At 64.9% G+C, this 57,671-nt stretch carries 47 protein-coding genes and 1 pseudogene (1 of these 48 running past the window's edge); 14 read left to right on the plus strand and 34 right to left on the minus strand.

Annotation, left to right across the window (positions count from 1 at the left end; all coding sequences use genetic code 11):
• Nucleotides 1-196 precede the first annotated feature (196 nt).
• From ABH924_RS05040 to ABH924_RS05055, 4 genes are all read right to left on the minus strand, one after another.
• Nucleotides 197-1,720: an aldehyde dehydrogenase family protein gene (locus tag ABH924_RS05040; protein WP_234748964.1), complete on the minus strand. Its 1,524-nt coding sequence runs from the start codon at nt 1,718-1,720 to the stop codon at nt 197-199.
• A 148-nt stretch (nt 1,721-1,868) separates the two neighbouring features.
• Entirely contained in the window at nt 1,869-2,480 is a 612-nt protein-coding gene (locus ABH924_RS05045; RefSeq protein ID WP_404497403.1) for a hypothetical protein, read from the minus strand.
• Between the two features lie 83 nt (nt 2,481-2,563).
• On the minus strand, nt 2,564-3,928 hold the full coding sequence (locus ABH924_RS05050) for a GAF domain-containing protein (RefSeq protein ID WP_404497405.1): 1,365 nt from the start codon (nt 3,926-3,928) through the stop codon (nt 2,564-2,566).
• A 192-nt stretch (nt 3,929-4,120) separates the two neighbouring features.
• A complete protein-coding gene (locus tag ABH924_RS05055) occupies nt 4,121-5,554 on the minus strand; it encodes an FAD-dependent oxidoreductase (protein ID WP_404497407.1) in 1,434 nt (477 codons plus the stop codon).
• 306 nt (nt 5,555-5,860) lie between these two features.
• Here ABH924_RS05055 and rarD point away from each other — a divergent pair, with 306 nt between their 5' ends.
• Nucleotides 5,861-6,760: an EamA family transporter RarD gene (gene rarD, locus ABH924_RS05060; protein WP_404497671.1), complete on the plus strand. Its 900-nt coding sequence runs from the start codon at nt 5,861-5,863 to the stop codon at nt 6,758-6,760.
• A gap of 122 nt (nt 6,761-6,882) precedes the next feature.
• Here the strand turns inward: rarD and gabT are convergent, their stop codons facing one another.
• Together gabT and ABH924_RS05070 are read right to left on the minus strand one after the other, a co-directional pair.
• A complete protein-coding gene (gene gabT, locus ABH924_RS05065; RefSeq protein ID WP_404497409.1) occupies nt 6,883-8,238 on the minus strand; it encodes a 4-aminobutyrate--2-oxoglutarate transaminase in 1,356 nt (451 codons plus the stop codon).
• Nucleotides 8,239-8,256: 18 nt separating this feature from the next.
• Entirely contained in the window at nt 8,257-9,687 is a 1,431-nt protein-coding gene (locus tag ABH924_RS05070; protein ID WP_404497410.1) for a gamma-aminobutyraldehyde dehydrogenase, read from the minus strand.
• Between the two features lie 144 nt (nt 9,688-9,831).
• On the opposite strand from ABH924_RS05070, the gene ABH924_RS05075 reads away from it, so the two are divergent.
• The 3 genes from ABH924_RS05075 to ABH924_RS05085 all read left to right on the plus strand — a co-directional run bounded on the left by ABH924_RS05075 (nt 9,832) and on the right by ABH924_RS05085 (nt 13,284).
• On the plus strand, nt 9,832-11,274 hold the full coding sequence (locus tag ABH924_RS05075) for a PucR family transcriptional regulator (protein WP_404497412.1): 1,443 nt from the start codon (nt 9,832-9,834) through the stop codon (nt 11,272-11,274).
• Between the two features lie 67 nt (nt 11,275-11,341).
• Complete coding sequence (locus tag ABH924_RS05080; RefSeq protein WP_404497414.1) at nt 11,342-12,607, plus strand: MFS transporter; 1,266 nt, start codon at nt 11,342-11,344, stop codon at nt 12,605-12,607.
• Entirely contained in the window at nt 12,604-13,284 is a 681-nt protein-coding gene (locus ABH924_RS05085) for a FadR/GntR family transcriptional regulator (protein WP_404497416.1), read from the plus strand. Before ABH924_RS05080 ends, ABH924_RS05085 begins: the two co-directional genes overlap by 4 nt.
• A gap of 43 nt (nt 13,285-13,327) precedes the next feature.
• Here the strand turns inward: ABH924_RS05085 and ABH924_RS05090 are convergent, their stop codons facing one another.
• The 15 genes from ABH924_RS05090 to ABH924_RS05160 form a co-directional block, all read right to left on the minus strand.
• Nucleotides 13,328-14,707, minus strand: a complete 1,380-nt coding sequence (locus ABH924_RS05090) for a rhodanese-like domain-containing protein (protein WP_404497418.1) — start codon at nt 14,705-14,707, stop codon at nt 13,328-13,330.
• Between the two features lie 116 nt (nt 14,708-14,823).
• Nucleotides 14,824-16,290, minus strand: coding sequence for an FAD-dependent oxidoreductase (locus ABH924_RS05095; protein WP_234748954.1), 1,467 nt, complete (start codon nt 16,288-16,290; stop codon nt 14,824-14,826).
• A 98-nt stretch (nt 16,291-16,388) separates the two neighbouring features.
• The gene (gene cobA / locus ABH924_RS05100; protein ID WP_234748953.1) at nt 16,389-17,645 is read right to left on the minus strand and encodes a uroporphyrinogen-III C-methyltransferase; all 1,257 of its coding nucleotides are present in this window, start codon (nt 17,643-17,645) and stop codon (nt 16,389-16,391) included.
• A 79-nt stretch (nt 17,646-17,724) separates the two neighbouring features.
• The gene (locus ABH924_RS05105; RefSeq protein ID WP_404497420.1) at nt 17,725-18,765 is read right to left on the minus strand and encodes an LLM class flavin-dependent oxidoreductase; all 1,041 of its coding nucleotides are present in this window, start codon (nt 18,763-18,765) and stop codon (nt 17,725-17,727) included.
• 81 nt (nt 18,766-18,846) lie between these two features.
• The gene (locus tag ABH924_RS05110; RefSeq protein WP_404497672.1) at nt 18,847-19,857 is read right to left on the minus strand and encodes an LLM class flavin-dependent oxidoreductase; all 1,011 of its coding nucleotides are present in this window, start codon (nt 19,855-19,857) and stop codon (nt 18,847-18,849) included.
• 123 nt (nt 19,858-19,980) lie between these two features.
• Nucleotides 19,981-20,646: an NADPH-dependent F420 reductase gene (locus tag ABH924_RS05115; protein ID WP_404497422.1), complete on the minus strand. Its 666-nt coding sequence runs from the start codon at nt 20,644-20,646 to the stop codon at nt 19,981-19,983.
• On the minus strand, nt 20,643-21,164 hold the full coding sequence (locus ABH924_RS05120) for a MarR family winged helix-turn-helix transcriptional regulator (RefSeq protein WP_404497424.1): 522 nt from the start codon (nt 21,162-21,164) through the stop codon (nt 20,643-20,645). The genes ABH924_RS05115 and ABH924_RS05120 overlap by 4 nt, the downstream gene beginning before the upstream one ends.
• A 166-nt stretch (nt 21,165-21,330) precedes the next feature.
• Entirely contained in the window at nt 21,331-22,281 is a 951-nt protein-coding gene (locus ABH924_RS05125) for an ABC transporter permease (protein ID WP_404497426.1), read from the minus strand.
• Entirely contained in the window at nt 22,271-23,008 is a 738-nt protein-coding gene (locus tag ABH924_RS05130) for an ABC transporter ATP-binding protein (RefSeq protein ID WP_404497428.1), read from the minus strand. Before ABH924_RS05130 ends, ABH924_RS05125 begins: the two co-directional genes overlap by 11 nt.
• Nucleotides 23,009-23,110: 102 nt before the next feature.
• Complete coding sequence (locus ABH924_RS05135) at nt 23,111-24,265, minus strand: ABC transporter substrate-binding protein (protein WP_404497430.1); 1,155 nt, start codon at nt 24,263-24,265, stop codon at nt 23,111-23,113.
• Between the two features lie 279 nt (nt 24,266-24,544).
• Nucleotides 24,545-25,957, minus strand: a complete 1,413-nt coding sequence (locus ABH924_RS05140; protein WP_404497432.1) for a sulfate adenylyltransferase subunit 1 — start codon at nt 25,955-25,957, stop codon at nt 24,545-24,547.
• Nucleotides 25,957-27,027: a sulfate adenylyltransferase subunit CysD gene (cysD, locus tag ABH924_RS05145; RefSeq protein WP_404497434.1), complete on the minus strand. Its 1,071-nt coding sequence runs from the start codon at nt 27,025-27,027 to the stop codon at nt 25,957-25,959. The genes ABH924_RS05140 and cysD overlap by 1 nt, the downstream gene beginning before the upstream one ends.
• Nucleotides 27,024-27,791: a phosphoadenylyl-sulfate reductase gene (locus ABH924_RS05150; protein ID WP_404497436.1), complete on the minus strand. Its 768-nt coding sequence runs from the start codon at nt 27,789-27,791 to the stop codon at nt 27,024-27,026. The genes cysD and ABH924_RS05150 overlap by 4 nt, the downstream gene beginning before the upstream one ends.
• Nucleotides 27,788-29,533 carry a nitrite/sulfite reductase gene (locus ABH924_RS05155; RefSeq protein ID WP_404497438.1) on the minus strand — a complete coding sequence of 582 codons (1,746 nt, stop codon included), beginning with the start codon at nt 29,531-29,533 and terminating at the stop codon, nt 27,788-27,790. The genes ABH924_RS05150 and ABH924_RS05155 overlap by 4 nt, the downstream gene beginning before the upstream one ends.
• 133 nt (nt 29,534-29,666) lie before the next feature.
• Entirely contained in the window at nt 29,667-30,365 is a 699-nt protein-coding gene (locus ABH924_RS05160; protein WP_404497440.1) for a sirohydrochlorin chelatase, read from the minus strand.
• A gap of 63 nt (nt 30,366-30,428) precedes the next feature.
• Between ABH924_RS05160 and ABH924_RS05165 the strand changes: the two genes are divergently transcribed.
• Entirely contained in the window at nt 30,429-31,100 is a 672-nt protein-coding gene (locus tag ABH924_RS05165; RefSeq protein ID WP_234748941.1) for a trimeric intracellular cation channel family protein, read from the plus strand.
• A gap of 13 nt (nt 31,101-31,113) precedes the next feature.
• Nucleotides 31,114-31,539 carry a hypothetical protein gene (locus tag ABH924_RS05170; RefSeq protein WP_234748940.1) on the plus strand — a complete coding sequence of 142 codons (426 nt, stop codon included), beginning with the start codon at nt 31,114-31,116 and terminating at the stop codon, nt 31,537-31,539.
• A gap of 131 nt (nt 31,540-31,670) precedes the next feature.
• Here the strand turns inward: ABH924_RS05170 and ABH924_RS05175 are convergent, their stop codons facing one another.
• From ABH924_RS05175 to ABH924_RS05190, 4 genes are all read right to left on the minus strand, one after another.
• Entirely contained in the window at nt 31,671-32,456 is a 786-nt protein-coding gene (locus ABH924_RS05175) for an endonuclease domain-containing protein (protein WP_404497443.1), read from the minus strand.
• A 621-nt stretch (nt 32,457-33,077) separates the two neighbouring features.
• The gene (locus ABH924_RS05180) at nt 33,078-34,181 is read right to left on the minus strand and encodes a polyprenyl synthetase family protein (protein ID WP_404497445.1); all 1,104 of its coding nucleotides are present in this window, start codon (nt 34,179-34,181) and stop codon (nt 33,078-33,080) included.
• A gap of 9 nt (nt 34,182-34,190) precedes the next feature.
• A complete protein-coding gene (locus ABH924_RS05185) occupies nt 34,191-35,534 on the minus strand; it encodes a geranylgeranyl reductase family protein (protein WP_404497447.1) in 1,344 nt (447 codons plus the stop codon).
• A gap of 22 nt (nt 35,535-35,556) precedes the next feature.
• Complete coding sequence (locus tag ABH924_RS05190) at nt 35,557-36,333, minus strand: demethylmenaquinone methyltransferase (RefSeq protein WP_404497449.1); 777 nt, start codon at nt 36,331-36,333, stop codon at nt 35,557-35,559.
• Between the two features lie 92 nt (nt 36,334-36,425).
• Between ABH924_RS05190 and ABH924_RS05195 the strand changes: the two genes are divergently transcribed.
• From ABH924_RS05195 to ABH924_RS05210, 4 genes are all read left to right on the plus strand, one after another.
• The gene (locus ABH924_RS05195) at nt 36,426-37,817 is read left to right on the plus strand and encodes an isochorismate synthase MenF (protein WP_404497451.1); all 1,392 of its coding nucleotides are present in this window, start codon (nt 36,426-36,428) and stop codon (nt 37,815-37,817) included.
• Nucleotides 37,818-38,018: 201 nt separating this feature from the next.
• The gene (locus tag ABH924_RS05200) at nt 38,019-38,972 is read left to right on the plus strand and encodes an ABC transporter substrate-binding protein (RefSeq protein WP_234748934.1); all 954 of its coding nucleotides are present in this window, start codon (nt 38,019-38,021) and stop codon (nt 38,970-38,972) included.
• Nucleotides 38,973-39,007: 35 nt separating this feature from the next.
• Nucleotides 39,008-39,982, plus strand: a complete 975-nt coding sequence (locus ABH924_RS05205) for an amino acid ABC transporter permease (RefSeq protein WP_234748933.1) — start codon at nt 39,008-39,010, stop codon at nt 39,980-39,982.
• Nucleotides 39,979-40,755 carry an amino acid ABC transporter ATP-binding protein gene (locus tag ABH924_RS05210; RefSeq protein WP_308193807.1) on the plus strand — a complete coding sequence of 259 codons (777 nt, stop codon included), beginning with the start codon at nt 39,979-39,981 and terminating at the stop codon, nt 40,753-40,755. The genes ABH924_RS05205 and ABH924_RS05210 overlap by 4 nt, the downstream gene beginning before the upstream one ends.
• A gap of 37 nt (nt 40,756-40,792) precedes the next feature.
• Here ABH924_RS05210 and ABH924_RS05215 read toward each other — a convergent pair whose 3' ends face one another.
• The 5 genes and pseudogenes from ABH924_RS05215 to ABH924_RS05235 all read right to left on the minus strand — a co-directional run bounded on the left by ABH924_RS05215 (nt 40,793) and on the right by ABH924_RS05235 (nt 47,586).
• The gene (locus tag ABH924_RS05215) at nt 40,793-41,794 is read right to left on the minus strand and encodes a hypothetical protein (protein WP_404497454.1); all 1,002 of its coding nucleotides are present in this window, start codon (nt 41,792-41,794) and stop codon (nt 40,793-40,795) included.
• Between the two features lie 174 nt (nt 41,795-41,968).
• The gene (gene menD / locus ABH924_RS05220) at nt 41,969-43,678 is read right to left on the minus strand and encodes a 2-succinyl-5-enolpyruvyl-6-hydroxy-3-cyclohexene-1-carboxylic-acid synthase (protein ID WP_404497456.1); all 1,710 of its coding nucleotides are present in this window, start codon (nt 43,676-43,678) and stop codon (nt 41,969-41,971) included.
• A 44-nt stretch (nt 43,679-43,722) separates the two neighbouring features.
• Nucleotides 43,723-45,814: pseudogene (locus tag ABH924_RS05225) on the minus strand (PhoX family protein).
• A 109-nt stretch (nt 45,815-45,923) separates the two neighbouring features.
• On the minus strand, nt 45,924-46,913 hold the full coding sequence (locus ABH924_RS05230) for an o-succinylbenzoate synthase (protein ID WP_404497458.1): 990 nt from the start codon (nt 46,911-46,913) through the stop codon (nt 45,924-45,926).
• A 25-nt stretch (nt 46,914-46,938) separates the two neighbouring features.
• Nucleotides 46,939-47,586 carry a hypothetical protein gene (locus ABH924_RS05235; protein WP_404497460.1) on the minus strand — a complete coding sequence of 216 codons (648 nt, stop codon included), beginning with the start codon at nt 47,584-47,586 and terminating at the stop codon, nt 46,939-46,941.
• Nucleotides 47,587-47,983: 397 nt separating this feature from the next.
• Here ABH924_RS05235 and ABH924_RS05240 point away from each other — a divergent pair, with 397 nt between their 5' ends.
• The gene (locus ABH924_RS05240; RefSeq protein WP_404497462.1) at nt 47,984-49,036 is read left to right on the plus strand and encodes a LacI family DNA-binding transcriptional regulator; all 1,053 of its coding nucleotides are present in this window, start codon (nt 47,984-47,986) and stop codon (nt 49,034-49,036) included.
• Nucleotides 49,037-49,151: 115 nt separating this feature from the next.
• On the opposite strand, the gene ABH924_RS05245 is transcribed toward ABH924_RS05240, so the two are convergent.
• From ABH924_RS05245 to ABH924_RS05260, 4 genes are read right to left on the minus strand one after another with little or no spacing between them, the layout of a single operon-like run.
• Nucleotides 49,152-50,588 carry a glycoside hydrolase family 32 protein gene (locus tag ABH924_RS05245; protein WP_404497464.1) on the minus strand — a complete coding sequence of 479 codons (1,437 nt, stop codon included), beginning with the start codon at nt 50,586-50,588 and terminating at the stop codon, nt 49,152-49,154.
• 25 nt (nt 50,589-50,613) lie between these two features.
• Nucleotides 50,614-51,501, minus strand: coding sequence for a carbohydrate ABC transporter permease (locus tag ABH924_RS05250; RefSeq protein WP_404497466.1), 888 nt, complete (start codon nt 51,499-51,501; stop codon nt 50,614-50,616).
• An 8-nt stretch (nt 51,502-51,509) separates the two neighbouring features.
• Nucleotides 51,510-52,457 (minus strand): carbohydrate ABC transporter permease, encoded by a 948-nt coding sequence (locus tag ABH924_RS05255; RefSeq protein WP_404497468.1) that lies wholly within the window; start codon nt 52,455-52,457, stop codon nt 51,510-51,512.
• The gene (locus tag ABH924_RS05260) at nt 52,454-53,872 is read right to left on the minus strand and encodes an ABC transporter substrate-binding protein (protein ID WP_404497470.1); all 1,419 of its coding nucleotides are present in this window, start codon (nt 53,870-53,872) and stop codon (nt 52,454-52,456) included. Before ABH924_RS05260 ends, ABH924_RS05255 begins: the two co-directional genes overlap by 4 nt.
• A 455-nt stretch (nt 53,873-54,327) precedes the next feature.
• Between ABH924_RS05260 and ABH924_RS05265 the strand changes: the two genes are divergently transcribed.
• The 3 genes in view from ABH924_RS05265 to ABH924_RS05275 are tightly spaced (at most 36 nt apart) and all read left to right on the plus strand, a layout consistent with a single transcriptional unit that may run on beyond the window.
• Nucleotides 54,328-56,499, plus strand: coding sequence for a glycogen debranching N-terminal domain-containing protein (locus tag ABH924_RS05265; protein ID WP_404497472.1), 2,172 nt, complete (start codon nt 54,328-54,330; stop codon nt 56,497-56,499).
• A gap of 36 nt (nt 56,500-56,535) precedes the next feature.
• Complete coding sequence (locus ABH924_RS05270) at nt 56,536-57,522, plus strand: glycosyltransferase (RefSeq protein WP_404497474.1); 987 nt, start codon at nt 56,536-56,538, stop codon at nt 57,520-57,522.
• Nucleotides 57,523-57,554: 32 nt separating this feature from the next.
• A protein-coding gene (locus ABH924_RS05275; RefSeq protein ID WP_404497476.1) for a phosphatase PAP2 family protein crosses the window boundary here: on the plus strand, nt 57,555-57,671 show its 5' end (the start). It continues 801 nt past the right edge of the window; 117 of the gene's 918 nt are visible here — the first part of the coding sequence; its start codon is at nt 57,555-57,557; the stop codon falls past the right edge of the window.

Consider the following 57,671-nt stretch of genomic DNA (forward strand, 5'->3'; position numbering starts at 1 on the left):
AACAGGAATGGGAAGGGACTGGATCTGAAGGTCTTTACCGAATTCAGTTACTACGGCTGCTTGCATTGTCGTCGTCATTGGCGAAATCCTTGCGTTGATAAAGCGTTTCTCGGGGGGTGCTGCTTCCTGAGGGTGGCCAGGGAGTGCCGGCGGGGAGGGATCTGTGCTGATCCCTCCCCGCCGGATCAAGTGCGGCTTAGAAGAAGCCGAGCTTGTTTTCGTTGTAGCTGACCAGGAGGTTCTTGGTCTGCTGGTAGTGGTCCAGCATCATGGCGTGGTTCTCACGTCCTATGCCGGAGGACTTGTAGCCGCCGAACGCGGCGCCGGCCGGGTAGGCGTGGTAGTTGTTGACCCAGACGCGGCCGGCCTGGATTTCCCGTCCTGCCCGGTAGGCGACGTTGCCGTTGCGGGACCAGACACCGGCGCCGAGTCCGTAGAGGGTGTCGTTGGCGATGCCGATGGCGTCGTTGTAGTCGCTGAACTTCGTCACGGACACCACGGGGCCGAAGATCTCCTCCTGGAAGATCCGCATCCGGTTGTGGCCTTCGAAGATGGTCGGCTGGACGTAGTAGCCGCCGGCGAGGTCGCCGTCGAGCTGTGCGCGGGCGCCGCCGGTGAGGACCTTGGCGCCTTCCTGCTTTCCGATGTCGATGTAGGAGAGGATCTTCTCCAGCTGGTCGTTGGAGGCCTGGGCGCCGATCTGGGTGTCGGTATCCAGAGGGTTGCCCTGGATGATCTTGTTGGTCCGGGCCACGGCGTCGGCCATAAAGGAGTCGTAGATGCTTTCCTGGACCAGGGCGCGGGAGGGGCAGGTGCAGACTTCGCCCTGGTTGAAGGCGAAGAGCGTGAAGCCTTCCTGGGCCTTGTCGTAGAACGCGTCGTCCTGCGCGGCGACGTCGTCGAAGAAGATGTTCGGGCTCTTGCCGCCCAGCTCCAGCGTCACCGGGATCAGGTTCTGGGACGCGTACTGGCTGATCAGCCGGCCCGTGGTGGTTTCGCCGGTGAAGGCGATCTTGCGGATCCGGGGGCTGGACGCGAGCGGCTTGCCGGCCTCGACGCCGAAGCCGTTGACCACGTTGAGTACACCGGCCGGCAGCAGGTCACCGATGAGCTCCATGAGGACCAGGATGGAGGACGGCGTCTGCTCGGCGGGCTTGAGGACCACGGCGTTACCGGCAGCCAGGGCCGGAGCGAGCTTCCAGACGGCCATCAGGATGGGGAAGTTCCACGGGATGATCTGACCCACCACACCGAGCGGTTCGTGGTAGTGGTAGGCGGTGGTGTCCTCGTCCAGCTGGGACAGCCGGCCTTCCTGGGCGCGCACGGCGGAGGCGAAGTAGCGGAAGTGGTCCGCCGCGAGTGGGATGTCCGCATTAAGGGTTTCGCGGATCGGCTTGCCGTTGTCCCAGGACTCGGCGACGGCCAACATTTCGAGGTTCTCGTCGATCCGGTCGGCGATTTTGTTGAGGATGGCGGCGCGCTCGGCAACGGAGGTCTTGCCCCAGGACGGTGCGATCTTGTGGGCGGCGTCTAGTGCCAGCTCAATGTCCTCGGCCGTGCCCCGGGCAACCTCGCAGAAGGCCTTCCCGGTGACCGGAGTGATGTTCTCGAAGTACTGCCCTTTGACCGGGGCAACCCACTCGCCGCCGATCCAGTTCTCGTAACGGTCCTTGAACGTGACCTTCGAACCCTCGGCACCCGGCTGTGCATAAACAGTCATTGCTAGCTCCTTTGCTCCGCATGATGGTGGCTTTGCTATGGCTTCAGCGTAGGAGCGGGGAGGTTGCAAGCAGGTTGCAACCCTGTGGTTCAGATCACTTCTGGGCGGTTCGGGTCACTTCGGGACGGTATTCCCCGGGCCCCGGAGGCTAGAGGCCCGCGGGGAAAGCGTAGGAGCTCGGAACCGGCGAAGGTGCGGCACCGTAGGAGAGCACTACCTCGTCGTGGGCCTGGAGGACAACGCCGGATATTGGCGCATTCTGCTTTGCGCCGTTCACGTATGCGGTCCAGCCTCCGGTTCCACTGTGCGGTGCTCCGGTGGCATCTTTACCGTCCAGGACTCCCCATTCGCTGAGGACCTGGCCCAGCGTGTACTTCAGGCCGGCCGTTGGCGCTTCGATGTGGATGACGCCGGACGTGTCGTGGGTGTGAAGCGCGGAGATTCCGTTGGGCTGCCCGTCGGCCCCGAAGCTGAAGCCGATCTCGGCCGGGACCGTGACGGCTTTGCCATCAACAAGGACGTCCAGATGGGCGTGATAGTGCTCGGCTGTGCCTTCGGCGGTCAGGATATCCAGGCCTGCGGCCTTGATTCTCTGGGCGCCTGCGGCTGGATCGAGTTCCCAAGCTGCGGCGGCAGCCGTAGTGGCCGAAGCCGAAGGCGTTGCCGATGCGGGCGCTGTCTGGGCGGGTGCCCCGCAGGCTGTGGCTCCGGCAAGGAGTCCGGACAAGGTCAGGGCAACGGCGAGGCGTTTGTTCAACACGGAGAAAGCTTCTTTCGTTCGGCTCGGTTCTACGATACGGGCCGAAACTCCGTATTTCCCGAGTGCCACACGAGGGGCCCGCGTCAGGCCGACAGTTCGCTTTCCAGGCGTTCAACCTCGGCGACGACGGCGGCCCGCTTTGGCGAGCGCGGCGGCAGGAGCTTGAGGGCGGCAAGCCGGACGTCGACGTCGTTCTTCGCCTCAGGTAGGCCCGCGTACTTGAGCAGCGCCTCGGCACTGCCGTCGTTGAGGACCGCCTCGCGCAAGAGCGCCGAGACCTTCTCGCGAAGCTCCACAATGCCGGGCGCTTCCGAATGCGGAAGGACGGCGCCCTTGTAGATCTCCAAGGCAATGCGGTGGGCGCCCCGCTGCAGGCAGGACAGAACCTGGGCGGCATCCTGGCCGAGGTCGATCGGGAGCCGGTAGGGGCGGGATTCCGGGACTGCCGCGGGATCGAGTTCGTGGAGTACCTTCCGGAGGCGCACCATTTCCGCCCGGAGGGTGACGGTGAATCCATCTCCCGGATACAGGGCCAGGGCGAGCTCCTCGGCACTGAGCCCCTCGGGACGGGTTCCCAGCAACGCCAGGATCTCGCTGTGCCTGGCGGAAAGCGGAATGCTGCGTCCTCCTATGCTCAACAAGGCCTGGTCGCGGCCCAGCAGCTGGAGGCTGTTCCGGTATAGCTCCGAGCCCTGGCGCGAGCCGACGGCGGAAGGCGAGTTCCGGCGTCGGGCAGGCGCAGAGTGCTTGGTGGCCGCGAGCTGGAGCCTTTCCACGCGCAATTGCGCCTGCGCTGCCGCCACGGTTGCTTCGACAAGGGAAAGCGTGTGGGGTGCGACGGCGGCTTCCGTGCCGGTGATGTCGACGACGCCCAGGAGCGCGCCGGAGTCAGGGTCATGGAAGGGCACCGCGGTGCAGCTCCACGGATGGACAGAGCGTTTGTAGTGCTCGGCGCCGGAAATCTGGATACCGCGGCCCAAGGCGAGCGCCGTGCCGGGCGCACTCGTACCGACCGCCGCTTCGGACCAGTCCGCGCCTGCCACGAACATCATGCCTTCGGCGCGGCGCCGCATCGCGGGATTTCCGTCCACCCACAGCAGGCGCCCAAGCTCGTCCCCGACGGCGACCAGCAGCCCGCTGTCGTAGCTGGGCTGGATAAGGAGCTTCTGGATGACGGGCATGATGATGGCCAGCGGGTGTTGGCGTCGGTATTCCTCGAGCTCGTCGAGGTCCATGGCCACGGGAGCCTCGGGCTGGTCCGGGTTCGCCTTGAGCTGCGCGGATCGCTGCCACGATTCCTTGATCAGGCTGCGCAAACCGGGAAGCTCCGTGGCACCTGGAAGCCCATAGCGCCACGTATCAATTTGCTCATGTCCAGCGCGGGCATGGCGCTGCAACAGCTCGGCGACGTCATTGACCGAAGCTGCCGGATGGATCGGATTCTTCATCGAACTCCCAAAACCGGACGCAGCACAGTACAGGCCAGTCTAGTTGGGTCTCGAGGCTTTGCCTATGGGGCGACAGCGAGTAAGGGTCGTCCGGTCGAATTCGTGGGTGCGGGCCGAAGGCTGGGTTCCGGCGGAACGCAGCCTACGGTCCGCGGCCACGGTTTCGGCACAGCGAGGCACCCCCGGGATCCGCTAGCCGCGCGAGATCTCGATCATGTCCACGCGCGGGACCACCTTGATGCGTTCACGCACGACGCCGGCGTCCGGGTTTTCGGCGGTCCATTCGGCGCCAAGGGCTAGTTCGTGCGCATCGAGCTTGTTCCAGCCTTCCCACGTGGTGTACTCGATGCCCCGCTCTTCCAGGAGGTTGATGATGGCTTGCGGGTCCGGGTTTTCGGCCGGGGGCAGCGTGAGGCGGTCCTCCAGGAGGCAGCCGATGGTCTCCAGGGCGTCGCCCTTGGTGTGCCCGATCAGGCCGACGGGTCCGCGCTTGATCCAGCCGGTGGCGTAGATGCCGGGTACCGGTTTGCCGTCGGAGTCCAGCACCCGTCCGCCGTGGTTGGGGATGACACCGCGACGGGCGTCGTACTCAAGCTCGTCCAGCGGGGAACCGTGGTAGCCGATGGCGCGGTAGACGGCCTGGATCGGATAGTCCACGAACTCGCCGGTGCCTTTGACGTTGCCCGTGCCGTCCAGCTGCATGCGCTCGAACTTGATGCTGGAGACCTTCCCGGAGCCGTCTTCGGAAACGATCTCCACCGGGCTGTGCAGGAAATGCAAGTGCAGGCGGCGGGACGAGGGCTGCTCGGCTTCGGCATGTTCCTCGACGAGCCAGTTGGTAAGAGTGTTGACCATGGTCTTGATCTGGTTATTGCTGCGGATGGCCTCGTCAGAGGCTTCGTCAAACTCGAAATCTTCCGGGTACAGCACAATGTCGACGTCGTTGCAGTGCGAGAGCTCGCGCAGTTCCAGCGGAGTGAACTTGATCTGGGCTGGGCCGCGACGTCCGAAGACGTGCACGTCCGTGACCGGGGAGGCTTTGAGGGCGGCATAGACGTTGTCCGGGATTTCGGTCACCAGGAGGTCATCTGCATGCTTGGAGAGCATGCGGGCCACGTCCAGCGCGACGTTGCCGTTGCCGATGACTGCCACTTCTTTGGCATCCAAGGGCCACTCGCGGGGCACGTCCGGGTGTCCGTCATACCAGGAGACGAAGTCGGCTCCGCCGAAGGAGCCGTCCAGCTCGATGCCGGGGATGTTCAAGTCTGCGTCCTTGATGGCCCCCGTGGAGAAAATCACCGCGTCGTAGAAGGCACGGAAGTCGTGCAGCGTGAGGTCGCGTCCGTAGGTCACGTTGCCGAGGAAGCGGATGTCTCCGCGGTCCAGGACCTTGTGAAGCGCGTTGACTATGCCCTTGATGCGGGGGTGGTCCGGCGCCACGCCATAGCGGATCAGGCCGTACGGTGCGGGGTACGCCTCGAAAAGGTCGATGCTGACCTCGACGTCGCCGTCCTTGACCTCGTTCGATTTGGTCAGGATATCCGCGGCGTACACGCCGGCCGGCCCTGCGCCGACAATAGCGACGCGCAATGGACGTTTTGAGGTGGTTTCGGCCGAGTTGGACACCGTGAACCCTTCTGAGACGGGAATCCGCCCCGCGTGGTGGGGCGCGCAGTTTCCAATTCTAGTTCTCAGTTGTGGCCGGAGTGTCAGTACGTGGCGGGAGGTGACACAACCGGGCGAGGAAACTCACAATAACTTTCCGGCCGTACGGTCAGGAATACCTTCGCAAAATGTGATGTTGTTGACTTTGTGTCTACGCCCGAGCAAACCGTGCCTGCCCAGTCCGCCACCAGTGCTTCCAGCGCTTCGAATGCTTCGGCCGCAGCAGCCGCGGCCGCTGCCACGGCCAAGAAGGAGACGACGGCGGGTGTGGTGTTCGGCATCGGGGCGTACGGCCTGTGGGGCCTGCTTCCGCTCTACTTCCTGGTGCTGCAACCCGCCGGAGCGGTCGAAATCGTCGCCAACCGGGTGGTGTGGTCGCTCATTTTCTGCGCCCTGCTCATCACCATCACCCGGACATGGCGCCTCCTCGGCAATGCCTTCCGGGACCGGGCCGTCCTGGGGCCACTCGCCATCGCTGCCGGGCTGATCGCCATCAACTGGCTGACCTACACCTTCGGGGTCACCACCGGACATGCGGTCGAAGCCTCGCTCGGCTACTTCATCAACCCGCTCGTGTCGGTGCTCCTTGGCGTGTTCGTCCTGAAGGAAAAGCTCCGCCCGCTCCAGTGGGCCGCCGTCGGGATCGGTTTCATCGCCGTCGGGGTCCTGACGGTTTCCTATGGCAAGCTGCCGTGGATCGCTCTGGTCCTGGCGTTCAGCTTTGGACTTTACGGTTTCGTGAAGAAGCGCGTGGGGCCTAAGGTCAATGCCATCACGAGCCTCACGGTGGAGACCGTGGTCCTCGCGCCGATCGCCGGCGCCACCATGATTGTCCTCGGCCTCACAGGGGCAGGGACTTTGGGAAGCAACGGCCCGGGCCACTTCTGGCTATTGGCGGCTTCAGGCATCATCACGGCCGTGCCGCTCCTGTTCTTCGGTGCCTCCGCGCGCCGCTTGCCCATGACCACCATCGGCCTGCTGCAATACTTCGCGCCGGTACTCCAGTTCATCGTGGCCCTGGCCGTCTTCCACGAGGCCATGACCCCCGACCGCTGGGTGGGCTTCGGCATCGTGTGGCTGGCGCTGCTGCTCCTGACCCTCGACATGCTGCGCACGGCACGCAAAAACTCGGTCATCAGGAAAAGCGCACGGCTCAGCGCGGCCTAAACAGCTTCCCAACCCCCGCGCCCACGGTGGACATGCCCCTCGTTAAGCACCAAGGATGGACATAATCACACTATGTCCATCCTTGGTGCGTAGAGGTGGGCATGTCCACCTGAAGGTTGTGGCTAAGCGTTGGCCTTGATGGCCGCTGCCAGGACCTCGAGGCCGTCCAGGAGCAGTTCGTCGCTGATGACCAGCGGCGGCAGCAGACGGATCACATTGCCGTAGGTACCGCAGGTCAGGATGATGACGCCTTCCTGGAGGCACGCAGCGGCAACGGCCTTGGTCAGTTCCGCGTTCGGTTCCTTCGAGCCGGCCTGGACCAACTCGATCGCCAGCATCGCACCGCGTCCGCGGACGTCGCCGATGGCGGGAACTTCCGCGGCGAGCTCACGCAAGCGGCCGAGTGCGATTTCCTCGATGTGGCGTGCGCGGGCGTTGAGGTCGTGCTGCTCCATGGTGCCGATGGCAGCAATAGCTGCAGCACAGGCGACCGGGTTGCCACCGTAGGTGCCGCCGAGGCCGCCCGGGTGGACGGCGTCGAGCAGGTCTGCACGGCCGGTGATGGCGGACAGCGGGAGGCCGCCGGCAATGCCCTTCGCCATGGTGATGATGTCCGGGACAACACCCTCGTGGTTGACGGCGAACCATTCACCCGTGCGGCAGAAACCGGACTGGACCTCGTCGGCAATGAAGACGATGCCCTTGTCCTTGGCCCATGCGGACAGCGCAGGCAGGAAGCCTTCGGCGGGGACAATGAAGCCGCCCTCGCCCTGGATCGGTTCGATGATGATCGCGGCAACCTGGTCGCCGCCGATCTGCTTCTCGATCATGGTGATGGCGCGCTTGGCGGCCTCGGCACCGGTGATCTCCGGGTTTTCCTCGCGGAACGGGTAGCTCATCGGCATGCGGTAGACCTCGGGCGCGAACGGGCCGAAGTTGGTCTTGTACGGCATGGCCTTGGCGGTGAGTGCCATGGTCAGGTTCGTGCGGCCGTGGTAGGCGTGGTCGAAAGCGACGACGGCGTCACGGCCGGTTGCCAGGCGTGCCACCTTGACAGCGTTTTCCACTGCTTCGGCGCCGGAGTTGAAAAGCACGGTGCGCTTCTCGTGGTCGCCCGGGGTGAGGCGGTTCAGCTGCTCGGCGACGGCGACGTAGCCCTCGTAAGGCGTGACCATGAAACAGGTGTGGGTGAAGTGCGCTGCAGCGTCCTGGACGGCGGCGACGACGGCGGGATCCGAAGCGCCAACGCTCGTGACGGCGATGCCGGAGCCGAGGTCGATGAAGGAGTTGCCGTCGACGTCGCGGATGATGCCACCGTCGGCGTCCTCAACGTAAACCGGCACGCCCGAGGAGACGCCGGCAGCGACGACGGCCGCGCGGCGCTCGTTCAGGGCCTGCGACTTGGGGCCGGGAAAGGCACCGTTGATGCTGCGCTTCTGGTCCAGGCGGTAGGTGATTTCATGTGCTGTTGCGGTCATGATGGTTCTTTCTCTTACTTACGCGTCCAGTGCAGACATCACGTGCTTGATGCGCGTGTAGTCCTCGACGCCGTACATGGACAGGTCCTTGCCGTAGCCGGACTGCTTGAAGCCGCCGTGCGGCATCTCAGCGGTCAGCAGGATGTGGGTGTTGATCCAGACCGCGCCGAAGTCCAGGTCGCGGCTCATCCGCATGGCCGTGCCGTGGTCCGTGGTCCAGACGCTGGAGGCCAGGGCGTATTCGACGTCGTTGGCCAGCTCGAGAGCCTCGGCCTCGGTGGTGAACTTCTGGACGGTGATGACGGGACCGAAGGTTTCCTTCTGGACGACGTCGTCAGTCTGCTTGGCGCCGGTGATGATGGTGGGCTCGAAGAAGAAGCCCTTGTCGCCCGCACGGTGCCCGCCGGTTTCGATCTTGCAGTTGGCCGGCAGGTGCTCCACTACCGAGTTCACGGCGTTGAAGTGGTTCACGTTGTTGAGCGGGCCGAAGTAGTTCTCGTCGTCGTTCTGCGAACCAGTGTGCAGCGTCTTGGTGTGTTCCACCATGGCGGCAACCACGTCGTCGTGAATGGAGTCCTGAATCAGTACGCGGGTGATGGCCGTGCAGTCCTGGCCGGCGTTGAAGAAGGCGAATTCGGCGATGGCCGCTGCGCTCTTCTTGATGTCGGCGTCCTTGAAGACGATGGCCGGGGCCTTGCCACCGAGTTCCAGGTGGGCACGCTTAAGGCCCTTGGCCGCTCCACTGGCCACGGCAATACCGGCACGTACGGAACCGGTGATCGAGACGAGGCCCGGGACTTTGTGCTCCACCATCATGGAGCCGGTGGCCGCGTTGCCGAGGACTACGTTCAGGACGCCGGCCTGGAAGATCTCCCCCGCCAGACGGGCCAGGACCAAGGTGGATTCCGGAGTGGTGTCGGAGGGCTTGAGAACAACAGTGTTGCCTGCGGCGAGGGCGGGGCCGATCTTCCAGATGCCCATGAGGAACGGGTAGTTCCACGGTGCAACCTGGGCCACGACGCCGATCGGTTCGCGGCGTACGTACGAGGTGTGGCCCTCGAAATACTCGCCGGCGGACTTGCCTTCCATGATGCGCGCGGCGCCCGCGAAGAAGCGGAGCTGGTCTGCACCAGCGGCAACTTCCTCGGATGCGATGAGGGCGCGGACCTGGCCGGTGTTGCGGTGCTGTGCCTCAACGAGCTCGTCGCTGTTGGCTTCGATGGCATCAGCGAGCTTGAGCAGCATGAGCTGGCGCTGGCCAGGCGTGACATGCTTCCAGGACTTGAAGGCTTCCTTCGCCGCATTCATGGCCGCATCGACGTCGGCCGCCGTGGAGACAGGCGCATGAGCGACAATCTCCCCGTTGGTGGGGTTCACGATGTCGAGCAGTTCGGTGCCTGCCGGCGTGACGAACTCGCCGTTGATGAAGTTCTGCAAGGTTTGGACCACGGTGTACAACCTCTTTCGGTGTCTAGGCATTGGTTGCAGCTGCTCCGAGCCTATGCCAGCACCCCGCGGCGCGGAATAGTCAGGTGCACACCCCGACCACCCCGACTTAGTGCGAATGACCAGTGCCGGGATATCCTTTTTGACATGGCAATGTCACTCGCCGCGCTCGTCGCCGTCCCCTCTCTTAGGCTCCGTAAAGCCGGCCTCGCGGAAACCACCTGGAACGAAGATATCCGTTGGGTGGCCGTGACTGAGCAGGAGGATCCCCAACGCTTCCTCAATGGCGGCGAGCTGATCCTGACAACTGGACTCAGGCTCAATGGGGCCGCGGAACAGCGCCGCTTCGTGCGCCAGGTCCAGCGTGCGGGAGCCGTCGGCATCGGCTTCGGCACCGGACTGACCCACGAGTCCGTGCCTCCGGGCCTCATTGCTGAGGCGAACCGCTGGGGCCTGCCCCTCGTGGAAGTCCCGTACGAGACCCCCTTCATCGCCATCGGCAAACTCGTCGCCGATTCCCAATCCGCTGACCACTACTCCAAGCTGGAGCGCCTCATCGCCGGCCACCAGATCCTGGCCCGGGCCCTGCTGACCGGTGGCGGGCTCGCCGAATTGCTCAAGCAGTTGGGCAGCATGCTCCGGTCCGACATCGCGCTCACGCAGTTCAGCGCCCAGCTCTACAACAGCGTGGCCGGCAACCCCGCGCCGACGGCTGACGACTGGGCGTCCTTCCCCATCCCGACAGGCCGCCGCGACGCCTGCACCCTGTGGATCAAGCAGCCCTTCGGCGACACCGGGATTGTCAGTTATGCGCAGAACCTGATCAGCGTCGAACTCAACAACATGGTCAAGCAGCGCCAGAGCCAGCGGGCCTTGGCGGGCCAGGTGCTGGACGATGTCATCCACGGAACGCTGGACACCGTGGAAGGCGCCCGCCGCCTGGCCGGCGTCGGGATCAACAGCACCCGAAAGAACGTCGTGCTGCTGGTGGTCTCCGCCGCCCACTACAAACAGCTCGGCAGCACCTCCCTTCCGCAATCGCTCGACGGCGGGGTGACCGCCGTCGTCGGGAAGGACCTGGTGACGGTAGTGCCCGACGACGGCAGTTCCGCGAGCGCGCTCGCCAAGGATCTCAGCGATCACCTCCTGGAAGCGGGGATCCACGCGGTGATCGGGATCGGCGGCGCCTACACCAAGCCGAACGGCGTGCGCTGGAGTTACTTCGAAGCGCGCGACGCCGTGGCGCACGGCCTGCCGGTCAACGAACCTGAGCGGCTCAGCCTGACCTCGTTGTTGCTGGCGAGCGAGGATGTGCCGTTGGCCGATATGGCCAGCGAGGCCCTCACTCCCCTGCGCAAGTTCGACGCCGCCCACGGCTCGGAACTCGTTCCGACCCTGGAAAGCTACCTCAACCACAACGGTTCGGTGGCCGCCGTCGCCGAAGCCCTGACCCTGCACCGCAACACAGTGCGCTACCGGCTGGCGCAAATCACGGACCTCACCGGCTACGACCCCGCCCAGACGCCGGACCGGGTGCAGCTGTGGCTTGCCCTTGCCGTGCAACGGCTGGGAGCGCGCAACCCGCGCTAGCCGAGCTTCACGGAGAGATTCACCACAAAACTTCCCGCGGCAAACGTCAAACGTCTAACCTTTAAGCATGGCTTCAACTCACCCGACTCCCCACGCAACGGAAGCAACAACTCTGCCGGCCACCGGCGGTACGGTGGCGCCGAAATCCCGGGTGATCGCCGTCGTCGGGATCATCGCCGTCATCCTGATCGGCCTGAACCTGCGCGCCGGCATCACGAGCGCGGCGGCGCTGTTCCACGATTTGCAGGCATTCCTCGGCTACGGGGCGCTCGTCGCGTCGATTCTTCCGTCCATCCCCCTGCTGTGCTTCGCCGTCGCAGGATTGGGCACCTCGTGGCTGTCGCGCCGGATCGGCGTCGAGAAGTCGATCTTCGTAGCGCTGGCAATGTTGGCCGCCGGGCTCCTGGTCCGCAGCATCCCCGCGACCGGCGCCCTCCTCGCCGGAACAGTGTTGGCGATGTCCGGCCTGGCGGTGTGCAACGTGGCCATGCCGTCGTACATCCGCGAGCACTATGCGAGCAAGACTTCCATGATGACCGGCCTCTACACCTTCACGATGTCCGGCGGTGCCACCTTCGCGGCGGCGGTCAGCGTGCCCTTGGCCCAGCAACTGGGCTCGCCGTCGATGGGCCTGGCCGCGTGGGGCATCCTTGGCGTCGCCGCGCTTCTCGGTTTCCTCCCGATGGTCCTCCACACCCATCGCAGTTCACGCAAGGCCAGCCAGGAGCACGTATCCATGTGGCCGCTCCTGCGCACCCGGCTGGGATTCCTCATCACTTCCATCTTCACGTTGCAGGCCCTCCTGGCGTATGCCGTGATGAGTTGGTTTGCCTACATCCTGACAACCCAAGGACTCAGCGCCTCCGAGAGCGGCCTCCAGTTCGGACTCATGCAGCTGGTTTCGGTGGCCGCGGGCATGATCCTCCTGGCCATCGGCTCGCGGCCCGGCATGATGCGGCCTGCCCTGTACCTGGGCAGCGGGACCACCCTTCTGGCAATCCCGGCAATGCTGTTGCTCCCGACGTCGTTCGCCTCGGTTCCCGCCGTAATGTTCGGTTTCGGCCTGGGCATCTTCCCCCTGGTCCTGGTGATCATCAGCCGGAGCGGGCGTACGACGGCGGAGACCACCGCCATGTCCACCGTCGCCCAGTCCGTGGGGTACTTGATTGCGGCTTTGGGTCCGTTCGGCATGGGCCTGCTCCACAGTGCCACGGGTGCTTGGACGCTCCCCCTGGCACTCCTTGCCGTTGCGGCCCTGGCCCTCATGGTGACCTCCCACCTGCTGACCAGCAAACGCACGCCAATCAAGGCCGGACCAAGGCCCGTGGCATGAGCCTGACACCTCCGCACCGGCCCGCTTTGGCCGAGGAAGTCACCAAGCAACTGCGCGGCATGATCCAGTCCGCAGAGTGGCCGCTGCAGGAGAAGATTCCGGCCGAGCCGGAACTCATGGCCTCGCTCGGAGTCTCCCGCGGGACACTCCGCGAAGCCATCAAAGCCTTGGCGCACAGCGGCATGTTGGAGGTCCGCCGGGGTGACGGAACCTATGTCCGGGCCACCAGCGAGATCTCCGGCGCGGCTCAACGAATGTACAAGGAACACACACAGGAGCATGTGGTCGAGGTCCGGGTGGGCCTCGACACCCAGGCCGCCCGACTGGCCACGAAGCATGCCACGGCCGAGGACATCGCCGCCATGCGGGCCCTCCTCCAAGCACGCCACGACGCGTGGCTCGCAGCCGACTACCCCGCCTGGGCCCGAGCCGATTGGGATTTCCACGAACGAGTGGCCCTGGCTTCGGGCAACCCGTTGCTGCACCAGTTGTATGTGTCCTTCGGCGGGGTCTTCCACGACGATCTCCTGCGCCAACAACGCAAAGCCGGCTTCAACGGCATCCCTCACGAAGGCCACGACGAACTCGCCGACGCCATCGAGGCACGCGACGAGGCCGCCGCCGTCGCGAGCGTCTACCGCAACCTGGACTTCGCCGCGGAATGGATCAACAGCTGACACCCGCTCACATATGTCGGCCTTTTGACCGGCGCCCGCTCACCTAGGCGGGAGCGGCGTTCGTCAGCTCGACACCTGCATCAGCTGCCTCGCGGAAGAGTGCGTCGATGAGCACAACGTCGCGGCCGGCTCGGTGAAGGAGGCTTGCGGCGACGCTGGCCCGGTAGCCGGAGGTGCAATGCACCCAGATCCTCGCCTCCGGCAATTCGTCCAGCCGGAGCAAAAGCTCGTGCAGTGGAACATTCGCTGCCCCGGACACATGGGAGGCGGCAAATTCCTCGGTACGGCGCACGTCCAGCACTGTTTCACCCGCGGCCCGGTCCCGCACCAGTCCCGCCCACCCGGTGATCGGATACTTCACCAACGACGCACCTGGTGCCAGAGCCCCGGGATCCGCGCCGACGGCGGCGTCCGGGGATTCGAATCCGATCCTTGCGAGATCGCGGATGGCCTTTTCGACGTCGTCGTGGGCACCCAGCAACGTCAGCGGCTGTTTCCATGGCAGGACCCAACCGAGGTAGCTCGTGAAGCTCGATCCCGTCCCGTATTCAAAGGCCACGCTGCCGCGCAGGTGACTCGCAGCGAATGCGACCCGATTACGCAAGTCCACCACCCATTCCCCGTTCTCGAGTCTGCGCTCCAGTTCCGCGGATTCCACCGATTCCGGCACGTCGAGCATCGCGGTCCCCGGTCCCACGGCGTTGAGCGGGCTCATGTGTGCGTAGTAGCTCGGGTAGGCCGTGATATTCGCTAACAGGTGCCTGACAAAGTGGTCTTCGTCGGGGTCTGTGAGCGCATGGTTGGTAGCGGTCTGCTCCCCGATCGTCGAAGAGGGGATCCTGCTCGCAGGACCGATGGAGCAGAAAGAACCGAAGCCGTGGGTCGGATACAGGATCGCGTCCGGTGCTGCCTCAGCAACCAGCCGCCGAACCGAGGCGTACTGGTCATGGGCCAGTCCGGCGGTGTCCTCTGGACTAATCAAATCCGTCCGGCCCACCGAGCCGTAGAGCAGGCTGCCACCGGAGAACACTGCTTGCCGGACGCCAGTGCCGGCGTCGGGGTCCGAAACCACATAAGCCAGGTGCGTGTGCGTATGGCCCGGGGTCGCGATGGCTTTGACCGTCAGGCTGCCCACCTTGAACGTGTTCCCCGGAACAACCGGCTCACGCTCAAACGCCACGTTGTCCACGGCATTGACCAAGTAGCGGGCGTCGTGGTCCCGGGCAAGGATGAGGCCACCCGTGAGGTAGTCGTTGTGGAGGTGGGTCTCAGCGACATGCGTGATGGTCACACCGGCGTTTCGCGCTGCCGTTTCGACGCGGTCGGTATCACGCTGGGGGTCGATCACAAGCGCCACCGTGCCGTCATGGACGAGGTAGCTGCGATCCCCCAATTGGGTCGTTTCGACGACGACAACTTCCATGACGCGAGTCTAACCCCGCCCACTTAAAAGCAACGCGGGGTCACTTAGCGCCCATTCCGATGCTCCGGATGGGCGCTAAGTGACCCCGCGTTGCTTGGGGCCTTGAAGCAGTAGACCTAGACCTGTGCGGCCACGCCGTCGCGGGAAATGTCCACCATGTCCTCACGCGGCACAACCTTGATGCGTTCGCGCTTGACCTCGACGCCGTGCGATGTACCGGCTTCGGAAGCGGCGGCACCCAAAGCGAGCTCGTGGGCATCCAAGGCCAGCCAGCCTTCCCAGCTGGTGAACTTCACGCCGCGGGCGTCCAGGAGTTCGACGACGGCGTCCGCCTCGGGAACTGCGGCGAGCGGCAGGTTTTCACGGTCTTCCAGGAGGTACGTGACCGTCTCAAGTGCGTCGCCCTTGGTGTGGCCGATGAGGCCGATGGGACCACGCTTGATCCAGCCCGTGGCATACAAGCCGGGAACGTGCTCGCCGGAAGCGTCCAGCACGCGGCCGCCGTCGTTCGTCACGACCCCGCGCTGGTGGTCGAACTCGACGTCCGGCAGGGCGGAACCGAAGTAGCCGATCGCGCGGTATACGGCCTGGACCGGGTAGTCGACCACCTCGCCGGTACCGCGCGCGTTGCCCGTGCCGTCCAGCTCCGTGCGCTCGAACTTGATCGAGGCAACCTTGCCCGGGGCCTCTTCGGAATCCACGATCTCCAACGGGCTGTGCAGGAAGTGCAGGTGCAGGCGACGGGAGGCCTTGAGCTCGGAGAGGTCCTCGGGCTGCTCGGCGATCCAGTTGGTAAGGGTTCCCACCATGGTCTTGGTCTGGTTGTTCGTCTGGATCTGGCGGTCCGACTCGTCGTCGAACTCGAAGTCCTCGGCGTAGAGGATGATGTCCACGTCCTTCGAGTGGGACAGCTCGCGGAGCTCCAGCGGGGTGAACTTCACCTGCGCCGGACCGCGGCGGCCGAAGACGTGAACGTCGGTCACCGGGGAAGCCTTGAGTCCGGCGTAGACGTTGTCCGGAATTTCGGTGACCAGGAGGTCGTCGGCGTGCTTGGAGAGGACACGGGCCACGTCGAGTGCCACGTTGCCGTTGCCGAGCACAGCCACGGAGGTGGCGTCGAGCGGCCATTCGCGGGAAACGTCCGGGTGGCCGTCGTACCAGGAGACGAAGTCGGCGCCGCCGAAGGAGCCTTCAAGCTCGATGCCCGGGATGTTCAGGTCCGCGTCCTTGATGGCGCCGGTGGCGAAGATGACGGCGTCGTAATGCGTGCGCAGGTCCTCGATGGAGATGTCCGTGCCGTAGTCGACGTTGCCGAAGAAGCGGATGTCGCCGCGGTCCAGGACCTTGTGCAGGGCGTTCACGATGCCCTTGATGCGGGGGTGGTCCGGGGCAACGCCGTAGCGGATCAGGCCGTAGGGGGCCGGGTAGCGGTCGAAGAGGTCGATGCTGACCGTCAGCTCGCCGCTCTTGACGGCCTCGCTCTTGGTCAGGATGTCAGCTGCGTAGACGCCGGCCGGGCCGGAGCCGACGACGGCGACGCGCAGCGGACGTGCGGCGGTTCCAACGGTGGTGCTAGATGACACGGCTGTGTTCCTTTTCAGTGTGCTTCCCAACTGGCTCGCAATTGTTGTCGTTTTGAGGGCTCATAACGACACCTAATGCGAGCTAGTTGGGTGAGGGGCTAAGGGGTAACGACGCGGGGCTTGTTGGGGCTCAGGGTGCTGTAGTCAGCGGTCTTGAAATGTTCGGGGGCAAACGGGCTGACACGCACCACGTCACCGATCACAATCACTGCAGGATTGGCGACGCCGGCGGCCTCGGCTTGGTCCGCAATGGTTGCCAAGGTGCCGATCGTGACGCGCTGTTCGGGCATGTAGCCGTTCTCTACGATACCTACTGGCGTATCCAAGGGCATTCCGGATGCCGCGAGTGCAGCGGCGGATTCGCGGAGTTTGGCGACACCCATGAGCAGGATCACGGTGTGGTCGGGACGGGCCGGTACTTCGGAGAGTTCCTCGTGGCCGGTCACCACGCTGAAGCCCTTCGCAAGTCCGCGGTGCGTCACGGGAATCCCTGCTGCCGCGGGCACGGAGATCGCCGAAGTGACACCGGGAACCACTTCAACCTCGACGCCGTTCTGCCGGCAGAATTCCGCTTCCTCGCCACCGCGGCCCAGGACGTAGGGGTCGCCGCCTTTGAGTCGGACCACACGGTGGCCGGCCAGGGCTTCCTCGACGAGGATCCGGTTGATCTCCAGTTGCGGCACGGGGTGGTGACCGGGGGTCTTGCCGACCTCGATCACGCGGACGTCCGGAGCAAGTTCCTGCAGCAGGTCGCGGGGCCCGAGGCGGTCCGCGACGACGACGTCGGCCTGGCCCAGCAGGCGACGGCCGCGGACCGTGATGAGCCCGGAGTCTCCAGGACCGCCACCCACGAGGGCGACGCTTCCGGTCGAAGCACGACGACGGCGGAGCGGCAGGTCTCCCGTCTCAAGTGCAGTGGCAACTGCGTCGCGCAAGGCCATGGCGCGGCGGGGGTCTCCCCCGGCGTTGATGGCGATCTTGACGTCGTCCACTACGGCGACAGCTGGTGTCCAGGCTGCCGAGGATTCGTGGTCCGAGGCGTTGACGCACCAGATGCGCTGCGCCTCGGCGTCGGCCGCTACTTGTGCGTCCACAGCGGCAACGCCGGTGGCCGTCTGGACGAACCAGACGCCGTCGACGTCGGAAGAAAGGTAAGTGCGCGGCTCCCAGGTGAGCAGGCCGGAGGCGGCGAGTTCGCGGAGCGCGTCAGAGGCAAGCGGCGCGACCACGGTCACCCGGGCGCCCGCGTCGAGCAGTCCCTTGGCGCGTCGCGCAGCCACGGGTCCGCCGCCCACCACCAGCACCGGGCGGCCGAGCAGCCGCAGGGCTGTGGGGTAGATGTCCTGTATTGCCATGAAAAAACTGTAGGGCCGGGCCGTAACATGCTTCAAAGGTCCGGAAACACCAGTTCACGCTAGGTAACCCTGCGTCACATTACCTTTGCGCTGCGGGCGCCTCCCAGCCGATCGCCGGCGCCACGTATTTGGCGATGTTGCCGAGCAGCTTGACGTTGTATTCCACCCCGAGTTGGTTGGGCACGGTAACCAGCACCGTGTCCGCAGCCTGGACCGCGGCGTCCTGCCCGAGTTCCTCGGCCAGGGCATCGGGTGGGCCGACGTAGCTCTTGCCGAACCGTGACAGGGCACCGTCGAGCATGCCCACTTGGTCCCGGTTCTCCACCTGCCCGCGAAGCCCGAAATAGCGTTCGTCCTCGGCGTCCACCACGGGAATGATGCTGCGGCTGACCGAAACGCGCGGCTCAAAACCGTGTCCCGCGGCTGCCCACGCCTCCCGGAACATGTTGATCTGTTCGGCCTGGAGCTGGTCGAAGGGAACTCCGGTGTCCTCGGTGAGCAGGGTGGAGCTCATGAGGTTCATGCCTTGTTCCGCGGCCCAGACGGCGGTCTTGCGGGTGCCGGCGCCCCACCAGATGCGCCGCGGCAGACCGGGCGACGTCGGCTGGATCGGCAGGAGGCCACGGCCGCCGCCCATGAAAGAGGGATCGGCTTCGGCCACTCCATGGCCCGCGATGGCATGCCGGAATACGGCGGTGTGGCGGCGGGCCATCGCTGCGTCGTCCTCACCCTCGGCAGGCGCGTAGCCGAAGTACCGTGCGCCGCGGAGGGCCGGCTCGGGTGAACCACGGCTGATCCCCAACTGGAGCCTGCCTTGGCTGATGAGGTCCGTGGCCGCGGCTTCTTCAGCCATGTACAGCGGGTTTTCGTAGCGCATGTCGATCACGCCCGTGCCCATCTCGATCCGGCTGGTCCGGGCCGCGATGGCCGCCAACAAGGGGAACGGCGAGGCTTGCTGGCGCGCAAAGTGGTGCACGCGGAAGAAGGCTCCGTTGATGCCGAGTTCCTCGGCCGCGACTGCGAGGTCGATCCCTTGGAGCAAGGCGTCTCCGGCCGAAGGCGTGCGCGAGCCTTGGACGGGTCCCCAATGGCCGAAGGAAAGAAAACCGATTCGTTTCATGCCCGCATCAACCACGGGGTGGGCCCGGGCATTCCTTGGGCCTTCATCGTCCAGCCATCAGCGCAGCCAGACACTAGCTGATCAAGCCAGGAGGTGGCGGACGAGTGGGATGACTTTGGTGCCGTAGAGCTCGATATTGCTCAGCATTGCGTGTTGCGCGAGACCGGGCATGCCGTACTTCAGGTCGAAACGATTCGCGCCGAGGGTGGTCATGTTTGTCGCGATCTTCTGCGCGACGGTTTCCGGGGACCCGACGTAGAGCGCTCCGTGCGGCCCGACCTCGTATGCGAACGATTCCCTGGTCGGGATAGCGAATCCTCGGATCTTGCTGTAGCGACGGATGGTCTCCAAGTAGTGTGGCCAGAACTCTTCGCGCGCCTGCTCGTCGGTGGCGGCGACGTGCCCGGGCGAGTGCACTCCGACCGGGCGGGGGTCCTGTCCGAATTGTTCCAAGGCCTGATGGAACAGCTGAGCGAAAGGTGCAAACCGCGCGGGGGATCCGCCGATGATCGCGAGCATCAGCGAGAAACCGTAGCCAGCGGCGCGGATGACCGACTGCGGGCTACCGCCGACGCCGATCCATACCGGGAAAGGTTCGGATTCGGTGTGCGGCACGACATCTTGGTCGCTGAGCGGTGCACGGGTCTTGCCGTTCCAGGTGACCGGGCCACCTTTGAGCAGCTCGGCGAAGAGGTTGGTCTTTTCCTCGAAAAGACCCTCGTAGTCGGCAAGGTCGTATCCGAACAGCGGGAACGAGTCGATGCTGGAGCCGCGTCCGAGGATGACTTCGGCACGGCCGCCGGAGATGGCGTTGAGCGTGGAGTAGCGCTGAAACACCCGGACGGGATCGTCGGAGCTCAGCACGGTGACTGCCGACCCGACGTGGATGCGAGCGGTGCGCGCTGCGATCGCGGCGAGCACCACGTCGGCCGCCGACAAGGGGAAGTCATCGGTGTGGTGTTCACCGATCCCGATGAAGTCGATACCGACTTGGTCGGCAAGCACGCCCTGTTCGACGACGTCGCGAATCGTTTGGGCGTGTGACTGTAGGCGGCCTTCATCATCGCTGGTGCGGTCGCCGAACGTGTCCATACCGAAGACAAGCGGGAATTGCGCTGCTTCGCCCGCAGTAGCGCGTACGGGGGGTGAAGGTGCTGTTGTCACGTCGGATCTCTCTTTCCTGGTGTTGGTTGGACAAACGGCTCGCGGCGGCTCTTATGCGGCTCCGACGCGGGTGGCCAGCTCGAACGCGGTTCGGCCGAGCGGTACACCAAAGACAGGCCCGCCGGGTTGGAGAAGACGGCCGGCGCGCAGGCTGTCCAGCCTGACCGCGTCGTAGCCGATACGCTCGATCACTTCAGCCACGACGGCCACGGCGCCTGGGTCGTCGCCAGCGACGCCGAGCGCGCGGCGTTCCCGGGACCCGAGGGGTCGGCGTTCGTCTTCCAATTCGTGGTAGCCGATGTGGTTGAGTGTCTTAACGATCGTCGATAGGTGAAGCCGATCCTGAACGATCTCGCTACTGCCGGACCCGCTGTCTTCGAACATCTCACGCACGCCGTCGATGGGGGGCCAGTAATTCATCGTGTCAACGACGAGCTTGTCGGCCACCAGGGCATGGTCGAAGGCCTCAAACTTGTGCAGCGGGATGGCCAGCACCACAATGTCGGCGTCACTGACAGCGTCGGCTGCCCACCGTGGCTCAGCCCCTGGTACCAGCACACGGGTAATAAGGGCGATCTTGCCGGGGTCACCAGAGGCCGCGATCGACACGTGATAGCCGGCGTCGATCGCGACCCGGGCGATCACAGGGCCGACGTGCCCCGCTCCAAGCACTGCAATCCGCGGCGTCCCCAGGGGCGACAACATTCCGCTGATCATGAACGACCCCCCTCCCCGCCACGGGCGACAGTCGATTCAGGGTGGAGATGGGCCTGCAGCGACTGAAGGATATCGGCGAGTGACTCGAACTGCCCGGGAGTCAAGGCGTCGACGAAGTGCTTCTTGATGGCCTTCATATGGGGCGCGCTTGCACGCCGGAAGGCTTCCGCCCCGTCGTCGGTGAGCGAGACTTCAGCACCACGGCTGTCGGTGGCACACTCGTCACGGCGGATCAGGCCGCGTCGCTCCATCCGTCCCAGGTGATGCGACAGCCGGCTTCGTTCCCAGTCAATGGCGGACGCGAGCTCTGATGAGCGCATCCGGCTGCCGTCCGCCTCGCTGAGGGCCAGGAGGACCTGATAGTCCGCCGGTGAAAGATTCGACTCCTGCAACTCGGTACCCAGAATTTTCCGAAGCTCCCCGGTCGTATCGAGCAACAACCGCCAAATCGCGAGCTCTCCCGCCGTCATACGCCGCCGCACTACCGCACCGGCAGTCAGATCGCCCTGTGTCACCATCTTGCACCCCATCTCATTGACACGTCAATCATATCGCGAGTAGTTGACGTGTCAATATTGATGCGTCAATCACCTAGGAGATAGTGATGGCGGGGAACGCAAGGGCCCGACGGCGGAAGTCGCCGTCGGGCCCTGCGTTTCGGTTGTGTTGAGCGTTCGGGTGCCGTTAGCGCGTGCTCCCCGCCAGCAGGCCGCGGCGCAACAGGAGGCGGCGCTCAATCGGGGCGAACACCACGAGCTCGATCAGGATGCCCACAAACAGGATCGCCAGGATCGCGGACATGACCGTGGCCATGTCGGACAAGGTACGGCCCTGGTCCAGGAGCGAACCGAGTCCGAAGCCGATAGTGCCGCCGACAGCGATGATTTCGGCGGCCATGAGCGAACGCCAGGAGAAAGCCCAGCCCTGCTTGAGGCCACCAAGGTAGCCGGGAAGGGCCGCTGGCAGAACAATCTGCAAGGCCATCTGTAGTCGCGAGGCCCCGAGGACCTTGCCGACGCTCCGGTATTGCGGCGGGATCTGGTCGACGCCGGAAATCAGCCCGTTGATGATGGAGGGGATGGCACCCATCAGGACGACAAAGTAAACAGTGCCGTCCGAGAGTCCGAACCAGATGATCGCCGCCGGAACCCACGCCACGGACGGAAGCACCTGAAGCCCGGAAATGAGCGGTCCGAAGGCACGGCGCAGCGGCTGCACCTGTGCGAGGAGCAGGCCCACCGGAGTAGCCACGGCAACGCTGATGAGGAAGCCGATCACGCCGCGCTGAAGGGAGGTCCAGACGGCTTCCTGGGCTTTGCCTTCGGCCCAAAGAGCACCGAACTGGCCCAGGACATCAAGCGGTCCGGGAACCTGGTCGCGTCGCTTGAAACCGAGGGAGACGTAAAACTGCCACGCCAGGATGAGGACCAGGAGCGCCGCAATCGGGAGGATGATCCGGGTCCAGTCGATGCGCGCCTTGCGGTGGGCATCCGACTGCAACTTGTCCAGGCCGGCCTCGAGGTCGCGGAGTTCGTCCGGGTTTCCCTTCAGGGACGGCGAGGTGATGTGGCGGGACTGCGGAGCTTGCTCGACAGCCTCGCCCTCGACGAGTCGGGTTTCCTGTTCAATTGGCATGGCGGCGGATCTCCTCGCGCAGGCGGCGGGTAATGGTTCCGGTCAGTTCCCCGGCACGGCCGGCGTCGGTCCGGTGTTCCTCGGTGACGTTCCACTCGGCCACAACCCGACCCGGACGGGAGGACAGCAGCAGGACCCGCTGGCCGAGCCTCACGGCTTCGCGCACGTTGTGCGTCACGAACACGATGGTGCGGCCGGTTTCCTTCCAAATCCGCTCGAGCTCGTCGTGCAGAAGGTCGCGGGTGATGGCGTCGAGGGCAGCAAACGGTTCGTCCATGAGCAACAGCTGCCGGTCCTGGGCCAGAGCGCGGGCCAGGGCGACGCGTTGCCGCATGCCGCCCGAGAGTTCGTGCGGGCGCTTGTCCCCCGCGCCACCCAAATGGACGAGGTCCAGCAACTCGCCCGCACGGGCAGCACGCGACGCTTTGCTCACGCTGCCGGACTTGTCGGCGAGTTTCAGCGCGAGTTCGATATTGCCGCGGGCAGTGAGCCACGGGAACAGCGCCGAATCCTGGAACATGAAGGCGGCACCGTCGCTGGGCACCTCCAGGGCGCCCGACGTCGGCTGGTCCAGCCCCGCGAGGATGTTCAGCAGGGTGGATTTGCCGCAGCCGGACGCACCGAGCAGGGCGACGAACTCGCCTTGCTGGATGGTGGCGTTGACGTCGTCCAGCACCGGGGCGCCGTCGCCGAAGCGTTTACCCAGGTGTTCCAGTACGACTGGCATGGTCCCGTCCTTCGTTCGTTGCTTCGTTGTTGAATGTGCACCCAACTAGCTGGCAGTTGTTGTCGTTATGAGCCTTCAAAACGACAACAACTGCCAGTCAGTTCAGTCTTGGCCCAGTCCTGCGGCCGAGGTCTTCTGCCCGGTCACGCCGTTGAGGGCGCGGAGGTCGAAGATGCCGTTGATGTCGGCCGGTTTGGTGATGCCGGCGTCGACGCCGTCCTGGAGGAGCTTCTTGTAGGTTCCGGCGAGCGGGTCCACGGTGAAGGTGATGTTCTTCAGGGAGCGGTCGATCACGTCGGCAGGGAGAGTGCTGCCGGCGGTCGCCTTCAGCGCGGCGTTGATGGCGGTGGCCTTGTCGGCGGCCGACGCCGTGTTGAGCCAGTTGACCGAGGCTTCGTGGCCCTGGAGGAGGGCGGTCACGGTCTGCGGGTGGTCGGCGGCGAACTTCTTGCTCACGATCAGGATGGTGGTGGGGAACTGGCCCTTATCCCACAGGTCCTTCTCGTCCACCAGCACCTTGCCTCCGGCCTGGAGCACCAGACGCGAGGCCCAGGGCTCGGGCAGCCACGCGCCGTCGAGCTTTCCGTCCTGGAAGAGCTTGAGGGTCTGGGCGTTGTCGCTCGGGTTGATGGCGACGTCGCCCCCGCCGTTCGGGTTGGCCTTCAGGCCCTGCTTGCCCAGCCAGGCGCGCAGTGCCACGTCCTGGGTCCCGCCGAGCTGCGGTGAGGCGAGAGTCTTGCCCTTGAGGTCCGCGGCGGAGTTGATGCCCGGCTTGACCACCAACTGGGCGCCTCCGGAGGCTGCGCCGGCGATGATACTGATGGACGCGCCCTTGCTCTGGACGAAGGAGTTGATGGCCGGATTCGGGCCAAGGTAGGCGGCGTCGATCGCGCCGGCGTTCAGGGCCTCGATGGCGGCCGGTCCGGCGTTGAAGATCTGGGTGGTGAGCTTGGTGCTGCCCAGCTTGCCGGCGATGATGCCCTTGCTGACGCCCACCAGTGCGGGGGCGTGGGTGACGTTGCCGAAGTAGCCGAGCCGGAGTTCGGCGGCGGGCGTCGTTGCCGCCGCGGCCTGGGTTTCGTTGTTCTTCGCGACAACCGATGCGACGGCGGCGCCGGCACCGATCAGCAGGACGAGCCCGACGGCGATGCCGATCTCGAGCGTGCGTCGGCGCCTGGGCTTGTTGCTCTCGCCGGCGACGATGCGGGTGGTTCCCGGGTTCGAGGCGGGCGGCGTGGGTTCTGGGGTGTTTGACATGGGCGAATCCTTGGGATGCGTTGCGGAAGGGGCTGGGCGTTTATCAGGCCCTGCGACATCGCCCCGAAAGGGCAGGCAAGGACCAATCCGATGAGGTCATGGATTCACCATAGGGACTGTCATATTTGCCGTTCAATAACCCGGAAACCCGGGGTCACGCACGTTCATGCGGCGTCACAATTCGGGCTGCTCCAACGCAAAAAACCGCAGCTTGTTTCCCATCCCGGACCTTGATGGCGGGGTTTGGGAAACAAGCTGCGGTTCCAGTTACGAAGGATGTCAGATGACGTAACGTTCGTCCTCGTGGTCGCCCGGGTGGTCCTTCACCAGGCCGGCGGCCAGGGTGTTCCCGTCCGTAGGGTCGATCACCAGGAACGCACCCGTGCGGCGGTGGTGCAGGTAGTTCTCCAACGGCAACGGCGCGGCCAGTCGAAGCTGGGCGTTGCCGATGTCGTTCAACTCAAGGCTGGAGGCAGCCTCCACATTGAACGTGGCCAGATCCAGCTTGCCGGTCACATTGCGGACGAGCGCCTGGACAGTGCGGGTACCGTGCTTCACGAGCACCTTGGCACCTTCACGCAACGGTTTCGGCGAGAGCCAGGCCAGCGCTGCGTACAGATCGGCCGAGCTCTCGCGCACCGTTCCCGCCGCGGCAATGGTGTCACCGCGGGCGATGTCGATTTCATCGGCCAAGCGGATCGCCACCGACTGCGGAGCAGTAGCCTCGGCCAGCTCGCTGCCGGCGAAGTCGATCCCCGTCACGGTGGTGATCCGGGGCTCGTGGCCCGGGCTCAGGACGGTGACCTTGTCTCCAAGCTTCACGGTTCCTTCCGTGATCTGGCCGGCGTAGGCACGGTAGTCGCGGTACGCCCCGACGTCGAGCCCAGCGGCGACCGCGTCAGGAGCCAGCGCGCCCTGCGGCCGGATGACCAACTGCACCGGGAAGCGGAAGCTCTCCAGGTGGCTTTCGAGTTCGTCGGCGGCCGGAAGGGTTTCCAGAACCTCGAGCAGGGCCGGGCCACTGTACCAAGGGGTACGGTCCGAGCGGTCCACGACGTTGTCGCCGTCGAGCGCTGACACCGGGATGACCGCGACGTCGGCAATGCCATCGCTGCCCAAGCCAAGCTCGCGGGCAACCTTCTGCACGTCCGTCTCGATCTCGCGGAAGACAGACTCGCTGAAGTCGACGAGGTCGATCTTGTTCACAGCGACGATCACGTGCGCCACGCGGAGCAACTGCAGCACCGACAGGTGGCGGCGGGTCTGCTCCAGGACTCCCTTGCGGGCGTCAATGAGTACGACGACGGCGTCCGCAGTGGACGCGCCCGTCACCGTGTTCTTGGTGTACTGCACGTGGCCGGGGCAGTCCGCGAGGATGAAGCTGCGGCGGTCCGTGGCGAAGTAGCGGTAGGCGACATCGATGGTGATGCCCTGTTCCCGCTCGGCACGAAGGCCGTCGGTCAGGAGGGCGAGGTCGATCGCCTGGCTGCCGGTGGCACCGGCTCCGCCGAAGCCACGGTCCGCCGAGGTGCGGGCGACGGCGTCGAGCTGGTCCGCGAGGATCGCCTTGGAATCGTGCAGCAGGCGTCCCACCAGCGTGGACTTGCCGTCGTCGACGGATCCAGCCGTGGCGAAACGGAACAGAGTAGAATCGCGCAGGCCGGTCTCCAGGAGTGAAGTCTCAGTGCTCATTAGAAGTAGCCGTCCTTCTTGCGGTCTTCCATGGCTGCCTCGGAGATGCGGTCATCTGCACGGGTGGCGCCACGTTCGGTGAGTGTGGATGCGGCAACTTCGACGACGACGTCGGCAACCGTGCGGGCGTCGGAAAGAACGGCGCCGGTGCAGGACATGTCGCCCACAGTTCGGTAGCGCACGAGCTTCGTCATGACTTCCTCATGGGGTTTCGGCATGGAAACCTCGCCGACTGCGCGCCACATGCCATCGCGTTCGTAAACCTCGCGCTCGTGGGCGTAGTACAGTCCGGGCAGCTCAATGCCTTCGCGCTCGATGTAGCGCCAGACGTCCAGCTCGGTCCAGTTGCTGATGGGGAACGCGCGGACGTGCTGGCCCACCGTGTGGCGGCCGTTGTACAGGTTCCACAATTCGGGGCGCTGGTTGCGGGGATCCCACTGGCCGAATTCGTCGCGCAGGCTCAGGATGCGTTCCTTGGCACGGGCCTTGTCCTCGTCGCGGCGGCCGCCGCCGAAGACGGCGTCGAACTTGTTCCGCTGGATCGCATCGAGCAGCGGCACGGTCTGCAGCGGGTTGCGGGTACCGTCAGCGCGCTCGGCAAGTTCGCCACGGTCGATGAACTCCTGCACGGAGCCAACCACGAGCTTGAGGCCCAGGCGTTCCACCGTGCGGTCGCGGAAGTCGATGACCTCGGGGAAGTTGTGACCCGTGTCCACGTGCAGCACGGGGAACGGAACCTTGCCAGGCCAGAATGCCTTCGTTGCCAGGTGCAGCATGACCACGGAGTCCTTGCCGCCCGAGAACAGCAACGCAGGCTTCTCGAACTCGGCAACAACCTCGCGGATGATGTGGATGGCCTCGGACTCCAGGGTGTCGAGGCTGGAAAGGCGCCCACGGGTTGCGACGCCGACTGCCGCCCCCGCCCCTTCGCCGCGCGGCTGATCTTCGATCAGCCCAGCGCGCGGCTCCGACAGGCCCGATGCCACTCCCTGGGCGGCAGTCGGCGTCTCGGCAGCGTCGGTTTCCAGCACAGACAACTCCAGGTCCTCGTTAGTGATTTGGGTACTCATACGTGTAGTCCGCATTCTGTCTTGTCGGTTCCTGCCCAGCGGCCGGAGCGGGGGTCCGCTCCCGGGGCCACTTTCCTGGTGCAGGGCTGGCATCCGATGGACGGGTAGCCCTGGCTCAGGAGGGGGTTGACGGGAAGGATGTTGTCTTCGGAGTACTGGACCAACTGGTCAAAGCTCCAGTCGGCCATCGGGTTGACCTTGACCAGGCCGTTGGTCTCGTCCCACGTGATCAGCGGAGTGTTGGTCCGGGTGGGGGCCTCGTCGCGGCGGACACCGGTGAACCAGACTTCATAGCCGGCGAGGGTCCGGCGCAGCGGCTGGACCTTGCGGAGCGCGCAGCACTGGGCTGCGTCGCGGGCAAACAGGTCCTTGCCGAGAAGGCGGTCCTGCCGCTCGACCGTGTTTTCCGGGAGCACGTCCACGATGTTCACGCGCAGGTTGGCAGCGACCTCATCCCGTGTGGCGTGGGTCTCCGGGAAGTGGTAGCCGGTCTCGAGGAAGAGAACGTCGACGCCGGGAAACTGGTCCGCGACGAGTGCCGGCAGCACGGCGTCGGCCATGGAGCAGGCCACCGCGACGGCGGGCAGTTCGAAGTTGCGGGCCACCCAGGCGATGACGTCGCGGGCGGGCGCGTTCCAGCCGAGCTCTGCGGCACCGGATTCGGCGAGGGCCTTGAGTTCGTCGTGGGATCGCTGGAAGGGCCCACGGCCACCAGGTCTCCCTGTCGAGTCTCCGAGCTTGGGGAGTGGCTGGGGATTGGTCACTGGAGATCTCCTTCATCTGCGGAGTGTGCCCATTCGGCGAAGGTCTGGCCTTCGGCGCGGTCGGCCACGAACTTCCGGACTACCCGCTCTACGTAATCGGGCAGGTCCTCGACGTAAACCTTGAGGCCGCGCACGGTGCGTCCGAGGCCTGCTTCTTCGCGGCTGGACGAAGCCAGCCCGCCGCCCAAGTGAACCTGGAAGCCCGGGGTGGGGTCGCCGTCGGGCGTTGGCAGCATCATGCCCTTGAGCCCGATGTCCGCGGTCTGGATGCGGGCGCAGGAGTTGGGGCAGCCGTTGATGTGCAGGGACAGTGCCTGGGGCAATTGGCCGCTGTCCGCAAGGTCGGCCAGGCGGCGTTCCAGTTCAGCGACGGCGGTGGCAGCAGTGACCTTGGTTTCCACGATGGCGAGCTTGCAGAATTCGATGCCGGTGCAGGCGATGGTGCCGCGGCGGAAGACGGAGGGGCGGGCGGAGAGGCCCAGGGTGTCCAGCTCGGCTACGAGCGGTTCCACCTGCTCCTTGGCGACGTCGAGCACAACGATCTTCTGGTGCGGAGTAGTGCGCAGGCGGAAGGAGCCACGGGCTTCGAGGGTGTCCGCGAGCTTCACGAGCTGGCTGCCAGAAAGGCGACCAGCCAAGGGTGTGGCGCCGATGAAGAACTTGCCGTCCTTCTGCTCGTGGATGCCGACGTGGTCACCCGGTGTCAAGGGCTTGGGCGCTGCGGGGCCGTCGGCAAGCTTGAAGCCGAGGTATTCGTCCTCGAGGATCTGGCGGAACTTCTCGGGACCCCAGTCGGCCAGGAGGAACTTCAGGCGTGCCTTGGTGCGCATGCGGCGGTAACCGTAGTCGCGGAAGATGCTGGTGACGCCGAGCCACACTTCAGCGGCTTCCTCGGGCTTCACGAACGCGCCGAGCCGCTTGGCGAGCATCGGGTTGGTGGAAAGCGCGCCTCCCACCCAGAGGTCATAACCGACGCCGAGTTCGGGGTGGACCATGCCGACCAGGCCGAAGTCGTTGATTTCGTGGACAACGTCCTGCGAGGGGTGGCCTGTGATGGCGGTCTTGTATTTGCGCGGCAGGTTGGCGAGCTCCGGGTCGCCGATGAAGCGCTCCGCGAGTTCGTGGATCAGCGGCGTGGGGTCGATGATCTCGTCCTTGGCGATGCCGGCAACCGGGGAACCCAGGATGACACGCGGGACGTCGCCGCAAGCCTCGGTGGTGGACAGCCCGACGGATTCGAGGCGGCGCCAGATTTCCGGCACATCCTCCACGCGGATCCAGTGCAGCTGGATGTTCTGGCGGTCGGTCAGGTCGGCGCTGCCGCGGGCGAAGTCCACGGAGATCTGGCCGATGACGCGCAGTTGCTCGGTGGTGAGCGCACCGCCATCGATCCTCACACGGAGCATGAAGTACTTGTCCTCGAGCTCGTGCGGCTCAAGCGTGGCGGTCTTGCCGCCGTCGATCCCGGGCTTGCGCTGGGTGTAGAGGCCCCACCAGCGGAAACGGCCGTGCAGGTCCGTGCCATCGATCGAGTCGAAGCCGTGCTTGGAGTAGACAGACTCGATACGCTCACGGACGTTCAGCCCGCTGTCTTCCTGCTTCCAGGTTTCGTTGGCGTTGAGCGGCGCGGTGCCGTCAACCTTCCACTGGCCATGGGGTTTAGCGGCAGGACGGGCGGTGCGGGCCGGGCGCTTGGGGGCAGCCTCGTCCGCAGACGCTCCGGCTAGAGCTGTATCAGTCATGCATCGACTGTAGGGCTGGCCAGAGAGGCGTAACAAAGGTCCGGGAAACGGAAAGTCACCTAGGGAAACATTTCGTCACGAACCGCCGTCGGGCCTTGTTCACCTGGCCTCGCTGTGCATTCTAAAATCCCGCTCAGGAGCTAGCGGCAACCACCGCGTCGTAGCGTTCCAGGGCGATCTCCGCGAGCACCGGAGAAGGCAGCAGCGGTGCCGTCACGACGTCGGCCCCGGCCTTGGACAGCTGGTCGTGGAAGTAGCCCGTGGCCAGCAGATACGAGGACACAACGACCCGGCCGCCGTCTTCGGTGACTTCGGCGCGCAAGGCCGCGACGCCGTCGGGCACGTTCGGTTCGGCACTGGCGCCATAGGCGACGCGCACCCGATTGGGCAGCAACTCTGCGAGCTGGCGCGCTTGCTCTTCCGAATCGACGGAACCGTCCGGCAGCGATGAGCCCGCGGCGGCGAGCAGGACGCCGTCGTCGTCGCCCAGGCCCGAATCGCGCAACCGCGCGGCGAGCAGCTGCGCGAGCCGCGGATCCGGCCCCAGCGGCGGCGCCGCCGACACCTCCGGGCGGGACTTGATCGCCTTGGGGATGTCCACCTTGACGTGGTAGCCGGTGCTGAGCAGCAAGGGAACGACGACGGCGGGCGTGCCTTCCGGGAGGCCGGCCACCACGCCGCTCAACTCGGGCTCCTGGACGTCCACGTATGCCTCAACGACGGTCAGTCCGGGCCGGAGCGCCTCAATCTCGGCCATGACCCGGCGGATAGCGGCTTGCCCTTCGACGTTCCGGGTTCCGTGGGCGCACGCGATCAAGACGGGGCTGTTCATGCGTGCAAGCGTAACGTTGGGCGAGCATGATCGCCCGACTGTGAACGAAGAATGGAGCTGCATTTGTTCACTTTTGACCTCGCGCTGGTATGGCTGGATCTCGCCGGTGTCTTCTTTTTCGCCGTGTCCGGATCCTTGCTCGCGGCGAAGAAGCAGTTCGACATCATCGGCTCGGTTCTCTTGGCTTCGCTGGTTTCCTTGGGCGGCGGTGTCATCCGCGACATCGTGATCAACGCCGGCCCGCCCGCGGCGTTCACCAACCCGGTCTATCTGCTGCCGCCCCTGTTGGCCGCGGTTCTCGTGTACTTCCTGTTTTCGAGCATCCAGCGCTTCACGTCCCTCTTGACCCTGTTCGACGCCGGCGGCCTGGCTTTGTTCTGCATCACCGGGACGCTCAAGGCACTGGCCGCCGGCATGAATCCGGTGGCTGCAATCCTCCTGGGCGTCACCACGGCCGTGGGCGGCGGCTTGCTCCGCGACATCACGGCCAACGAAATTCCCACACTCTTCAATGCCCGGGACCTCTACGCCTTGCCGGCCTTCACGGGAGCCGCCCTGACGGCCCTGCTCTGGAACATCGGAGCCTTCAACGGTGTGACAGCCGGGGTGATTGCAGCCTGGGTTTTCGCCTTCCGGGTGGTGGCTTGGCGGCGCGGTTGGCGGGTGCCCTTGGCGGTCCGGGGATGGCACCGCGCCGGGGTCTCCTCGGGCGCCGATTCACGTGGCCGCGATTAGCTAGGATGGGAGCATGACTGACATGTTCCTCGAGAAATTCCGCGCGCTTGTACCGAAGTATCTCGAGGACGAATGGCAGGAAGAAGATGGGCTGTCCGCCGCTGAGCTGGACGAGGCCCTGTCAGCCCACACCTTCACCATTCCCATGGTCCTGCGCGAGTTCTACCTCGCCCTCGGTGGCTGTGAGGACCTCATGGAGGCCTACCACTACTTCTGGGACCCCGAAGAGCTCGAAGTGGACGACGAAGGCTTCCTCATGTTCCTGGAGGACGAGGAAGAGCAGTTCACCTGGGGCTTCCGCGTAGGCGACCTCGGCGTCCCGGATCCCATCGTGTGGCGTCGCAACAACGCCCGCGGACAGTGGAAATCCGAAGAAGGCACCTTCTCCGAGTTCGTGTTCGACATGTTCGACTGGGCTTTCAGCGACGAAGAAGACTGAGGATTTCTTCAGCGGAGGCCGCGCCTTCCTGACCCTGTTTGAATTTCGAACGGCCGTGACACGCCTTGAACAGGGTGTGTCGCGGCCTTTTTCGTGGCAAAGAAGGTCAGGACGGCGCGCTGTTTGCTGGATTACGACGGCGGCACCCACCCGGGCGCGTAGCGTGCGGGGGCGAATTGGCCGACTTCCCGGTGCCGCAACACCATCAGGATCTCGTTGACCATCTCTTCAGGACGGTAGACCACGTCCTCGTAGTAGTAACGCAACGCCAAGAGCCCACCCCTCACGCTGGCGTTGTCGCGGTATCGATCCTTCTTGACCTGACGCCCCTCAAGATGAGTCCGGCCGTCCAGCTCCACCACAAGGCACTCGTTGATCAGGCAGTCCACCTCGCCCACCCCGGCCAATCCCACATGCATTCGAACCCGGAGGCCTGCCCGGACAAAGTGCGTGTGTGCGAGCACTTCGAGCAATGAATCAGCCCGGGGCAGCACGAGATCGAGCACAGCCCTCGCTGCTCCGTTGCGGCTTCCTGGAAGTTTCGCCTTGAGGAAGCCGGTGGTGATCAACCCGCGGCTGACTGCAGATTGGGCGATCACCAAGGATTCCAGTTCGGGTCGGCATCTCAGGGCGTGGATAAGGACGTCAGCCAGGCCGGCCACGGGAAGGTACGGATGCCCCGGGTGGGTACATCGGGCGTGGTCCACCACACCGTCCCGGACAACGCCGTTACCGCAGCTGAGGTGGAGGGCCTCAGGTCTCTGCGAACTCCCCCGCCCTTGGACGCCTCCTGGCTCATGCAGCTGCCACATATTGTAGAAACGAGCAGCCGAAACACAGGTCAAGACGCCATTCGCCTGGAACGCAGCAAGGATGCCTGGATCAGCGCCCTCGATCGTGTAGATCCCACGGCGCATTACGTTGAGTGTTCCGTTGCGGACCCCTTTTGCCAACGCCGATTTTGGAAAGCCCGCTCTTAGCAGTTGCGCAGTCCGGGACGCACCGCCCCGCCTCCGGAGGAATTCCACTACATCCATGTAGCCACTCCACCAGCATGGATCAGGCGACAGTAGCTCCGGGTTCCCCTATGTGGACAACTTTGCTGGCCCTTCCTGACCTTCTTTGGGCCCAAGGCCTGCCGGACACACCCCTTCGCAGGCGTGTCGGGGCCATTCTGAATTTAAAGAGGGTCAGGAAGGAACGCGAATTCCCGACAAACTCCGGAAAACCCTTTGACCGTGAAAGTTGCACCCGTGACAAAGTTGTCATAAGCTGTAACCGGATTCACTAAATGCCTCCGGTGGATCTGATGCGAACGGAGATTATGGTCCCGGTTCGTTGCAGCGCGTGACTCGTAGCGTTGCAAGGAACCGGGGCCATTGCATTTAAGCCCGGCCCCGCCCAAGTAGTCCCCACCGCCACCCTCGCCTCGCAAGCTCGGCCAGGGAACCCTGGCGGCGTGGGCCCAGCAGTTGTTGTCGTTATGACGGGTCAAAACGACAACAACTACGAGCTAGTTGGGCCTGCGGGTCGCCAAACTAGCTGGCGCGCTCCACAACCGCGTGGGCGAAGTTCGTGAGCGACTCCTTGACCACGCCTTCGGGCAACGGCTTCAAGGCTTCAATGGCTTCAGCGGACCACTGGCGCGCAATCACCCAGGATTCGGCGGTGACGGGATGCTCGCGCAGCCCGGCGACGGCCAAGGCCAAGGCTTCGTCGGACGACAGGTCGCCGTCCACCAGCTTCAAGAGTTCGACGGCGGAGCGGTCACCATTGTCGGCCGCCTTGCGGAGCAGGAGGACGGGCAGCGTGGGAACGCCTTCACGGAGGTCCGTACCCGGGGACTTGCCGGACTTGACCTTGACGCCGGTGACGTCGATGACATCGTCGGCCAGTTGGAAGGCGACGCCAACCTTCTCGCCGTACTCCACCAGCACGTCCTCGAAGGCTTCGTCGGCACCGGCGAAGATGGCACCGAGCTGGCCCGAGGCGGCAACGAGGGAACCGGTCTTGTCGGCGATGACGGAGAGGTAGTGCTCCACCGCGTCCTCGCCTTCACGCGGGCCCACGGTTTCGTGCAGCTGCCCGAGGCACAAGCGTTCGAAGGTGCGGGCCTGGATTCCCAGGGCACGCGAACCGAGTTCGGACACCAGGATCGAGGCGCGCGCGAAGATCAAGTCACCCGTGAGGATAGCCACCGAGTTGCCCCAGACTTCGTGGGCCGTGGGGGCGCCGCGGCGGTAGGGCGCCGAGTCCATCACGTCGTCGTGATAGAGGGTTGCGAGGTGGGTCAGTTCAACCACGACGGCGGCCTGGACCACTTCCGGACGGGATGCGTCGCCGAGGTGGGCGCACAGGAGGGTCAACAACGGGCGGATGCGCTTGCCGCCGGCTTCCACCAGGTGACGCGACGTTGCGTCAGCCAGGGGATCCGAGTTGGCAATTGCTTCGCGGAGCTTCTTTTCCACGCGGGCAAGGTTCGTGGTGATGGCAGGACCCAGCTCCACGTCCTTGGCGATAGCCGCAAAACCGGCAGGAAGCTGCAGGCCAGTGGCGATCGCGGTAGTGGTGGGAGCGGGTTCGACAACGTCCGGCAGGCCGTGCCCGGCATGCGTCCAGCTGTGTTCGGCAGAGTGAGTCACGGGTTAACCCTAACTTTTCGCGGAGGAAAGCGTTGATTCGGTGCCGACGCGGGTGGAAGCGGCAGTGGATGTGGTGTTGGACGTGGCCGGGACCAGCATCTCGAGGACGCGGATGGCGCGGTCCTCGAAACCCTTGGCTGACGCATCCGTGAGGTTGGCGAGCATCCGCACCACAAAGCGCATCAGCACCGGAATGGGCATGCCCGTCCGTAGCGCGAGTTTCATGACGGCGGGCTTGCCGATGAGGGCAGCAAAGACGCGGCCCAGGGTGAAGTGTGAACCCCACTGGTCCCGCACGTAGTCCGCGTAGCGCGAAAGGTGCGCGTCGGCGTCGTCGGCCGTCCATCCGGCCGAACGGGAACGCGAGGACGCGTCGATGATGAACTCGGCCGCAAAGCGGGCGGACTCCATGGCGTAGGAAATGCCCTCGCCGTTGAACGGTGAAACCATGCCGCCGGCGTCGCCCAGGAGCATGACCCCGGGCGAGTAGTGCGGGGTGCGGTTGAAGCCCATGGGCAGGGCGGCGCCGCGGATCTCCCCCACCTGGTTTTCGGGCGTGAAGCCCCATTCGGACGGCATGCCGGCGGTCCATTCGCGCAGGACCCGCTTGTAGTCGAGCTTCCCGAATTCCTTCGAGGAGTTCAGGATCCCGAGGCCGACGTTGGACGTGCCGTCGCCGACGCCGAAAACCCATCCGTAACCGGGCAGCGGCTTGCCGGACTTACCGGGGAGCTCAAGCCAGCCTTCCATCCAGTCGTCGTCGTGGCGGGGCGAGGTGAAGTAGGTGCGGACGGCGACGCCGAGCGGGCGGTCGTCGCGCTTGTGCATGCCGAGCGAAACGGCGGTCCGGGTCGAGTTGCCGTCTGCGGCGAGCACGACGTCGGCATGGAAGTCGCGCGTTTCGCCCGTCTTGCGTCCGGACTCGTCGAGCAAGGCGGCGCGCGCGCCGATCACGCGCCCGGCGTCGTCGCGCAGGGCTTCGGTCACGCTGTGGCGTTCAAGCACGACGGCGCCCGCCGACTGGGCGTGCCGGGCCAGCTCCTCGTCGAATCCGAGGCGCGTGCGGATGAGTCCGTACGTGGGAAAATCGGCGACCTCGGGCCACGGCAATTCAATGGTGCGTCCGCCGGCGATGAGCCTGAGCCCCTTGTTGCGGCGCCATCCCTCGTCCTCGGCGTGCGGGAGGCCGAGCTTCTGGATTTCGCGGACGGCGCGGGGAGTAAGGCCATCGCCACAGACTTTTTCCCGCGGGAAGGCGGTCTTTTCCAGAACCGTCACGGAAATGCCCGCCTGGGCAAGGTAGTACGCGGCGGTGGACCCGGCTGGCCCTGCGCCGACTATCAGTACGTTCACAGCGTCCTTGTTAATAGGCCGGTTAGCGGGACTGATCGCCGGCTTGGCGGCGCGGCTTGATCTGGCGGCGCAGCTTGGCCACGGGAACGCTTTCCCGGTGTTCGGCACCGGGCTTCTGGGCGCGGTGCACCGCTACGATGCCGCCGCTCAGGTTGCGGTAATTGACGTCGGTCCAGCCGGCTTCCTGCAGCCACGCGGCCAGGTGGTCCTGGTCCGGCCATGCGCGGATGGACTCGGCCAGGTACACGTAGGCGTCCGGGTTCGAGGAGACCTTGGTGGCGATGGCGGGCAATGCGCGCATGAGGTATTCGGTGTACATGGTCCGCCAGAGGGGCACCACGGGGGCCGAGAATTCGGCGATGACGAGGCGTCCGCCGGGCTTGGTGACGCGGAACATCTCCGCGAGGGCCTTGTGTGGTTCGTTGACGTTGCGCAGGCCGAAGGAAATGGTGCAGGCGTCAAAGGAGTCGTCCGCGAAGGGCAGCTTGGTGGCGTCCCCGGCAACGAAGTTGATGTCCGGACGGCGGCGTTTGCCGACCTTCAGCATCCCCAGGGAGAAGTCGCAGGCCACAACATCCACCCCGGCGTCGGCGTACGGTTCGCTGGATGTGCCGGTACCGGCAGCCAGATCCAGGACCCTTTGGCCGACCCGAACATCCATCGCGTCCACGACGACGCGGCGCCAACGCCGGGTCTGCCCCATGGACAGGACATCGTTGACGACGTCGTATTTGGGGGCGACATCGTCAAACATCGTCGCAACTTCGTCCGGACGCTTTTCCAAGGATGCTCGGTTCACCCTGCAATTGTCTCAGACAAATATGGGAAGAACTTTCGGGGCGCTCCGGTCCGCGCAGCCCCCGTTGCCCGCGGGAGTAATGTTGTTCCATCATGACGAGTACGCTCCGCACCTTGACAGTCCCCCTCGATGTTGATTCATCCTCCGGGGGACTGCCGTCATTTCTGGTCCGGGACGACGTCCTGTGCTGGTCCCGCCGCGAGAACGGACTGGTGGGCTTTGGCGAACTCGCGCGGTTCACTGCTTCCGGTCCTGATCGCTTTCTCGAGGCCGACATGTGGTGGCGCCACCTCGTCATCGAGGCCGATGTCACGGATCCCCTTGAGATCCCCGGCACGGGCCCTGTGGCCTTTGGCTCCTTTGCCTTCTCCAAGACGTCCGACTTTGAATCCCGCTTGATCCTTCCGGAAATCGTTGTCGGGATCCGGGATGGGCAGTCGTGGCTCACCCAGTTGACGCTCGACGACGTCGAACTCACCGAGGCGGGCGCCCTCGCCGCCCTGGCAGGCTGGCTTAGCCCCGCGGACGGCGAGCCTACCGCGGTTGGAGGCTCCGGCGTCGGGCACCCAACTAACTCGCAGTTGTTGTCGTTTAGAAGGCCCATAACGACAACAAATGCGAGCCAGTTGGGGGACGGGAAGGTCACGCTGGAGAGCGGTTCGCTGAGCGAATCCGCGTGGAAGAAGGCCGTGGCCGACGGCGTGGCGGAAATCCGAACCGGAAAGCTGGAGAAGCTGGTTCTCGCGCGCGACGTCCTGGCGACGCTGCCCGACGGCGTCAACGCCGCCAAAGTGCTGCAGCAGCTGGCCAGCCGTTACCGCGAATGCTGGACCTACGGCGTCGACGGCTTGGTGGGGGCGACGCCGGAAATGCTCATCCAGGTGGAGGGCCGCACTGCACAGGCGCGGGTCCTGGCCGGGACGCTGGACCGTCGCGACGCAGAGGGCGTGAACGGCTCCCCCATGGAATACGCCGAACGCGTGCTGGCCGGTTCCGAGAAACAACGGCACGAGCACGAGATCGCCATCCAATCGCTGACCACCCAGCTCGCGCCCTTTTCCGAGGCCATGAACGCCCACAGCGAACCGTTCATTCTGGAGCTGCCCAATGTGTGGCATCTGGCATCGGACGTGAAGGCCGAGCTCGCCGATATCGAGGGACATGTCCCTACGTGCCTTGCCCTGATCAACGCGCTCCACCCTACGGCCGCCGTGTGTGGGACGCCTACCTTGGTTGCCGGGGAGTTGATCCGGGAGCTTGAGCATATGGATCGCGGGCCGTATGCCGGACCGGTCGGGTGGCTCGACGCCGCGGGCAACGGCGAGTGGGGCATCGCACTGCGCGGCGCGATCATCGAAAGTCCTACGACTGTGCGCCTCTACGCGGGCTGCGGGATCGTTGAAGGCTCCGTTCCCGACGCCGAACTGGCCGAGACCTGGGCCAAATTCCGGCCGATGCTCGAGTCACTGGGTATCAGCAGCTAAGAGTCCAAACCCAAGGATTCGGTTCGAAACCTACCCCCGTGGATGTCTGGGGTGCGAGACAATAGCCATGGTGGGGGGCTTGATTTTTTACTTGGTAGGTTATCCAATAGTAAAACTTAGTTTTCTGTGACGCACATCTCATGTTCGGCGCTACACTATGAACCGATTAGTTTCGCATCCACTGCAACAAAAGGTAAGAAAATGCAGAAATTCCGTTCGCTTCCGGTCAGTTCGACGCTCAAGGCTGCAACAATCATCGCAATCGGCGCCCTGGCACTGACTGCCTGCACCAACGCCTCACAGGCGGGCCCCTCGAGTGCCGCCTCGCCTTCCGGCAGTGCCAATGCAAGCTTTGACCCCAGCACCATCACCAAGGACGACACCCTGGCTGCACTGGTCCCCGCGGCCATCAAGTCCAAGGGCACGCTGACCGTTGGCTCGGACACGACCTACGCTCCTGCGGAATTCCTCGGAACCGACGGCCAGACCCCGGTCGGTTATGACGTGGACATCGCCAAGGCAATCGGCGCCACCCTCGGCCTGAAGGTCCAGGTGCAGACCGCCGAATTCACGGGCATCCTCCCCGCCCTCGGCCCCAAGTACGATCTGGGTATTTCGTCCTTCACCATCAACCCTGAGCGCCTCGGCGCCGTCAACATGGTCAGCTACTTCAACGCCGGCACCGCCTGGGCCGTGCAGAAGGGCAACCCGAAGAAGTTCTCCCTGGATGACGTCTGCGGCAAGTCCATCGGAGTGCAGACCGGTACCGTCCAGGAAGACCCGGACCTCTCCGGCCGCAACAAGAAGTGCGCAGCTGACGGCAAGCAGCCGATCAACATCGTGACGCTCAAGAACCAGACCGACGTCACCACCCGGCTCGTCAACGGCAGCATCGACGCCATGGCAGCCGACTCCCCCATCATCGGTTACGCCCTGACCCAGACCAACGGCCAGCTTGAGAGGCTCGGCGACGTTTACGACGCCGCTCCCCAGGGCATCGCCGTCGCCAAGTCGGACACCGCTCTCGCCGATGTCATCCAGAAGACGCTGACCAAGCTCATGTCTGATGGTTCATACAAGAAGATCCTCACTGGCTGGGGCAACGCCGAAGGCGCCATCACCAAGTCCGAGGTCAACCCGGCGGTCAAGTCTTGAGTATTCCCGCCACCGATAAAAAATCAGGTGCACAGATGGATCATCATCAACCAGGCCACGCAGCGCCCGTGCTGAACGATGCGGTGCCTGTCAGGCATCCTGGCCGTTGGATCAGCGCCATCATCATTGTTGGCGTACTTGCACTGATGGTGCAGAGCGTGATTACGAACCACAACTTCCGTTGGGACGTTGTGGGCACCTACATCCTGGACGTGAAGGTCGTCCAGGGCGTTGGCTGGACGTTGCTCTTGACTGTAGCTTCGATGGTCATTGCGATTGTCCTGGCCATCCTGCTGGCCGTGATGCGCCAGTCCGACAACCCGGTCCTTCGCTACACCTCCTGGGTATGGGTCTGGTTCTTCCGCGGCACCCCGGTCTACACCCAGTTGGTGTTCTGGGGCTTGATCGCCGTTCTTTACCCCAAAATCAGCGCAGGGGTGCCGTTTGGCCCGGAACTGTTCAGCGTCGACACGAGCACAGTCATTACGGCTCTTGTTGCGGCAATTCTGGGGCTTGGCCTTAACGAATCGGCCTACTTGGCCGAGATCTTCCGGGCAGGCCTGAAGTCAGTGGACAAGGGACAGACCGAAGCCGCCGAAGCCCTGGGCATGGGCAAAGGCAAGATCATGTGGCGGATCATCCTGCCCCAGGCGATGCGCATCATCGTCCCGCCCACCGGCAACGAAACGATCGGCATGCTCAAGACCACGTCCCTGGTTCTGGCCGTCCCGTTCACCCTGGACCTGACCTTCGCGACCAACGCCCTGGCCAACCGGATCTACCTTCCGGTTCCGCTGCTGATCGTGGCAGCCATCTGGTATCTGGTCATCACCAGCCTGCTCATGGTCGGCCAGCACTACATCGAGGCCTACTACGGCAAGGGCGTTGACACCAACCTCGCGCCGGCGGTCATCAACCCCGCGGCCGCCAAGGCTGCCGCAGCCGTGGCACCGAGTGCCGAAGCAGAGCCGTCGTTGAAGATGGACTTCCCCGAGGATGAGGCAAAATGACGATCACCACCCAGAAACCGCTGGTGCGGATCGAAGGCCTCCACAAGTATTTCGGTCCCCACCACGTGCTCCGCGGCATCGACCTGACGGTCAACCAGGGCGAAGTGTCCGTTGTCATCGGCCCGTCCGGTTCGGGCAAGTCCACGATGCTCCGCTGCGTGAACCTGCTGGAAACCATCAGCGCCGGCCGCATTTCCGTCGGCGACCAACTCATCGGCTACCGTGAAGTCAACGGGCGCCTCCACGACCTGAAGGTCAAAGAAATCGCCGCGCAGCGCCGGGAAATCGGCATGGTCTTCCAACGCTTCAACCTGTTCCCGCACAAGACCGCTCTGTACAACGTCATGGAAGCGCCCGTTCAGGTCAAAGGCAAGAACAAGGGCGTCGCCAAGAAGGCCGCCCTCGAATTGTTGGATCGTGTAGGCCTGGCCGACCGAGCCAACCACTACCCGGCTCAGCTTTCCGGCGGCCAGCAGCAACGTGTCGCGATCGCCCGGGCCCTGGCCATGGAACCGGAGCTGATGCTCTTCGACGAGCCGACGTCCGCCCTTGACCCGGAACTCGTGGGCGATGTGCTCAACGTGATGAAGGACCTGGCCAAGTCCGGCATGACCATGATCGTGGTGACCCACGAGATCGGCTTTGCCCGCGAAGTCGGCGACCGCCTGACCTTCATGGACGGAGGTGTGGTGGTGGAATCCGGTGACCCGCGCGAAATCATCGCCAACCCCCAGCACGCCCGCACCAAGGAATTCCTCAGCCGAGTGCTGTAGTAAACAGGCAATCGCTGCGCAAACGGGCCGGTGACACTCATATCCGAGTGTCGCCGGCCCGTTTGCTTGTCACGGACACATTTGGGTGTCCCCCAGAGGCGCGACGACGGAGCGGCACTCCGGCGTCGAGCAGTATTCGTTCCAGTCGGCCCGGACTGTGGAGTTCGTCCCAGACCCACCAAGCCACGTTTCTGCCCGTGGCCCGGATCCGGTCTTCGCGTACCTTTTCCTCATACACCACATCCGACGGCGTCCGGCCACGCAGGTACTCCGGTTTGAGGTACTTCTCGCGACCATCGAATTCACCGACAACCCTGGTCTCCTCCCAATAGAAATCCGTGATGGCGACCCTGGAAGTACCGTTCCTGACCTCGTACTGCAGCACGGGCGGGGCAAAGCCGACAACGTGGATCAGCCCCCGGCTATAGGACTCTCCCGGCGAGCAGGACTGCGGATCGGCGAAATCGACCACCGCCCAGATACGCCGAACCGCCGCCTGCGAATACCTCCCATCTATGCCAGCCAGCAATTCCTCCTTCGTGACCGCAGGAATGCCTCGAGCCGCGTCCGGCTTCAGGACGTGATCTATGGGCACCACGGCTTCCGCAAAAGGGACCGTCGCGGCGATATCGAGGACAGTACGGATCCGGCCCGTGACGAGAAACCGTTCCAACTGTTCACTGTTGTGGGCTTGTTCAGGTACATAGTGCCGACGGACTCCTGCGCGGGACCGACCACCGCCGGAGAATGCGGTGAGTGCGTGGATCGGCTGTTTCCGCAGGATGACCGGTATCCCGCTAATTGCCGCGGCTGAGTGGTGCGAAAACGTGGTGGGCGAAGTGAACGTCTCTGCCGCGGCCTCGACTCGGAGCCTGTACTGCTCCCACGGCTGCAAAGAGTTCCACCGCACCGCCTCCACGTATACTCCATGCCGGATGCGGACAAGGTTCCCGGAACGGGCCTGTGCAGACAAACCCCGGGTAGTCAGACCGATCCTGGACAGGTCGTTCGCCAGAATCAGCCGCGGAAGTGTGTTCATTCATCCACGATCACAGCCCAACAACGGGCTGCGCGAGCCCCTTCCTGCCGTATGTGGACAACTGCAGACGACCCTCACCCGGACGTACGACACACCTACGGGCAGGTGACACTTGAATCCGGGTATCGTCCGTACGTTTGCGCGTCTCCAACCCGTTTGCGTGTCCCGGACAACCTACGCCCCGAGCAGCACCTGGGACACTGCCGCGGCCACTGCGGCCTTGATGCGCGCGTGCAAGGGACGCAGGTCGGGACGGTCCGTACGTACTTCCACGATGCTGCGCCCCTTCAAAGACGCGGCAAGCACCGCGGCGAGCTCCGCCGTCGTACGCACCGAAGTGTGCCCGACGCCGTATGCCGCGGCCAGCGCTGAAATGTCCACACTGTGCGGGGTGCCGAAGAGGCGCTCGACGGCGGTGCCGTAGCCACCGTCGTCCTCCACCTTGCCGTGCTCGAGGAGGCCGAAAATGCCCCCGCCGGCGTCGTTGAGGACCACGATGCGCAGGTCCGGTCCGGGTTCGCCAGCTCCAAGGAACAGGCCTCCGGCGTCGTGCAGGAAGGTGACATCGCCCAGTAGGAGGGTGGTTTCGCGGCCCGCGCCGAGGGCGATTCCCGTGGCCGTGGAGATGGTGCCGTCGATGCCGGCGAGGCCGCGGTTCGCGAACACTGTGGCGAGGGGCTCGGGGCTGGGCTGCCCGGCGAGGTCGACGTCACGGATGCCATTGGAAGAGCCCAGGACCAACTGCCCGCGCGCGTGCTTCCAGACGATGGCTCCCACGGCGGGTCCGTTGGCTGCATGTTCTGCCTCGAGGACGCCGTCGAGCGCGTGTTGGGCCGCGGCGCCGGCCAGAAGCCAGGCGTCGAGCCACTCATCCGAGCCCCGGCCGGCGAACCCAGCCAACTCAGCCAAGGAATCAAAGCGCTCCTCGCGACGCCGGCCGTGCTCGTACCAGGCCACCGGAACGGGCTCGTACATGGCGGCGGGGAGGTCGTTGCGGGCCAGCAGGGCGGCGACGGGCCTGGAAAGAGTCGGCCGTCCGAAGACCACCACCCTCTCGATCGGCAGCGCAGCCCCGGGCCCGAAGTTGTCCAGCATGAGGCGATACGGCCCCACCGCGTTGGGACCGAAGCGCGCGTTGGACGACGGCTCGGCCAGCAGGGGAAGGCCGTGGGCGCGGGCGAAAGCTTCGGCGACCGGACCGGCGTCGTGCCCTGCCAAAACCACCGTCCGACGTTCCGTTAGTTCGGCCGGAGCGAGGGGCATGCTCAGCGGCTGGGGACCGGAGTCGTAGTGGAAAACTCCGTGGCCCTTAGTGGCGGGCAGCGCCTCGCCCGGTTCCGGAACCAGCGGCTCGCGGAACGCCAGATTGAGCTGCACCGGCCCGGGGGGCGTGTCTTCGAGGGCGCCCGTTGCCGCGTAGATGGCAGTCTCGACAGCCCGCTGCGGGTTGCTGCCCGCGGCGATGTCGACGGCGAAGCGAACGTGTTCGCCGAAGAGGTCCAGTTGAATGGTGGTCTGGTTGGCGCCGGTACCGTGCAGCTCGGCGGGGCGATCGGCCGAAAGGACCACGAGGGGCACGGCGGCGTGGTTGGCCTCCATGACCGCGGGCAAGAGATTCCCGACGGCGGTGCCCGAGGTGGTCAGGACGGCCGCCGGAGCGCCTGTCGACAGGGCCAAGCCCAGGGCCGTGAACCCGGCCGAGCGTTCGTCGATCCTGACCAGGAGCCTGACGTTCCCGGCCGCTTCGGCCTCGGCCAGCGCGTACGCCATGGGTGCCGAGCGCGAACCGGGAGAGACCACCACGTGCCGCACACCGCCGTCGAGCAACGCCTTAACGGCGATCCGGGCAGCGGCGAGGGAGCTCAGGGAGCCTTGCGAAGTCACCGCACCAGTCTATTAGCGGCGCCTCCCTCCCGACGCTCGCCGGGCTAGCCGTCCTTGCGGAACACCTGCACGATCGACGGGCGCGGGGCGCGGACCTGGCCGGCGGCCGGGGCGGCTCCGGCGCCCACGTAATCCGGGAAGAAGGAGTGCGGGGCGTCGAACGTCCCTTCCTCGCCCGGGTGCTGCACGGCGACGAAAACTGTCCGCTCGTCGTCGTGCACGATCGGTCCACACGTCTCGGCGTCGCGCGGTACGGCGAGGAACTGCTCCACCTTGCCGCGTTCGCTGCCATCCAGGGTGACCTTGAAGAGGCCGTCCGCATACCCGATGGACGACGGCGCGCCGTCAGTTGCGATCCACATGTTGCCTGCCGAGTCGAAGGCCACATTGTCCGGGCAGGAGATGGGCGAGACCTTGTCGGCCGGGAAGCCGGAGAAGTATGTGGAGGAGTTCTTGGCCGGATCTCCACACACCATCAGGAGGGTCCAGTTGAAGCGCGTAGAGGTCTGGTCCCCGGTCTCGGTGATTTCGACGACGTGGCCGTCCCGGTTAAGCGTGCGCGGGTTGACCTCGGTGGCGCCTTTCCTTGCCGGGCTTGCCACGGTCCGAGTTGCTGGTACAGACGACGTAGACCTTGCCGGTCGCCAGGTTCGGCTCGACGTCTTCGCAGCGGTCCATCTTCGTGGGGCCAACCTTGTCCGCGGCGAGTCGGGTGTAGACCAGGACCTCGGGGACGGACATACCCGGAACTGCGGAGGCGCCGTCGACTACCAAGGGAAGCCATTCGCCGGAACCGTCGAACGCGCCGTCGGAGGGCAGCTTTCCGGTGCCCTCGATCTCAGCCGCCGGAGAGTCACCCGTGAACTTGGCGACGTAGAGGTCTCCTTCCGAGAGAAGGTTCATGTTATTCCGGCGGGCCGCGGCCGAGCCGCCGGCCATGTACTTGCCCTTGGAGACGAACTTGTAGAGGTAGTCGAAGCGCTCGTCGTCGCCCATGTAAGCCACCACACGGCCGGAGGCGGCAACGATCACGTTGGCGCCTTCGTGCTTGAAACGGCCCATGGCGGAGTGCTTTTTCGGTGTGGAGGAGGGGTCGAACGGGTCGACTTCCACGATCCAGCCAAAGCGGTTGGTCTCGTTGGCGTATCCGGCGTTGTTGGTGTTGAAACGCGGTTCATCCGGTTCCCACTGACGGGCCGTTGGCTTGTTGGTGAGGCCGTAGCGCTTGTCGCCCGCAGAGGTGCCGGGAGCCACGAAGTAGCCGTTGAAGTTTTCCTCGCCGGAAAGGATGGTGCCCCAGGGAGTCGTGCCGCCGGAGCAGTTGCCCAAGGTGCCCTTGATAGCCCGGCCGGAGGGGTCGTCGATGGTCTTGACGAGGTCCGTCCCAGCGGCCGGGCCGGTGAGCTCGTTGGTGGTGTCGGTCAGGAACCGACGATTGAGCGGCGCACCCTTGACGTAGTTCCACGGCTTGTTCTTGTTCTTGCGCTCGAGTTCAGCAACCGTGAGCCCGTGCGCGGCACGCCCGATCGCGCGCGCCTCCGCAGCCGCCAAAGTGGCCGGGAACATGATGTTCTCGTTGGTGTACTCGTGGTTGGTGAAGAGTACGGCACGGCGGTCCTTGGAATCCGGGATGGGCAGGATGTCCGTGTAGTCGTTGTTGTAGCCGAACTGGAGGGCCTGCGCCGCTGCGGTCTGGCCGTTCAGCTCGAAGACCGGGGAGTCGGCAAAGAGCGGATCGCCCCAACGGATGATCGGCTGCCACGCGAAACCATCCGGCACGGTGAACGCGTCAACCGTGTAGTCGACAGGCTTGATCGGCGTGAACTTGAGCTTGGCCTTGTCGAAGCCCGACTTTGCCGCCTCGGACAGGCCAACGCCTTCGGGAACGGCCTTTTCCGCGGAGCCGGGCCCGCCCAGCACGACGGCGAGCGCACCGACGGCGCCAAAGCCCAGTGCGGCGCGGCGGGACACAGCTGCCGAAGCGATATCGCGGAAGTAGGCGTTGGAGCTCGTGTTGCAAACCTCGCCTGAGCAAGCGTTGTCGCACTTCAGGGCGCACGTCACGGGGCTGCGCTTGCCCTTCGTATGGCCGAGCATGGGGAGCAAGCCGAACTTGCGCGCGGTTGATTCAGACATGGGAAATACCTCCGGGGATTGAGTGATTTCCCCACCCTTGCAGCGCAAGCGGAATCCGAGAGGACGCCCCGGTAAAATCACGGTGAATTCCCAGCATTTTCACAGCAATCTATGCATTCAAGAAAGCGTGCACGCGGCGGAGCCGGTCAAGCCACCAGTCGCGACGTTCAGCGGGAGCCGCATACCGCGACAGCAGCCCCTCGTCGGCGACGGCTTCGCGGACGCGGATGACGCCGTCGTCGGGCACTAACGGATCCCGCGTGATGTCCGAGGCGAACAGCCGCACGGTCCCCAGCCCGCACGCGAACGGCAGTTCCGGCAGCGCGGCGGCGAGCGCGAGACCCGCGCGGATCCCCACCGAGGTGTCCAGCGCCGAGCTCACGACGGCGGGAAGCCCGGCTTGCGCCACAATGTCCAGCGCGCGCCGCACTCCCCCGAGCGGTGCCACCTTGACCACGATCAGGTCAGCCGCGCCCGCGCGCGCCACCTTGAGGGGATCGTCTTCCTTACGCACGGATTCGTCGGCGGCGATGAGCACCGGCGTGCCCTGCTGCGCGAGCCGTCGGCGGACTTCTGCGAGGCCCTCGATGTGCGGCACTGGCTGCTCGGCGTATTCGAGCCCGACGGCGGAGAGTCGCCCGAGTGCCTCAACCGCCTGCGGCACGTCCCAGCCCGCGTTCGCGTCCACACGGATCGCGGCGTCCGGCAGGGCCTCCCGGACCGCGGTGACGCGCGCGACGTCGTCGGCCAGTTCCTGCCCGCGCTCGGCGACCTTGACCTTGACGGCGTCCACCCGGCCGAAGCGCTCCAGGACCTCGGGCACCCGGGCGGCAGGTACGGCGGGGACGGTGGCGTTGACGGGAATGATGTCCCTCAGCTGCGCCGGAAAACCCTGCCATGCGGCTTCGACGGCGGCGGCGAGCCAGCGGGAAGCCTCGGCGTCGCCGTACTCGGGGAACGGACAAAACTCGCCCCACCCGGCCGGTCCGCGGAACAGGAGGGTCTCGCGCTCGGTGATGCCCCGGAACTTGACCCTCATCGGCAGGCTGACCACTTTGGCGGTGGCAAGGAGCTCGTCGAGGGTGGGGAATGGAGGCATGGTTTCACTGTAGCGTGGGGCGCCGTCAGGCCGAGTTGCCTGTTTGTGGCGGGGTGCGCTGCTTCGTGGCGGGAGTAGTGGGCACCGGATCGCCGGCATGGTCAACGATCGCGTTGACGTAGCTGCTGAGCTCCCGGATGACCGCATCCGTGGGCTGCGCATCCGGCAGCGGGTGGACCCCCGTGACGAACAGGTTTCCGCTCATGGTGACCATACGAAGCACATGGATCGGCGACCCGGAACCGGTGATAGTGGTGACGTAGGTGAACGACTTCGAGCCGTGAAGATCCAAATTCAACCGCGTCAGGGACGAGTGCACGTATTGATTCCCCGAGCTAATAGTCACCTCGGTGCAATATCCGAGGACTTTACCGATGCTGTACATACCCTGCCAGAAATAGCCGGAATCGTCGGATGATGCCATGATGACGGACATATTCGCCTGGGGCCCCAGCACCGCGGCCGCCGTCGGGATTCTGTAGTCGACCAACTCTCCTGCCTTCAGGAGGTCCCGGCATTTGGCGGGATCGGTGGTCATGTCGGCGGGCCCGACTGCCATCGAATCCTGCATGTCCTGAATCGCTGCCTCATCAATGAGCCGCGACATCACGCCGTCGGGAGCACGGAGGTTGCCGAGCATCGCCTGCAGCTCTTGCGACGATTGGACCCGCATTTGGGTACTACTGCTTGTAGTGGGTGCCGCGGATGGCTTGGAGGTCGGAGGGGCGGAGGACGTCCCGGCATGGGCCGGCGGTCTGGCAGCAGTTACATCGAACACGCAGGCGTTGAGACTCAACGCCACTGCCGCTGTCAGCACGATCGTGGCCATTTGGCGCAAGGAAAAAATCGGACCCACCCCCATAGATCTGAAACACCGGTTCTGCCCGGCACGCCCAACGATACCGCGTTGGTGGGGACGTCAGCCTGGCGGGGCGCATATGTGAGCGAGCGTTCGGCTGGAAGGGCACATATGTGAGCGAGCGTTCGTCTGGGGAACAGTGTGCGGGCCATCCCTCACACGCGTTAGGTAGAATGCAGCAAGAAATGGAACCAGAGCCGGAGGAGCCCGCATGCAGCGCAAGGCCACAGCACTCGACGTCGCCAAACGGGCGGGCGTCTCGCGGAGTGCGGTGTCGCTGGTGCTCAACGGCCGGGGAGACGGCAACGTGGCCAAGGAAAGCCAGGACCGTATCCGGCAGGCCGCCGCGGACCTCAAATACTCCCCCAACGCCATCGCCCTGAGCCTGCGGAACCAGCGCACACGCGTGATCGGCATCGTGTCGGACGAGGTGGTGGTGAGCCCGTTCGACGGCAACATCATCGGTGGCGCCGACGACGTCGCCCGGGCACACGGCTTTGTCACCGTCGTGATGGACACCGAGCGCGACGCCTCCCGTGACGAGAGCGCCGTCGAGACCCTGTTGGACCGGCAAGTGGACGGGCTGATGTATGTCACCGTCGGCTTGAAGCCGCTCGACGTGCCCCAGGGCATGCTGCGCGTCCCCTCGGTGCTCGCTAATTGCTTCGACAACAGCCCTACCCCGCAGTTGCGCCACGTGATCCCGGACGAAGTTTCCGGCGGTCGGGAAGCCACCGAGCACCTGCTCCAGCTGGGCCATCGCGATATCGCGTTCCTCGCCGGCGCCGCCACCTCCCCGGCTGTGCCCTTGCGCATCGTGGGGCATCGGGAAGCGATGGCCAAGGCCGCCATCCTCGTTCGCGAAGACCGCGTGTTCATGGCCGGTTGGGACATCAACGACGGTTTCCATGGCGCGATGGGACTGCTCTCCGCCACCGAACGGCCGACGGCGATTGTGTGCGCCAACGATCGCCTCGCCGTCGGCGTCGCCCTGGCTGCGGCGCGCCTAGGCCTGGCCGTACCGCGCGACCTCTCGATCATGGGTTACGACGACGAATTCCGCATCGCGGCCACCATGGTCCCCGCGCTCACCACCATGGCACTTCCGCTGCGGGAAATGGGTGCTGCCGCGATGAGCATGTTGCTGAAGCAGATTGAGGACCGGGCCCAGCGTCCGACGACGGGACGCATCGGCCATCTGGAAACCATGGTTCCCTGCCGTTTGGTGGTCCGTGAGTCAACAGGGCCCGTTCCCGCCCTCTAGATCCGACCACTTTTGGTCGGGCCGTCGCCCGGGAATCCGCGGAAATACGGGGATCCCGGATTGCGACTCCGGCCAAATGTGGTCAAAAGTTGAGTGCCCGACGACGGCCTGCCGCCTATTCCGGCAGCTTCAGTTCCCAGACGTCCGCCGCCGCACCTTCGGGAAGCTCAAGGATCCACGTTTCCCCAGCCGCAGGATAGGCACGGAGTGTCGTGGCGACGGAACCTGTCCGATACACCTCCACGAGGGAAGCATCCACGAAGATGCGGAGTTCCTGGCCGGCGGACAGCGGCTCTGCAAAAACCACTTGCCGTTCAGCGCCGGAGGCCAGGACCAGCCGAACCTCACCGGCTTCACCAACAGTCCCAGTCTTCACAAAAGCCTCGGCAAACGGCGGCAAGGCAACGGACCCGGACGCCCCGCGCGCAAGCACGGAACCCCGGTACGCCTCAACCTCCGGCGCAGGAGCAACCACCAATGCACCGTCCTCAACCGAGAGGAAGCGCGGGTGTGTTAACACGCCCGCCCAGCCTGCGGCGTCGATCTCGTCTTGCGAACGGCCACGTCGGCCATCACGGCCCGGGCCTTCGTTGGCCCATCCCCATAGGAGGGCGCGAGGACCCGCCCCCGCCCCAAACGAGGACGCAGAATCCAGCTGAACGATCTGGGGGGCGTAGAAATCCCGGCCAAGGTCGGACCTGCCGCCGGAACGCGGGACGAACACGGGCAGCCCAGTGGACGGGTCCTCGGCCAGCGAGCCGATCAGGTGGCCCACGCCGTTGGCGTGCTCGTGGTCGTCGCCGGAGAGCCACAGGGAGAACATCATGACCCAGGTTTCGGCACTGTTGGAGAGCATCCCGCCGGAGGGCACCCCGTCGGAAGGCACCTGAACGAGTTGCGGGCACTCCCAGATCTCGGCCGGGGTGTGCGTGGCAGCCACGGGGTTTTCAGTGGTCAGCCAAATGCCTTGGTACTTCCAGTCGGACATGTCGTCCACCGTGTACAGCAGCAAAGCAGCATGTCCATTGGCCAGCCCGGCGCCCTGCATGGCGTAGCGCTTGCCGTTGAAGTGGAAGATGAAGGGGTCGCGCACGGCCGTGACCAGCCCATCGCCCGGCATGGAAGCGGCAATGTGGCCGTCCTGTTCCCAGCTCAGCAGGTCCGCGGAGCCTCGGGAAATCACCACTTGCGAATGCCCACCATCGCCCCGCACCCCCGAGTACGCAGCGGTGGGGACACCGCCGTCGTCGGTCACCACTCCGGTCCAGCAACCGAACTCGTCCGGCCCGCCATCCTGTGGGCGCAGCGCGACTGGGTGCTCATCCCAGTGGACCAGGTCCGGGGAGCTGACGTGGCCCCACTGGATCCGGTGGTGCCGCGCCGATTCCGGGTTGAACTGGAAGAACACGTGGTAACGGCCGTTGATGTAGCTGATGCCGTTGGGGTCGTTGATCCAGCCTTGCGCCGGCCGGGGGTGGAAGCGCGGGAAAGCCGGGTCCGGGTGGGTGGCGGCCGCCGCAAGTGCAGGGGCGGACGATACGAGGTCCGTCATCGGAGTCCTTTCAGGGATGTAGAGGCTATTTGCCGGTGCCGGCGGTGAGTCCGTCACGCAATGCGCGCTGGCCGAACATGAACACCACCAGGGCGGGAATCATGGAGAGGATGACGCCGGCCAGCACCACGGAGATGCTGCCCGTGCCGAGGTTTCCCTGCAGCGACACCAAGCCCAGCGGGAGCGTGAAGTTCTGCTCGGAGATGGTCAGGATGAGCGGGCGGAAGAACTCGTTCCAGTGGTAGTTGAAGGCCAGGATGCCTACGATCGCCATGCCCGGCATCGCCAGCGGCGCATACACCGAGCGGAACGTGCGCCACGGCGAGGCGCCGTCGATCGCGGCTGCCTCGCCCAAATCACTTGGCAGCCCCAGGAAGTACTGGCGCATTAGGAAGGTGCCGAACGCCGTCGGGATCGCCGGAAGGATCAGTGCGAGGAGCGTGTCGGACAAACCGATGCCGCGGATCAGCATGAAGACCGGAACGATCGTCACCTGCGCCGGGACCATCATGGTGGCCAGCACAATCGAGAAGAGTGCCCCGCGGCCGCGGAACTTGAGGTTGGCGAACGCGTAGCCGGCGAGCGCCGCCGTGAACATCTGCCCGACGGCGATCAGTCCCGTCACGAGGGCGCTGTTGAGAACCAGGAGCATGATGTTGAGCTGCTTGAAGACCTGGTCGTAGGACGAGAAATCGGGGTTGAGGGGAAGGAACGACGGCGGCAGCTGGAATGATTCCGCCGGTGGCCGCAGCGAGGTGGACAGGGTCCACAGCACCGGGCCGAGGATGAGGACGGACGCGATCAGGAGCAGCACGATTCGTCCCGCCATGCTCCAGTTCCGCTTCTTGCGGGCCGCGGGCCGTTGGGGAGCCAAGCGATCGACGGCGGCGCGCTGGGTTGAGGTTGCAGTCATGGCGGGCCTTACTGGTAGAAGACGAATCGTTTGCTGAGCCGGAACTGGGCGGCTGTGATGGCCATGATGATCAGCGTGAGGATGACGCCGATCGCCGAGGCCTGGCCGAACTCGAGGCGCTGGAACGCGGACTCGAAGATCACCATCACCGCGGTGCGCGTGGAGTCGCCGGGGCCGCCGCGGGTCAGGACGTAGGGCTGGTCGAACACCTGCAGGGCGTTGATGATCGCCATGACCGACGCCACCAAGGTGGTGGGACTCAAGAGAGGCAGCGTCACGTGGAGGTGTTTGCGCCAGCCCGTGGCGCCGTCGATCGATGCGGCTTCGTAGGTTTCGGTGGGAATGGACGCCAGTCCGCCGATGAACAGCAGGAACGAGAACCCGAAGTTCTGCCAGACGTACACGAGGATGACGACGGCGGCAGAACCGGCCGGCGTCGTCAGCCACGGGACGGCGGGGATGCCGACGAAGGACAAGAGCCAGTTGACCACGCCGAATTGTTCGTTGAACAGGTAGCGCATGAAGATGGACACTGACGCCGCGGACAGGATCAGCGGGAAGAAGAAGGCGCTGCGGAAGAAGACGCGAAGCCAGGCCGGCAGTTTCTCCTGCACCATGATCGCCAACGCCAAGGCGAGGCCGAGCTGTAAGGCCACGGCGACCACCACGAACAGTATGGTGTTCAGGAACGAGACCCGCACCGTGGGGTCTTGGACCACTTCGGCGAAGTTGTCGAACCCGACGAAGCTTGGCGCAGAAATGATGTCCCAGCGGAAGAACGCGAGGACCAGTGAAGCGACGATCGGCACGAGCGTGAACAGCCCCATGCCCAGGATGGTGGGTGCCAGGAACGCCCAGGGCAGCCAGCGCTGGCGCTGTTTTCCGTTTGATTCTTGGCTTTTCGCTGCGGCGCCGTTTCGGCGTTTGGTGGACATGCCCGTTGTTGCCGTGCTCATGCCTGCCTCCTCAAGGCGATCTCAAGGTCGCGTTGCATGGAGTCGAGGGCCTGCTTGAGCTGGCGCTCGTCACCGCTGACGGCCAGGGATACGTTCTTCATCAATGCGGTCTCGACGGCGGCCTGCTGGGGCGGTGCCGGAATGGGACCTGTGGTGGGGAATTTGTCCAGGGTGTCGTAGAAGACTTTCCAGTGCTTGGGGCCGCGTCCCGCGTACAACTGCTCGTTGACCATGGAGCGGCGCGCGGGGGTGGTGTTCGGCGTCGGGAAGACCAAGCGCATGGCTTCCAGGCTGGAAGCGAACTTGAGCCACTCCCAGGCGGCGTCCTTGTCTTTGGCGGTCTTCATGATGGCGTATCCGGCGGTGCCGAACTGGTGCCGCTGGGTGCGCCAGCGCGGGAAGAACTGGACGTCGAAGCCGTCTTCCTTCATTCCGGCTTCGTGGAGGCCTTCCACCCAGTAACCCCCGGCCGGGGTCATGCCGATCCTGTTGGAGGCGAACAGCCCGACGAGTGAATTGCCGCCGCCTTCTTCGGGTCGGACGCCCAGGCCATCTTTGACCAGGCCACGGAGGTAGTCGAACGACTCGTACACCCGCGGGTCGTCGGCATTGGGTTCAAGCCACTGGTACCCGCCGGAGCGCAGTCCGCGGGAAGGATCCTGGGCGTAGAAGCTGTCCCAGAGCCATTCGCCCCCGGTTGACTTGGATTCCTTGAGGAAGCTGGTGTCGTTGGCGTAGAGCCAGGGCACTACGCCGCCGAAGAGCCTGTTGGTCCAGTAATACGGAGTGAAATCCTGCGGCCTTGCTTTCCGCATGGCAGCCAGGGTGTTGCGGAAATCGACCTGGGTCCAGTCATCCGCGGGACGTTCGAGTCCGGCTTGCTGCAAGGCCGAGGTGTTGTAGTACATGTTGGCGGCGTTCCAGTCGATGGGAAGCTGGAACAGGCTGCCTTTATACATGAACGCCTCCACGAGGCTCGGGTGGACGTCCGCGAAGTACTCCTTCATGTCCGCGGCATCGCGGCGAAGGTATTCGTCCAAGGGGTGCGCCAGTTTCTCGGCGAAGAGCTGGGCACCTTCGGTGGCCACGTAGACCACATCCGGCGGCGTTCCTGCTGCCACCATGGTGAGGATCTTGGTGAAGAAGTCCTTCCAGTCCGCGGCCTGGATGGCCTGGACCTTCACCTTGATTTCCGGGTGCACCTTCGCGAACGCATCGATGACCCGCTGGCGGGCGGCTGCGTCCGCTGCGGTTCCCATGATGGCGATGCTGAGGCTGTTGTCCCCGCGACCCGGGATGTCCATGCCGGTCAACCGCGGCCACGACGCCACCGTTGCTCCGACAATTCCCGCACCCAAGGCACCAAGGGCTGTCCTGCGTGAGATCTCACGCAGCTTCCCATTGCTTCCTGGCATGTCTCATTCCTTCCTAACACGTGTTAGGCAGCGTAAATCCATCACCTAACACGTGTCAAGCGTCACATCCGTGTTACGCGCCCCTCACCCTCCCCGACGCTCGCTCAGATATGTGCTCCAACCGGCAAACCCCCGCTCAGATCTTGTCCTCAACCGGCAAACCCTCGCTCAGATATGTGCCCCAAATTCCGGGGCCAAACCCGACATATCCGAGCGAGCGTCCCCCCGAAACCCGCCACATCCGAGCGAGCGTCCGCCCGAAAACCGACATATCCGAGCGAGCGTCCACCCAAAAACCCCAATATCCGAGCGAGCGTCCGCTCAAAAACCCCAATATCCGAGCGAGCGTCCGCCCAGAAGCCCCCATATCTGCAGGAGGGTTCACTTCCGCTGACGCGGCGAATACGCTGAAACAAGCTGCCCCATTCCCCCGTCCCTAGCTTTGGAGCCCATTGATGACAGGTTGGAATGCCGAGAACCTTGCAGGTTCGGCCGGCGCAGGTGCCGTGACGCTGCTGGCAGGAACATCGTTTTGCGTCTCTGCGGCCAACGGCGATATGGACCAACTGCGCCCGCACGGGATGTTCTTCCGTGACACGCGGTTCGTTTCAAACTGGGCGTTGGAGGTGAACGGCCACCCCATCGAGGCCTTGGGTTCTCCTGTCCCGGAGCCCTATCGCGCCGATTTCGTCGGCCGAGCGTCTCGCACCGACGGCTTGGCAGACAGCCATCTGCTCATTGAACGCCGGCGGAGCCTGTTCGGCGGAGTGCACGAAGAGATCACGGTCAGGAATTTTTCCAGCAAGCCCACCCACGCCACGGTTTCACTCACTGTCAATGCGGACTTTGCCGACATCTTCGAAGTGAAGGAGGGCCGGGCACGCCACGAGAGTGTGCATTTGACGCGGGGTAGCGACGGTTCGTTTGTCCTTGAGTCCCTGCGGCAGGGGCGGCATGTCCTTGTCACCGTCGACGCTCCGAATGGCGCGGTTGACGGTGATGTCATCAGCTATGACTTCACTCTTGAGCCTCAAGGCCATTGGTCCACGGGTGTGACGGCCACGCCACGCATCGAGGGGGTCGGACCCGAAGCGGACGCCCAGGTTTGGGGCAACCAGCGCCCCTACGATGTCCCCGAAGAAAGGCTGCAGGAGTGGCATGGCAAGGTTCCCACAACGGAACTTGCCAACAAGGCCTTCGAGAAAGCGCTGGCCCAGAGCAGGGCCGACCTCGGCTCGCTCAGGATCTTCGACCCCGACCATCCCGGGCGGACGGTGGTGGCCGCAGGATCGCCTTGGTTTATGGCCCTTTTCGGCCGGGACTCGCTCCTGACCTCCTTCATGACGCTTCCACTGGATCCCTCGCTCGCACTGGGAACCCTCAAAACCTTGGCCGACCATCAGGGCCGGACCGTCAATCCGCTCAGCGAAGAGGAGCCGGGCCGGATTCTGCACGAGGTGCGTCTCGGCGCCACCACGGGCCTTGCGCTTGGCGGCGGGAGTGCCTACTACGGTTCAGTGGACGCCACCCCGTTGTTCGTCACGCTCGCCGGGGAGCTCACCCGTTGGGGATTCCATTCCGACGTCTCGGAATCCCTTCTGCCAGCGGTGGACCGGGCCCTGGACTGGATCCGCGACTACGGAGACGCCGACGGCGACGGGTTTGTTGAGTACTCGCGGGCCACGGACCATGGCCTCCTCAATCAAGGCTGGAAGGATTCGGGGGACGGCATCAACTTCGCCGACGGCACACTGGCGGAGCCGCCGATCGCCCTATGTGAAGTCCAGGGCTACGTCTACACCGCCTATCTCAGCAGGGCCTTGATGGCCCAAGAAGACGGAGACCTGAAGCTGGCCGCGGTGTGGGGCGCGCGGGCAGCCGAGCTCAAGCGAGTATTCAACGAGCAATTCTGGCTCCCTGAACGCGGCTATTTCGCGATCGCCCTCGATCGCGACAAGCGGCCGGTAGACGCATGCGCGTCCAATATGGGCCATTGCCTTTGGAGCGGAATCGTCGACGACGACAAGGCTCCGTTAGTCGCGGAGCGGCTGATGTCGGACACCATGTTCACGGGTTGGGGCGTCCGGACGCTTGCTTCCGACATGGCGGCCTACAATCCGGCGAGCTACCACAACGGCTCGGTGTGGCCGCATGACAATGCACTCATTGCCGGCGGGTTGATGCGCTACGGCTTCGTTGAGGAGTCCCAGCGCCTCATCACGGGCCTCCTGGATGCGGCAGAGGCGTTCGGTGGGCGGCTCCCGGAGTTGTTCTGCGGCCTGGACAGGAAAACCTACGGGACGCCCGTCCCATACCCTTCGTCATGTTCGCCGCAGGCTTGGGCCGCTGCCACACCGGTTCACTTGCTGAGGGTATTGCTCCGCTTCGATCCTTGCCTCACCCACGGCGGCCTCTGGCTGGCACCGGTGGTTCCCGAAGGCTTCGGCGAGATCAAAATGCGGAACATCCCGCTCGCCGGCTCCCGGATCTCCGTAGAGGTGGCCAACGGAGAAACACAGGTCACGGACCTGCCCGAGAATATCGCTCTGCACCGCGAAGCCCGCAAGCCGTTGTCAGACCTCTTGGATGTCCACCACGTCACCGCCGGACCGCGGCGGGGGCACTAGGTGCGCATCGGACTGGTTGCCCCGCCCTGGATTCCAGTGCCGCCGCCCGCATACGGCGGCACGGAGTCGATCATCGATATCCTGGCTCGCGGGCTGGTTGCCGCGGGCCATGATGTGCTTCTGGCGGCGGCGTCCGGAAGCACATGTCCAGTGGCCAAGGTGCCCGGCCCACCGCTTGCCGACGGCTCGAGGATAGGGAACGGCACGGACGAACTCCGCCACAGCGTGTACGCATTCGCGGCCATGGACGACGTCGACCTCATCCACGACAACACCCTGGCGGGTCCGCTGTACAGGCATCGGCCGCAGGGAACGCCCATCGTCGCAACGGCCCACCTCCCCTTTTCGGCCGAGAACCATGACATCTACCAGGCCATGGCCACAGACACCGCGATCATTGCCATCTCGCACCATCAAGCAGACACTGCCCCCGGGATCAAGATACGGAGGGTCATTCACCACGGGATAGACACGCAGTCCGTCCCGCTCGGAGCCGGCGACGGCGGCTACGCCTGCTTCCTCGGACGGATGCATCCCGGCAAGGGCCTGCCGGAAGCAATCGAGACCGCCCGACTGGCCCAGGTGCCGCTGCGGATTGCAGCCAAGATGTACAGCGCGGAAGAACACGAGTACTACGCCGCGGTCATCGCACCGCTGCTGGGGCCCGACGTCGAATACCTCGGCGAGCTGAACGCTGCGGACAAGTTCGTCCTCCTGGGCGGGTCCGTGGCCCTGTTGAATCCGCTTCAGTGGGATGAACCCTTCGGCATGGCCATGATCGAGTCCCTCGCCTCCGGGACTCCGGTGGTGGCGACATTCCGAGGATCCGCCCCGGAGATCGTTGCCGAGGGCGTCACGGGGTATCTCCGTTCCAGTCCCCCGGAGCTGGCCGAGGCCCTCATTGCCGCCGCCACGCTGGATCGCGGCGAGTGCCGCCGCGCCGCGGAAAACTACTTCAGCGCCGAGAGGATGGTCGCCGAACACTTGGCACTCTACGAGGAACTCCTCGCCGAGCAAAAATGATCCTCCCAGCCAAATATGACACCCTGAAAGTAATGACTTTTCCTAAGACGAGCCGGCTGTCGGCCACACATGGTTCCGCCACCAGGCGCTGGGCGGGCGCTGGGATGGGCATACTTTTTGTGCTCGCAACCCTGGCATGCATGGCCGCA

It is taken from the genome of Arthrobacter sp. GAS37, from assembly GCF_044908325.1.
Taxonomy (GTDB): Bacteria; Actinomycetota; Actinomycetes; order Actinomycetales; family Micrococcaceae; genus Arthrobacter; species Arthrobacter ramosus.

Excerpts from the sequence above, each read along its gene's own strand:
- ABH924_RS05265 (WP_404497472.1), top strand. The coding sequence starts at position 54,328 with ATGACAGGTTGGAATGCCGAGAACCTTGCAGGTTCGGCCGGCGCAGGT.
- ABH924_RS05260 (WP_404497470.1), bottom strand. The coding sequence starts at position 53,872 with ATGCCAGGAAGCAATGGGAAGCTGCGTGAGATCTCACGCAGGACAGCC.
- ABH924_RS05240 (WP_404497462.1), top strand. The coding sequence starts at position 47,984 with ATGCAGCGCAAGGCCACAGCACTCGACGTCGCCAAACGGGCGGGCGTC.
- ABH924_RS05210 (WP_308193807.1), top strand. The coding sequence starts at position 39,979 with ATGACGATCACCACCCAGAAACCGCTGGTGCGGATCGAAGGCCTCCAC.
- ABH924_RS05195 (WP_404497451.1), top strand. The coding sequence starts at position 36,426 with ATGACGAGTACGCTCCGCACCTTGACAGTCCCCCTCGATGTTGATTCA.
- ABH924_RS05215 (WP_404497454.1), bottom strand. The coding sequence starts at position 41,794 with ATGAACACACTTCCGCGGCTGATTCTGGCGAACGACCTGTCCAGGATC.
- ABH924_RS05250 (WP_404497466.1), bottom strand. The coding sequence starts at position 51,501 with ATGACTGCAACCTCAACCCAGCGCGCCGCCGTCGATCGCTTGGCTCCC.
- ABH924_RS05135 (WP_404497430.1), bottom strand. The coding sequence starts at position 24,265 with ATGTCAAACACCCCAGAACCCACGCCGCCCGCCTCGAACCCGGGAACC.
- ABH924_RS05130 (WP_404497428.1), bottom strand. The coding sequence starts at position 23,008 with ATGCCAGTCGTACTGGAACACCTGGGTAAACGCTTCGGCGACGGCGCC.
- ABH924_RS05205 (WP_234748933.1), top strand. The coding sequence starts at position 39,008 with ATGGATCATCATCAACCAGGCCACGCAGCGCCCGTGCTGAACGATGCG.
- ABH924_RS05155 (WP_404497438.1), bottom strand. The coding sequence starts at position 29,533 with ATGACTGATACAGCTCTAGCCGGAGCGTCTGCGGACGAGGCTGCCCCC.
- ABH924_RS05115 (WP_404497422.1), bottom strand. The coding sequence starts at position 20,646 with ATGATCAGCGGAATGTTGTCGCCCCTGGGGACGCCGCGGATTGCAGTG.
- ABH924_RS05235 (WP_404497460.1), bottom strand. The coding sequence starts at position 47,586 with ATGCGGGTCCAATCGTCGCAAGAGCTGCAGGCGATGCTCGGCAACCTC.
- ABH924_RS05245 (WP_404497464.1), bottom strand. The coding sequence starts at position 50,588 with ATGACGGACCTCGTATCGTCCGCCCCTGCACTTGCGGCGGCCGCCACC.
- ABH924_RS05120 (WP_404497424.1), bottom strand. The coding sequence starts at position 21,164 with ATGGTGACACAGGGCGATCTGACTGCCGGTGCGGTAGTGCGGCGGCGT.
- cysD (WP_404497434.1), bottom strand. The coding sequence starts at position 27,027 with ATGAGTACCCAAATCACTAACGAGGACCTGGAGTTGTCTGTGCTGGAA.
- ABH924_RS05160 (WP_404497440.1), bottom strand. The coding sequence starts at position 30,365 with ATGAACAGCCCCGTCTTGATCGCGTGCGCCCACGGAACCCGGAACGTC.
- ABH924_RS05050 (WP_404497405.1), bottom strand. The coding sequence starts at position 3,928 with ATGAAGAATCCGATCCATCCGGCAGCTTCGGTCAATGACGTCGCCGAG.
- ABH924_RS05075 (WP_404497412.1), top strand. The coding sequence starts at position 9,832 with ATGGCAATGTCACTCGCCGCGCTCGTCGCCGTCCCCTCTCTTAGGCTC.
- ABH924_RS05170 (WP_234748940.1), top strand. The coding sequence starts at position 31,114 with ATGACTGACATGTTCCTCGAGAAATTCCGCGCGCTTGTACCGAAGTAT.
- ABH924_RS05255 (WP_404497468.1), bottom strand. The coding sequence starts at position 52,457 with ATGAGCACGGCAACAACGGGCATGTCCACCAAACGCCGAAACGGCGCC.
- ABH924_RS05140 (WP_404497432.1), bottom strand. The coding sequence starts at position 25,957 with ATGAGCACTGAGACTTCACTCCTGGAGACCGGCCTGCGCGATTCTACT.
- ABH924_RS05080 (WP_404497414.1), top strand. The coding sequence starts at position 11,342 with ATGGCTTCAACTCACCCGACTCCCCACGCAACGGAAGCAACAACTCTG.
- ABH924_RS05230 (WP_404497458.1), bottom strand. The coding sequence starts at position 46,913 with ATGCCTCCATTCCCCACCCTCGACGAGCTCCTTGCCACCGCCAAAGTG.
- ABH924_RS05090 (WP_404497418.1), bottom strand. The coding sequence starts at position 14,707 with ATGGAAGTTGTCGTCGTCGAAACGACCCAATTGGGGGATCGCAGCTAC.
- gabT (WP_404497409.1), bottom strand. The coding sequence starts at position 8,238 with ATGACCGCAACAGCACATGAAATCACCTACCGCCTGGACCAGAAGCGC.
- ABH924_RS05110 (WP_404497672.1), bottom strand. The coding sequence starts at position 19,857 with ATGGACACGTTCGGCGACCGCACCAGCGATGATGAAGGCCGCCTACAG.
- ABH924_RS05125 (WP_404497426.1), bottom strand. The coding sequence starts at position 22,281 with ATGCCAATTGAACAGGAAACCCGACTCGTCGAGGGCGAGGCTGTCGAG.
- ABH924_RS05040 (WP_234748964.1), bottom strand. The coding sequence starts at position 1,720 with ATGACTGTTTATGCACAGCCGGGTGCCGAGGGTTCGAAGGTCACGTTC.
- ABH924_RS05200 (WP_234748934.1), top strand. The coding sequence starts at position 38,019 with ATGCAGAAATTCCGTTCGCTTCCGGTCAGTTCGACGCTCAAGGCTGCA.
- ABH924_RS05085 (WP_404497416.1), top strand. The coding sequence starts at position 12,604 with ATGAGCCTGACACCTCCGCACCGGCCCGCTTTGGCCGAGGAAGTCACC.
- ABH924_RS05105 (WP_404497420.1), bottom strand. The coding sequence starts at position 18,765 with ATGAAACGAATCGGTTTTCTTTCCTTCGGCCATTGGGGACCCGTCCAA.
- cobA (WP_234748953.1), bottom strand. The coding sequence starts at position 17,645 with ATGGCAATACAGGACATCTACCCCACAGCCCTGCGGCTGCTCGGCCGC.
- ABH924_RS05175 (WP_404497443.1), bottom strand. The coding sequence starts at position 32,456 with ATGCGCCGTGGGATCTACACGATCGAGGGCGCTGATCCAGGCATCCTT.